This window comes from Roseibium sp., assembly GCF_048261595.1.
Taxonomy (GTDB): domain Bacteria; phylum Pseudomonadota; class Alphaproteobacteria; order Rhizobiales; family Stappiaceae; genus Roseibium.
On sequence record NZ_JBLXFW010000005.1, the window covers coordinates 166,568 to 224,238 of the forward strand.

Consider the following 57,671-nt stretch of genomic DNA (forward strand, 5'->3'; position numbering starts at 1 on the left):
CGCTGACGCAGATTGCCAGCGTTCAGTGGAGAGCGGGCATTGAGATCCGGAAACAGAACAATCGATCTTAAGCTATCGGGCGTCACCAAGGTCTATCCGGGGGTGGTGGCCATTGAAAATGTGGACCTGGCCATCCGTGGTGGGGAGGTGATCGGCCTGATCGGTGAGAACGGAGCCGGCAAGTCGACGCTCATGAAGGTTCTCGGAGGCGCCGTTGTGCCGGATGCAGGCCGTATTCGTATCGATGGCACCGAGCATGCCCGCCTGACGCCGGCAAGCGCGGCCGATCACGGCATTGCATTCGTGCATCAGGAATTGAACCCTTTCACCAATCTTGACGTCGCGGGTAACATCCTGCTCGGTCGCGAGCTGCGCCGCGGATTTCTGCGCATGATGGACCGCGAGGCGATGGCTCGGTCGGTCCGGCCGATCCTAGACCGGCTCGGGGCGCGTTTCGGTCCGCATCAACTTGTCTCCGAACTGTCGCTGGCGGATCAGCAGATCCTGGAAATAGCCCGTGCGTTGTCGCTGAATGCTCGTCTCGTCATTCTCGATGAGCCAACCTCCAGCCTGACATTGTCAGAGACCCAACGGCTTCTGCAGGTGCTGAAGGAACTCAAGGCGCAGGGCGTTGCGCTGCTATTCATCAGCCACCGCCTGTCCGAAGTCGAGGAAATCGCCGATCGGGTGGTCTGCCTGCGGGACGGCCGGAACGCTGGCGAGCTGACCGGAGAGAACATCAAGAAGGACACGATGGTCCGGATGATGATTGGCCGTGATACGCGCCAGTTCTACGAAAAGAAACCGCACAGAATCTCTGAGGCAGTTCTGGAGTTTCGCGGCGTTCGCACGACAGCCTATCCGGGCGCGAGCGTCAGTCTGAGCGTGCGAAGCGGCGAGATCCTGGGTCTGGCCGGGCTCGCTGGCGCTGGGCGGACGGAACTCGCGCTCGCGGCCTTCGGGGTGGATCCGACACTTGACGGGGAAGTCGTGCTCAACGGCACTCCACTACCGCCGCAGTCCGTGGTCGCGGCAATCGAGGCGGGCATGTCTCTGGTTCCGGAAAACCGCAAGGAGCAGGGCCTCCTGCTCGATTTTTCGATTGCCGAGAACATCGTGCTTCCGGGGTTGTCCCATTTGGCGCGTTTTGGCTTCGTCGAGCGGGACCGTGAGAAAGATCTGGGTGAACGATCCAGGAAACGATTGGCAATCAAGGCCTCGTCTCTCGGGCAAGCAGCCGCCGAGCTCTCGGGCGGCAACCAGCAAAAGGTCGTGCTGGCAAAATGGCTGGCCATGCGGCCGAAGGTGATCATCTTTGACGAGCCGACGCGCGGGATCGACGTCGGGGCCAAGGCGGAAGTCTATCACCTGATGCAGGCGCTGGCGGACGAGGGGGTCGCGATCCTGATGATTTCCAGTGACATGGAAGAGGTCATCGGTGTCTCGGACCGCGTCGCTGTCATGTGCGAAGGGCGCATTACAGGCGTTCTGAATTCGAATGAACTGAGTGAGGAAGGCATCCTGCGGCTTGCCGTCAGCTAGGGTTTGGGGAACTGGAATGCAAAAGAAGGATATTGGGCTGGCGGTGCTGGTACTGGTGGTCGGGGCGGTGGTCGCGGTGATCAATCCACGCTTCCTGTCGCCGATCAATCTCGCCAACACCGCCAATCTGATCGGGCTGTTCGGCCTGTTTTCGATCGCCGAGGCTTTCGTGATCGTGACGGCCGGGATTGAGCTGTCGGTTGGATCTATCATCGCACTACTGGGCGTGATTTTCGTCGATCTGATCGTGAACCAGGGCGTTTCATGGCCGGTTGCCGGCCTCATCGTGATGCTGATCGGTGGAGGGCTCGGCGCGGTCCATGGCTGGTTGGTGACCGCACTCAGGCTTCAGCCCTTTGTTGTCACCTTGTGCGGGCTGCTGATCTATCGCGGTATTGCGCGTTTCTACACCAAGGACGGCACGGCCGGATTCTCGTTCGGGGACGACTTTCCTGCGCTGGAGTGGCTGGTCGCGGGTCGAACCGCCGGAGTGCCGCATTCGTTCATCGCCTTTGCGGTCATCGCCGTCGTTGCTTGGTTTGTTCTCCACCGGACGGTGTTCGGTCGGCACCTCTTTGCGGTCGGCAAGAACGAGGAGGCAGCGCGCTATTCCGGTATCAATACGCGTCAGGTGATCGTCGCTGCCTATGTGATCTGTGCTGTCCTGACCGGTTTCTCGGCAATTTTCTTTGCCATGTACACGCGATCGATTCACCCGGCGTCGCATGGCAGCTTCTACGAGCTCTACGCGATTGCGGCTGCGGTTCTCGGCGGGTTTTCCCTTCGCGGTGGTGAAGGTTCGATCATCGGTGTTGTGCTTGGGGTCGTTCTATTGCAGATGTTGCAGAACCTTGTGAACCTGCTGGGTATTCCGTCGTCCCTGAACTTTGCCGTGATGGGCAGCGTTATCCTGCTTGGGGTCATTGCCGACAACCAGATTTCGAAACACCGCAGTGCCCGGCGACAGGCAAATGTGCTTGCTTCGCTCGCGCCGGGAGCGGTGAAGGCGACCCCTGGCAAGGCATGAGGTTTGGTTCAGTCTGGTCGGCGAAGCCCTTCGCCGACTTCCATTTTAATTGCGTGATATCGCAGGTGGGAGCGATCCTTGGCGGATTTGATGATGACGAAGTTACCCGAGGCGGACGTGCGCATTTGTGGAGCGTCTCCGCAGGGCCAGGATATATTGCAGGTATCGGTCAGCAACGGCGGCAGCCGGGCGACATTCATGACCTGGGGCGCCAGCCTCCAGGACTTCCGGCGCGACGATGTCGATCACTCCCTCGTCCTGGGATGCCCTGAACCGGCGGCCTATTTCGGACCGATGCTCTATTTCGGTGCCATCGTCGGACCCGTTGCCAACCGGATTGCGAAAGGTCGGTTCGAGCTGGACGGCACAAGCTATTCCCTTGACCGGAACGAAGCCGGCGCGACCACCCTGCATGGTGGCAGCAAGGGCTTCGGCCAGATCAACTGGACGCTGGCCGATGCGGACCGGCGGTCTTGTACCTTTTCCTGTCGGCATGCTGACGGGACTTGCGGGTTTCCCGGAAATATCGATGTGCGGGTGACCTATGTGCTGGAAGACGACGGCGCGCTGCAGATCGTCATAGAGGCGACGAGCGATGCGCTGACGCATTTCGCCCCGGCCTTTCATTGCTACTGGAACCTGGACGGATCGGCGGATGTAACCGGCCATCGATTGACCGTTCCGGCGGAGACCTATCTTCCGGTCGATGACATGTTGATCCCTCTCGGAGCGCCTGCGCCGGTGGAAGGGACGGTGTTCGACTATCGCATGCCCCAGGTCCCCGATGCGGGCCTCGATCACAATTTCTGCCTGTCCGGCGCGCGCGGCGATGAATTGCGTGAAATGTGCCGGCTTGAGGCCGGTGCCCTGTGTCTGACCGTGGAATCGACCGAGCCCGGGTTACAGGTTTATTCTGGCGTCGCACTGGATACCGCGCCCTTTGAAGGCAACTGTGGCGAGCCCTATGGCCGTCTTGCCGGGGTCGCCATCGAGCCGCAAACCTGGCCGGATACCGCCAATCACCCGGAATACCCGTCCAGTCTGCTCCAACCCGGTGAAACCTATCGCCAGGTCTCGCGGTTCCGCGTCGCGAAGGTCTGAAGGCTCCAGGACTTTTTTGGGAGCGCTGAAGCGAAGAATTGCTTCACCGAAGAGCATCCTGCCGGGCCGTCTCCTGAGTGTGACGGACTCTATACCAAACTGGAGGAATTCTGGGGTCTCAGGTCAAGGCGTTCCCGGGCGATGATGAAGGCCTCGCTTGTCTTGAGGATATCTCGAAGGTCAAGGCCCATCGTTTCCGCGGCCGCTACCTGCCTGACGTCAAAACCGGACGCGGAAGCAGGTCATGAGCAGTCTATCCTGACGAAGAGTGAGAAACGCTGACGCCTCAGGTTGAGCCGGCTATTGGCCTTACTTGGCCATCCTATGCGGCTCGGGACAGCGTGTATCTCGGTACTATGCGGAAGTCGCTCTTTGAGCCGGAGCAACTTGCAGAGCCGCGCTCGCCCTTTTTCGGAACCGCCGCAGATCGCGACTTCGGTCGCAGCACCGGCTGATCACCGGTTTGCAGGCGCACTGAATTTGTTTGTGTTCATCCCGACCTCCTTGCCTCGAAATGACGAAAGAGGGGGCTGCAAACCTTGGGGCAATCCACTTTCCCCAGGGCTGTGAACCTTTTTTCTTCTCGCGGGCACTTACCGATGAAACTGCCGGTCACCTCTTGGGGCCGGAGCCGTCTCAGTTCGTGCCCGGAAATGACCCTATGCGCTATGCCATCGGCTTTCTTCTCGCGCTTTCGATAGCCTCGACACCTTTTGCATGGCATTGGGCCGCGCAATATTTCGCCCCGCCGCCGCCGTCTGTGGTCGATACCAGTGGTCTGGAGACGGAAATGGCTGCCTTGCGGGAAGAACTCGCCCTTGTTCAGGGAAGGGTAGACGGGTTGGACATTCGCATGTCCTTGGGCCTTTCCGGGAAAGCGGATGACCCGGAGCCTGCTGTCGAAAGTCCGGCCACTTCCGACAGTCTGAAAGATTCCTTTGCCCAGGTGGTGCTGATTGCGGACCGGAGATCTGCCAACGAGGGATTGACCCTTGCGACGCCTTCCTTTCTGCAGCAGCTCATTGGACTGCCGCGGGAGGAATTGACGGACGATTGCCAGTCGGCGACCAATTCGAAGTTAAACGGTCTCCTGAAAACCGAGGATGTCGGGCCGATCAAGGCCCGGATGCTGGAACCGGCCCTGGTGTCGATCCGCCAGATCTTCGCCAATGTGCAGGTCTTCGAGCCAGAGCTCTACAACCGGATCAAAAGTGCCGGTTCCCTGTGTGTGCGCCGCATACGCGGTTCGATCGCCTCCGCCTCATCCCACGCCTACGGTTTGGCGGTGGATATCAATATCGACGGAGTGCTTGATACCCTGGCAGACGGCAAAACGCAGCTCGGGCTCATTCTCCTGGCCGATTTCTTCAAGAAGGAAGGCTGGATTTGGGGCGCGGGCTTTGGGCGCGAAGATTCCATGCATTTCGAGGTCAGCCGGGAAAAGCTGCTGCAATGGCGTCGGCTTGGCGAGATCTGACAGTTCACTCGTGATTTCAGCGCGGGGTGAATGGGCCCCGCGCGGTCGAACCAGATCAATGGAAGGGATTTCCAGATGTCGATCAAGATTGACAAGTTGCCATATCCGGACTCCTTCGACGCCCTTATGTCCACCTCGGATCTAAACGAGGTTTTCGAAGGCTTCGCGAAAAAAATTCCGCAGATTTTCAATATGCTGACCTTCCTGGTCGAAAGGCCGAATGCTTCCGAGATCGATGCGCAATATCTCGTCACCGGGGCGCGCCATGCAGTCAAGGTCGATGCGCGCGTCAAGGCAAAGGCGGACGCCGCTCGTGCCGCTGGGAGCGAAAAGAATGGCGGGGGCTGGGACGAAGTACGGGACATGATGGTCGCCCAATTCCACAAGGAGTTCGACCGCAAGGTCATTCCTCATTTCTACAAGACGAAAGAATTCCAAGCGTATCACAAACGCAAACTGGTTGAGGAAGCGAAGAGCAACCTAGGGAACGCGCCGGCGATTGCCCGCAATCTTGGAATCAAGGACGTCAAGCTTCTGAAGTCGGTCATGCTCGCCGTCGCGCTTGGTGAAATGGCGCAGGCCACCACGCTGGCGAAAAAAATGGTCAAGGCGGAGAAATTGGATCTCGACGTTGCGGGCCTCCTGAAGGACTTGCGGGGAGGCAAGGCACCCAAGGGCGAGAAGGCCGTGCAGCAGAAGATCAATATCACGCCTGCGACACTCACCAATTGCGGCTTTGCCGACCCGAAGAACAAGGTCATCCACAAGTGGCTCGGCATTCTCGTGGAAGCGATGAACGACAATGACCGGGTTCTGTTTCAATCGGCTTGCTCGAAGGTCCAGAAGGAGGAACCGAAGGACTCCACGATCGCTAAAATGAACTCCAAGGCTTTCCTCCAGATGCTCTTCAAGGCGAAGGTGATTACCAAGGGTTGAGAGGGCTGGCTCAGCTCGCCGCCATCCTTTGGAAATGAGGACCCGCACCTCCCAGGGCGTCGGCCGATGAACGAGCTGCTGAGGGACCCGATGGGCCGGCGCGCGCAGGGGCGCCGGCCCTTTTTCATTTCAAGGCGCAGATGTTCAGGCCCAGTTGTTCAGGCAAAGACGATCAGGCAAAGGGGCACAGGCCGCACATGTCGAACGCGGGCATGTCGATTGCAAACTGCAGGCTGCCCTGAAGTGCCAGCATGACATTCAGGAAGGGTGCGATCGCCAGGCGCGGCGGAGAGAAGTGAAAGGAGGGCGCGGCGAAGCTGCTCGACCCGGCCATTCGTTCTCCCAGTCTGAAATCCTCCAGGGCCGGCAGGGTTTGCAGCATCGCATTCAGGCGAAGGGCTTCCAGCGGGAGCGGGATATTGAAGTGTGACCAGTTTTGCAGCATCAGCTGCACGCGGCGCACCTTCGCAGGGGAAAATCCCTGCCCGAAGGCCTCATTGATGGTAGCCAGCGACTCCAGCACCAAGGCAAGCTTCGTCAACATCGGCAGGGGGATCGACAGGTGCGGTGGTCTCAGGTCCGCCATCTTGCCGAAAAAATTGCCGAGGCCGGAATAGCTATCCGGGCTCCCCAGGGGCGGCAGGGAAAGCGTTTCACCCAACATCGCCAACGCCGGAAGGCCGCCAAGGATCTTGACCATTTCGAGATGCGGCCGGGACAATGCGGGCGAGAAGCTGAAGCTGTGAGAGAAGGGGACAGGCGGTTCGCTTGCCATTTCAAAAGGATCGAGTCCGAAGTCCTGAAGATCCAGAACCAGCCTGGCCACGAGTGCATAGTTGATCAGCGGCTGCAGCTTCAAGGTCGTCAGATAGCCGAGCCGCGGCCAGACGTTGGACTCGATACTGGCCGCCGCCTGCTGCATCTGCATTTCGAACATGGGCAGGTCGTCGAGCTTGAAACTCCCCACCATCAGATTGAACGTGGCGGCCAATTGAAACGCTGCCCCGCCGCCGAAGTCGAGCCTCGGTAGACGTGCCGGCTCGAACATAGCGGCAATCTGCATGTCGAGCCGGTTCGCCGGGTCGAGGGCCGGGAGGGCCGCCGCCAGCTTGAGCGACAACGGCAACGTCGGCAAAAGCGGCGTGATCCCCCAGTCATAGTAGTTGCGAACATGCTCGGCCGGACCTGTACAGAAGCAGGGCATGGCGTGTCAGACCTCCACCGCAATGACGGAGACATTATCTGCCGCGCCCGCGTCGAGGGCCACGTCCAAGAGGTCGTCGGCAAGGGTCTCGATCGGGCTGTCTGTCAGGTGTTTGCGCAGCACTGCGTCGGTTGCGTACTGAGACAGGCCATCCGAGCACAACAAGAAGCGATCCCCGGGAAGGATTTCGCCCCGTCGCTTGTCGATTTCCAGCATGCCGCCGACGCCGACAGCCCGCGTGATCTGGTTGCTGAAATTGCAGTGTTCGGCCTCTTCCCAGGTCATTTGTCCCTGCTCAACCAGTTCCCCGACAACGGAATGGTCGAAGCTGATCATGCTCAAGACACCTTGGCGAAGGCGGTATAGTCGGCTGTCTCCGACCCAAAAGCACATGAAATGCCGCTCTGACAGGGCAAGAAGCACGACGGTGGCCCCGATAGGGCCCTGGGCTCGAGACACTGCCTCTTCCTTGATCCGCGCATGGGCCTCGTGAAGTGCAGTTCTCGCCTCATTCATGACCTCGGCCGGTGGCAGGCTGGCCGGGAGCCGGTTTAACGCTTCAACGATTGTTCTGCTGGCGAAGTCCCCGCCTGCGTGACCACCCATTCCATCACTGACACCCCAAAGAGCGATGTCGGGACGCAGAAGGATGGAATCCTCGTTGATCTTGCGGACCCGGCCAACATGGGTGCGCGCGCTGTGTGCGCGATACGAACCGGTCATGCCTCAACTCCCTGGAGGTCTGCATCCTCGTCATCGGTTTGCCAGACCGGGTCGTGCAAATTGAACAGAGTTGCGGCAAGGTCCCGGCCATCGGGCATTCCCCGGCTCAAGATTGTCCGATGCTCGGGCCCGACAGCGGCAACCCACAAGGTCTCGCCACCTCGAACTGCGAGGTTGGCCAATTGGCTTTGAACCGATGTCATTTGAGCAATGAGATCTGCATTGCCGACGGAAAATGTTGCAACCGGTGGGGCGGATTCATGCCGCTTTGGGAATGCGCTCAGCGCTGCCTGGAGCCCGTCGACGGAAGCGCCGTCTTCGAGCATGGCAAGAGCGATGGATTCAAGGAGCTCGTACAGGGGGGTATGGCGTTGATAGATGTCCCAGGCGGTCGCGGCCCTGATTTGGGATGGTCCCTCCATGGCGAGGCAGAATGGATAATGGCGTCCCACCCGATCTACGCTCGGCATGACGATTCCCGAAACCGGATGCGGTCCGCAGACGTGCTGCGGCAGCGCGAAACGCCAAATGGGCGCCTCCATGTAGCAGGTCTGCCAAGCCTCACCGAGGGCTTCGCGCCCAGAGGCCATCATCGCCTGCATCCAGCCATCCCAATTGGAGATGAACTGGGGAGACAGGCCCGAGCGGATAAAGTCGCCGACGCAAGGGAGCTTTCCGAACCAACCCACCGACCATTCCTTCTCCGTCATAGCGAACTCGGACATGCGAAGTTGTCGAGGGCCGTGATGGTGAAGGGGTTCAGCGCCGATCCTGCCCGCAGCTGGAAGATCGCGATACGCCCACCAAGGTTGAAGATGACGCGGTTGCGGTCGGAGACATTGGTGCGGCGAACTTCGGCCGTGTCCAGCAGCCGGAACCAGGCCCAGGGTCCTTCCAGTTGAATGGTGTTCTTAAGGTCGGGACGAGACGGGCTGACGGTGACGCGGGTGCGCCCGCCGCCACCCTGGCCCGGCCAGACGAGCGGCGTGACTTCAGGCGGACCATGCGCGTAGGTCACCGGCTGTCCGTCAATTTCCACTACGACCTGTTCAACGTTCGGGTCCAGTGCCACGGGCTTGATATCGAAGGTGATCGAAGGCGCACCGGGATTGAGGAAAAAACTGTCGCGGATCTCCCGGGCCTTCTGGAACTGGGAGATGACGGCGGTGGAAATGCCGATATCAACGCCGTTCACCCGTCTCAGGCGCCAGGGATCGGTGGACGTATCAACGAAGGGGGCAAGGTTTTCTTTGAAGAAGCCGTCGATCAACCCGTCGGGCGCGAAAAGCTTGCCAAAGTCCGCAATGGCGATGTCTGCCTTTGCCTTTGGATCGATCGGATAGCGACCATTTATCGCCTGCTGGCAGAAGGGAAGAATATCGGCCTGCCATTTGCTGTTCAGCTCGGTTCTTGCACCGCCCACGGCGGCATTGGAGGAGGCCGCTACAACCTGGTTGGCCCAACGCTGCAACGGATTGGGCAGGAGCGTTGCGGTCGCCTGAAGTTCGTCCGACGGCGTCGCCTGCTTGTTGACGATGCCGGTCCCGGTGTTCTGTCCCAGGGATAGACGGTTGAGCTGGTCGAAGATGGCGACCATCTGCTGCATGACCTCATCTAGGCGGGACGGCAGGCCGTCGGTCGAGACGATCAGGTCATGCAAGGGGCGGAACCGTTCCTCCACGAAGAAGCCGGGGGGGACTTCCGTCTTGCCGCCGCTTGCGGCCTCCACGCTGGAAACCAGTGCTCCGACGACCGACAACTGGGTCGCATCGATCGAGGAAATCGTCTCGTCCCGGGCCAACCTGCCGGCGGCGGAAAGCGCTGTGCTTTTGGCTGCAACATCGCCGGGAAGCCGGGTCAGCTGGGTTTCCTTGGTCACCGAACTCAGTATGTTGCGGATCGGTGAAGTCGGGCCAGACAGGATGTTGACGATCTGGGTCGCCTGGCCAACGCTTTCCATCGGGATGATGTCGACATCCGAGAGCAACTCATCGTACCGGGACACGAAGTCGTTTTCATAAAGGGAAAGAACGTCACGGTCGAGGCGTGCCAGTGCTTCCGAATTGACCTCTTCCGCCTTTGATCCAAGCACGAGGCTCTGGAACTTTACCCGTGTTTCAAGAGTGGCGAGTTGGGGCAGAAAATATTCGTAGAAGCCCTTGTGCGTGTAGACACCTTCCACGCCTGCGCTCAGCGGTTTGCCTGACGTTCTGAGGAAGACACGGGAGACGGCCGGCCCGCCTGCATCGGTGATCCGGAACGGCGGGAGGAGGTTGGCCGTAGGAGACGTGACGATGCTTTGGTAAACCCGCTCGGCCAGCGGGGTTTCCGCCAGTAGCGACTGGATCTGCTCGACGAGCGGGCCGTTGAGTGCAATCCGGCGCATCGGTTGGTTCAAGAGTTCATCCAGATGCGCAGCCAGATCTGCCTGAAGCTCGTTCTGACCAGGAAATTCAAGCGCCCAGTCCGCTGCCATCCATTGCTTGACAGTCGGCGCATCCATTGCGCCCTGCAGACCCAACATCAGATAGACCTTCAGGCCTTCGAAGAGAAAATCGCGATTGTTGATGTTGGCCTGCAATTGGTCTTCAAGGCGGAAAAGCAGCCTCGGAAGCAAAAGCGTATTGAGCGCTCCACGATAGGCTTGGGCCGATACCGTGCCGATGGTGTCACCTTGATAAAGACCGAAAGTCAGCTCGACTGGCGGCTCCGGGTCGCTGGCGGCCGGATTGCCCGGCAGCTCTTTCAACGTGTTCAGGGCAGGGACGAGCGGAGGCAAGTTTGCATCGGCAATGGGGCTGCCAGGGATCTCGCGGCGGATCTCCTGAAACTCACCGATCTGCGCGCGCGCTCCTTCGACCAGATCCACGTTGCCGAGGAAACTGTTGCTCCAGACCGACGCGGCACCGACAAAGGCGACGACCCCGGCGGCAATGATGCCGCGCTTGATCCAGCGATACCGGCGTTCGACCGCATCGTCGGCCGAGACCAAACCGGACTCCGGGAAAATGACCTGGTTCAACAACCTGGTCAGGAAATAGCTTCGCCCTTGTCCACGTCCGGTTCCGATGGCCTGACGACCAATGCCGAAGGTCTGGGACATGCCCATCATCATCCGGTCGATCGGCGTGCCTTCCTGCGTGCCGGAGGTGAAATAGACACCGCGCAGGAATTGGCTGTCCTCGTAGCGGCTTTCCTGGAAAATATCGCCAAGAAACCCCTCGGCCACCGAACGCAGCGACGCGAACTGGTCCGGGAAACCAGCGATCAGGCTGCGACGCTGGTAGTCGATCTCCGACTGCATGCGCTCAAGGCTCAGATTGGAGAGCTGGGCGACAAGGGTTTGAAACTCTGCTGCAAAGGACGCGACCGGATTGGCCGAGCGGTCGTTCTTCTCGCAAGGCAGCGTGAAGCCCCAGACCTGCTCGCGCTCCTGTGCGCCCAGATTGTCGAAAAACTCCTGGAACCCGGCGATCAGATCGACCTTGGTGAAAAGGATATAGACAGGGAACCGCACGCCGAGTTTTTGCCGCAGTTCGTGCAGGCGGGTGCGAATGGCGATGGCATGGTCCTGCCGCTCGTGTTCATTGAGCAGGGAGAGGTCAGAGAGGCTGATCGCGATCATGGCCCCATTGATCGGCTGGCGACGCCGATGCTTCTTGAGCATGTCGAGGAAGCCGGTCCACGCCTTGGCGTCCACGTTGCGCTGGCTGTCCTGGGTCGTATAGCGGCCTGCAGTATCGATCAGGACGGCCTCATTCGTGAACCACCAGTCGCAATTGCGGGTACCGCCGATCCCGCTGATCGCCGCTTTCCCCATGCGTTCGGCCAGGGGAAAGCGGAGCCCGGAGTTGACGATCGCGGTGGTTTTGCCTGCGCCGGGCGGCCCGATGATGATGTACCAGGGCAGCTGATAGAGGTAGCGTGTTCTGAAGCGGCCGCCGAGCTTGGATTTTCGCAGGAACGCCATGGCTTCGGTAAAGCGCTTGCGCAGCTCGCCCAGTTCCGCTTCGACTGTTTCGTCGTCGTTGGACCTGTTTGTTTCCGGGACGCTGCGGGTAATGGCTTCGGTCATTTTGCGGTCGCGGGAGCGACGGACGAGCAAAATCCCGAGGATTGCAATCACGTCGATGGCGACGATGGCTGCCAGGGCAACGAGACGTTGCCCGGTTCCGTCCAGGGGACGGAAATCACCGATCTTGAGCAGCGGGCCGAGGTACCAGACGCTGCCGGCAACGATCAGGCTGAAGGTGAACAGAAGGCCGATCGTGCCGAAGAGACGGGCAAGAATATTTTTCAACATGGTCAACCTGCCTTCACGAGGATGATTTCAATGCGCCGGTTCTTGGCACGGCCTTCGGGCGTGTCATTCGTAGCGACCGGATCCTTGTCGGCGCGGCCCTCGGCGCTGATGCGATCCTTGTTCTCAAGAGAGTCCGAAATCCGCTGCATGACGGATTTTGCGCGGGCGAGGGAGAGTTCCAGGTTGGAGGGAAAGCGAGCGGTCCGGATCGGGATGTTGTCGGAGTGACCGACCACGATGATGCGACCTTCCTCGTCTCCAAGTGCACGTGCAACGCGGTCCATGATTTCCTGGAAGCGTGGATCAAGCTGATCTGAAGCGGAGGCGAACATGCCTTTCCCGGCAATGTTGATGGTCAGCGTGTTGCCTTCGCCGGTAACGGTGACCAGACCCTCGTCAATCTCCGGCTGCAGGAACGCGGAAACGACTTCGATCGTTTTCACTTCCTTGGATTCCGGCAGTGGAGGAGGTGGTGGCGGTGGCGGCGGGGCGGGGCGGTCGAGTTCAATGGTTCCGTTGAAATCGAGTGCCGCTATTTGTGCGCCGAGGCTTTGGGTGTCCCCTCTCAGAAGGAATGAAAAGATGAAAAACATAAGGCAGGTAGCAGTCAGGACAGTTCCCAGCGTCAGGAAAACAGGTGACCAGACCGACAAAAGCCGATGTGGGGTGTCCTGACCTTTCCAATGGGGCGACAGGGAGGGTTCCGCCGAACCCCGATGGGTGCGGATGAGCCGGGCCAGACCGTCGCGAATGGACAGATGTTTCTCGCTTCCCCGCTCTGCGACACGCAGCCGTCCCTCGAAACCGAGGCTGAGGCAGACATAGAAGAACTCAAGCAAGGTCAGGTTCTGGGACGGAGACTTTTCCAGACGCGTCAGGAGATCGAAGAAACGATCGCCGCCATAGGTTTCCTTATGGAAGGTTCCGACGATGCTCTGCTGGGTCCAGATGCTCTGACCGCCCCAGGGGGTATTGAGGACCACGTCGTCGACAGTCGCACAAATGGCGTAGCGGGCAAGGCGGACGGTTTCGGCCGGAATACCGGCTTCCAAGGCCCGGTTTCCAAAGGCGCGCACCTCGGCGATGACGCTTTCACGCAGCGCGGCCGGGTTCGAGTGCTGGGCTCTGTTGCGGATGCGGGCGACAAGGGCAAAAAGCGACGAAGCGGCCATATTGAGCCGGTTCATGCCGGCCGATGCCTGGGTGAGCGGCACGCTCGGAGCCGCCGCTGCAGCTTGGCTTGAGGCCCTTGGCGCTTCGGGCGTGCGTCCGCGGTTGTCCTGAGACGGCCCGGCGTTCACTGCATGCGGGTCGGGTGCACCCGTAGCGCTTGGTGCCGGCATCGCGGCCGGCGTCGCAGGACGCCGTCCGGCCGGATTGGGGCGGATCACCGTTTTGTCGGTGTCGAACGGTTCGGCAAAGGGGTCGTCGCGATTCATCGTCTTTCCTCGGCGCTCAGCGGGTCAACGAATGGCCCAGAGTTCCATTTCCAGGTCCGGGAAATCGCCCGCCACATGGATGGCGAGCCCACCGGAGGTGGTCATCTGCTTCCAGTAGGTGCTGTCGGAATTGAGTTCGAAATAGACGACACCGGAGTGATAGGGGACTTGCCGCGGGGCAACGGGGAGCGGGCGCAGGTCAATACCGGGCAAGGCGGAATTGACGAGCTGCCGGATTTGTTCGACGGGGCCGAGCTTGGCCTGTGTCGGAAAATGCCGCCTGACGCTTTCCGCCGGAACCGACGCCTTGGCGGCAAGGACGAATGTCGCCGAGGTCAGGAGGCGCTTGTCGGTGATCATCGCCACCGAGACACCGTATTTGCGCGCCTCGATGGGGATCGAGACGGCCCCTTGCTCCAGGACCGAGCTCAGGTGCTGGCGCAGGATCCGGAAGATGGGCTGAAAGACATTCGTCAGGTCGGCATGCTGGTAGGCCGGGAACGGGCTGGAGAGTTTTTCCGAGGTCATGAAGGTGGCCAGTTCGCCGGCCAGGCTCACAAGCAGCTGATAGATCATCTGCGGATGAACGTTTTCGATCGAATGCAGGTGGCGGACCAGCGGAAGAGCCCGGTTGACCGAAATCAGAAGCAGAAAGTCTGCGACTTCGGCGACACCTTTGCCGCCGCCCTGGCCGAGGCGGCCGGCGAGGGCTTCCGCACGGTGGCTCAGCAGACCTTCCAGCTCGGTCAGGAAGCCGTGCAGGGGAGGGGCTGCGCGGGCATCCGTGCAAGAGGGAATGAAGGCGCGGTCGAGAACGATTTCCCGGTCCTGCCGGACCTCGATGATCCGGGCAATCGGGATGACGATCTGGTCCGACAGATCGTCGAGGTCGAGGGCGAATTGCAGACGCAGCTTTCCAATCGCCATCTGGATGGCCCGTCGATCGTTGCCCGTGCTGTCGGTGATTTCTACCTCATCGACCAGATAGCGGGCCATGGTGTTTTCCACCCCGCTTGTGTCGACCTCCATGGCGCCCTGGCGCCGGATAGGGATCGCGAGGTAGACCACGGTGTTCTTGACCGTCTCGGGGACGATCAATGCCGGCGGATGGTCTTCGGTCTGGGGAACGCGAAAGGTTGCCCCGTCCGGTGTCAGGCCCTTGCAGGATTTAAGGGCGATCTTGCCCAGCTTCAGGAGATCTTCATCCAGGGTGAGCGCCTGCAAACCCCACAGATAGGGTACGGCTGCGGAAGCAACGCCGGACACAAGCGCCTCGACATAGCGATCATTCTGTTGGAAGTGGTGCGGCTGAAGGAAGAGTCCTTCCTGCCAAACAACCTTGTTTTCCCAGGACACGCTCAGAGTACTCCTATGGCTGGGCAGGCGTCAGCGAACCGAGACGGTGGTGCCGGAAAGGGTCACGCGAACCCGGTTGTCGGCATTCGGAATGAGCCGCTTGACGCTCTTGAACCGAGCGCCATCGATGTCCCGGAATGCGGCGACAACGCCGATGGCCGTCGGCGTGCCATTGACCGAGCGGACACTGGATTTCGTGCGACCCGGAGCCAGCTGAAACTCATCGACCGCGATGAGATCCGTTCCCAACGTGACCTCTGCGGAGTTGAACAGGGAGAAGAAGTCCGAGAATTGAAAGCTCGCGGGCGATGCGAGGTAGTACACCTTGACCTTCGCCGGAGCGCCGCCGTTCATGTTGGCCGCCCCGGAAATGGCCAGGTCGACCGTGGTCGGCGATGGGCCGCTGGAGACGCAGCCTGCGAGCAGAACGAGGCTAAAACCGGCGATGATTGCGGATTTGAGTTGCATGGGTCACTCCTGTCAGAGTTTCTTGAGTTGATCTTCGTAGGCGCGGATGAATTCGTGCCCGAATGTCGAGTGGAAGTTGTCTTCAGTCTCCGATGCGATCCGGGAGTACATCTTCTCGTAGGCCTCCCAGTACCGGGCCTTCTTGCCGCCCAGCAGACCGCCGAGGGAGGAACCGGTGTCGATACGTGATGCGAGCTGCGTCGGGTCGAGCCGGACGAGCAGGTCCTTTAGAGCGGCCTCCATACCGGCCATCATCGCCAGTTCATGCGCGCGAATGTCGCCAATAGCCTGGGTCGCGGCCGTTTCCGCGTCGAGATAGCCCCGATCCGAGGGACGGATCATGGCTTCAACGGCCTGTTCCGGGCTGACCGAAAACTTCAGCGGGTTGTTTTCGCTGCTGCCGATCATGGTCCGGTTCATCCGCATTTCGCTTTTGATGGAGGCCCGGGCCATCAGGACCTCGCGCATTCCCGCGACCATGGACGCAAAGACGCGTCCCATCCGTTCCATGGTCGCAGCAAGTTCCTCTTCGGGAATGGTGAGGTGCCCGGCGCCGGCGCCTTCCAGGAAAGCGCGGGCGGCCGCATCCCGCGCCGAAGGAGAGGGCGCGCGCGGGGTTTGCGCGGCCTGTCCGCGCTGGGCTGTCGGAGGTTCTTGCGCTGGAGCCGCCGTGACAAGACCCCGGTCCTGTGCCGGAGGCTGTGAATAGGCCCTGGCAGGCGCTTCCACCGGGGCGGATGCCGACGCGTCGAAGGGACCGGTTGGCTTTCCGGTTAGATCGTCCGGTTCCGAGCTCAAAAAATCGTCCAGCGGGTCTGTTTCGTCCCCTGCGGACAACGGATCTGAATCGGGTGACTGGTCATCGGCTGCAACCTCGTCCATCGAAGACGCCTGCGCTTCTGTCCCCATCGGGATTTGTGGGCTGTCCCAATCGTCCGGGATAAGCGCGGGCTTTACCGAGGGCGCGGGGAAATAGTCCTGCTCGGTGGCGCTATGGTCCGCTTCGCTTGCGCCCCTTTCAGAAATCGGAGCAGAGAAATCATCTTCGAGCAGAATGTGCGGTTGGGCGGACCCGAGAAGGTCGTAATCGTCGAACGGGACGCCAGCATCCAGCGGGTCCTTCCAGTCCAACGGATCTTCGGAGCCAGCGGGACCGTTCCAGCCCGACGGATTGGCATCACTGCGCGGTCGATCAAGCGGCTCGTCAAAATAGGAATCCCAGGCATCGGACCCGTTGTCGAGAGGATCATCGAGATCTGTCGGGCCAGCCTGGACAACGGAAGGACCGTGCAGAACAAGACTGTCCTGGGCCGGCGGAAGCGGTTCCGCGGAAGGCGGCGTTTCAGAATAGATCTCGACCACCAGTTCGAAGCGGCCGAGCTGCAAGACGTCGCCATGGTTCAGCGGCGTCGGGATATTGCCGATCCGCTCCGATCCATAGTTCAGGAAGGTTCCATTGGTGCTGGTATCGATGAGGACGTAGTCGCCATTGCGTTCTTCCAGGACGCAGTGGCGCTTTGACAGGAGCCGGTCCGGATCGGGCAACGACAAGTCGTTTTCGTCGCCCCGACCAATGGTCAGGACGCCGTCATGCATCGGGATTTCGGTTTTGTTGTTCGGCAGCGATCCGGAGTTCAACGGGCGTAGGACAAGGGTCATCGATCTACCCTCCGATCAGAACGGTTGGGCAGCCCATGACGATCATGCCGCCGTGGGCGCAGGTGTCGCTCAGCCGAGCCTGGGGCTTCTTGCCGGTGAGCACTGTAGTCGATCCCTTGGCGATCAAGTCCGGCGGACCGACGCAGACGGCCATGGCGGTCGCCGTCGCAGCCGGCATCTTGCCGATCAACACTGTCGGGCAGGGCACGACGACGGGACCTCCGACATGGGGAATGACCCCGGTGACCATCGGGCAAACGTGGTTGTCTCCGACACGAGCGGCGGGCAAAGTCATGAGCGTGCCTCCCCTTCGAAGGTCTGGCTTGAGGACCTTGGGGTCTCGTTGGCTGTGCGCGGACGCAGCACATTGCCGTTGCCGCCGCGGGCGATGTCGAGGGCGCGGGCCAACAGCAGCTTGCCGCGTTCTTCCACCTTGTCCTCGTCGTGGAACAAAGACGTCAGGGCCATGCCGAAGGCTGCCGCGCCGACAGCGCCGGCCGGTGCCGCAAAGTCGTCCAGCTCTCCCGGTCCCAGCGTGCCGGCAGCAAAGGCGGCGGCCATGGCGCACAGAACCGTTTCGTCTTCATTGGAAGCGGTATCGAGAGCTTCGCGCGCCTTGGCCCGCGTGTCCTGTCCAGGCTGATAGACCCAGGCCTCGGCAGCCTTCAATGAAGGCGGAAGGGCCGCGCCTTCGGCGACGGTCTCGCGGGCCGAAAGGCACGACCACCAGACGGCCTCGCGGGCAGGCAAGGCATGGGCGAGGAGCTGGAGCATGTCGAGCAGCGCGCCCTTTGCCTCAAGCTCGGCCAGGACCGCGGCTATGGAGGCGCTCGCCGGGGCATCGATGGTGGTCTGCAACACGGCATTTCCCTCGGTCAACACTTTTGCTGCAGGAACGTCCGGCAATTTCTTCAGATCTGAAAAGGCAAGGGGAGAAGTCATCGGGCCATCCTCAATTGATCATCGTGAGGGAGCCTTTGGCGATCAGCAGGCCCGAGGATTTCACCTGGGTCATGCCGCCGCCTTCGACTTTCAACATGCCGCCGCCTTTGAGTTCTGCCTGGCCTTTCCCTTCGAGTTTCAATTGGCCGCCTGCCGTCAGCTTGGCGATGGCGTCGGCCTTCAATTCCAGCTGCGGGGAGGAAATGGTGATTTTGCCGGGCGTCATCTCCAAGGTGGAGGCGCCGCATTTCAGGGTGATCCTGGTATTCGCCGATATCGACAGTGCCGCTCCGACATCGATGACATAATCCTTGGCAATGTCGTCGGCCTTTTTCCCCTTGATGCCGACGGTCTGGTCGCTGGCCACGGCAAGCGTGTCCTCGGCGCCAATGTCCGTCTTGCGGGACTTCGCGATGGAAATGGTTTCCTCGCCCTTGGCGACGGTGAAGGCATGATTGCCCTCGCGGATGGTTTCGGTCTTGTCGCCGTGGATGGTCTGGGTGTAGGTGCCACCCTTTTTGTGTTCGAGGCCGACCGTGATTTCGGCATTGTTCTTGACGATCTGCTTGTAGTCGCGCTCCGACTGAAAGCGGACGAACTCGGCGTCCTTCTTGTCTTCGAAGACGAGCTCGTTGAAACCGTCTCCGCCCTTGGAGCTCTGGGTCTTGACGCCGCTCTGCGTCTGGTTCGCCGGCAGGGAATAGGGAACCTTGGTATCCCCGTTGTAGACCATCCCGGTAATGATCGGACGATCTAGATCGCCATCTTCGAACTGGACGATGACTTCCTGGCCGATCCGAGGCACACTGACCGCGCCCCAGGATTTGCCGCTCCAGGGCACAGATGTGCGGATCCAGCAGGAAGACCGGTCGTCGCGTTTGCCATCCCGGTCCCAGTGGAACTGAACCTTTACCCGGCCATATTCGTCGGTCCAGATCTCCTCGCCCTTCTTGCCGACTACAATGGCGGTTTGAACGCCAGGGTGTTTCGGTCGGGGCGTCAGCTGGGGGGCGCGGAAAGGTGTATGAACCGGCTGTGTTTCGAAGATGCAGCGGTACATGTCGCGGCTGTTGGTGTTGTCGAAGCCGAGTTCGGTACCGAGGATCGCTTCGACAAATTCGCTGTCCGTGACGTCCGCATCGATCTGAATCTCGTGCCGTGCCGAGGTGATCAGATATTCCGCGTTTTCGGCCTTGCGCGGGTGCTTGGTCAGCTTGAATTTGGCGCCGACACACATCTGGCGAACGTTGGAGACGCCTTTCCATCGCTGGACTTCCGAGGCGAAACCTTCGACCTTGACCCGCGCAAGATGTTCGCCGGTCTTGGCGTCGAGGTGGCGGCCCGGATATTCGTAGACTTCGTAGGACTTGTAGGCGTGCTTGCCCTTTGGCAGGGCCTTGACCGACTTCAGGTCGGACTTCGGTTTCTCGAAATCAAAGTCCTGAAGCGTCACCTTGCCGGTCCGGATGCACTCGCTTCCCCGCCATTCGAAAATGTGGTCGTTGGTCCTGCGATAGACATCCTCACGGAAGTAGAAATCGATCTGGGCGTTGTCCTCGATGGTCTTGTGGGCGCTGGGGTCGTCCGCCAGCACCAGGGTTTCCTTCGATTTCTCATGGGTATGGAAATAGTAGATCCCTTCTTCCTCCATCAGGCGAGAGATGAAGGCGAAGTCGGTTTCCTGATATTGAACGCAGTAAGCCCGCTTGCGGTAGGGCTGCTTGGTCATGTCCTTGAAATCGGAGAAGCCGTACTGGGCGAAGATCTCCTTGATTACGTCGATGACCGATTTTTCTTGAAAGATCCGGCAGTTGGACGAACGGGTCAGGAACCACAGCCAAGGACGGACGCCAGCACGGTAGTAGCCACGGCCTGCATGAGAGCCGAGGTATTCGGCGGAGACGCAATGGCCCTGGAAATAGCGGACCTTGTTCTCCGGCGCATCGATTTCCAGGCGCAGGCGCTCGCCGACGACCTGCTGCAGGTCGATGTCGATGTCGTTGGACATGAACTCGATTGTCGTTTCGGGAATCCGGCTGAAACCGTCCTCGACCTGCGCACGCATGAGCCATCCCTTGAGCTTTCCGGGAAGCTCAAGGCGGGCCTTGCGTCCTTTGAGTTCGATGTCGTCTGCCATCTTCGGTCCCTATGCGCTCGGTTGGTCGGTCAAGCTTGCGCGGCAAGCTCGGTAGCATTGAGCAGCACGAGCTCTGCCCGCCGCTTCAAACGGCCAATGATGCCGGGGTGGATGCTCCACAGCTGCCCGGTGTTCTGGTCCTCGTCCAGCATGGCTTCGAAGTCCGGAACGGAATCGAAGCACAGGCACCGGACCGGGGCCGGGTAGGGCCCTTCGCCGGACAGGAGGTTGTCCAGATGGTCTTCGCCAGCGAGCATCCAGTAGGCGGGGCCAACCTGGGCAAGGACGATGCCTTGGGTGCCGCCGGATTGGTGTTCGGGCGTGGGCATGTTCGTCATCAGAGATCTCCCAGGAGGGCTGCCAGTTCCGGGTCCATTTCGTCGTCGTCCGAGCTCGCGCCCTCGTCACCGAAGCCGGCAAGCAGGTCATCGAGGCTCGTATCGCTGTCATCGGTGTCGCTCTCCGAGCCCAGATCGAGATCCAGTTCCATGTCCAGATCGAGAACTTCTCCACCGTCTGCATCCGCTGATGAACTTGTCCCGGGGCCATCGGCTTCGATTTCGCCCACGGAGGTGGAGGCCGACGCGGCCGGCGCCTTTCCAAGCGCCACTTCGGTGCCGAATGTCGCTCTTCCCTGGCCTGGGGTCAGATCCCAGGGGCCGTGCAGTTCGCCCGCTCCAAGAGCCTGGAAGGAGCCCTGCCGGATCTCGTTGCGGCCCTTGATCGACAGCACGGGCATGAAACCGCGGGTAGTCACCTCTTCGGTGGTGCGGGTGTTCAAGAGCCGCTCGGTGCAGGGCAGGGCGACCTGATCGCCATAGCTGTCGACCATGGTGTGAACGGGGATATCCCCCAGGGACAGGATTTCGCCGAGCCGCATGGACTTGCCGGACTTGTAGGCCGTCGCGGCAAGCAGGGTTGCACTCAAGATGACAGGGTTTGCCCAGAGCATGCCCTTCAGGCCGCTGCGCAGGGTGAATTCCTCGAACTCGAAGGGATCGACCGGCTCGGTCCTGGCGCCATAGGGGAGCCGCAGGAGAAAGCGCGGCGCGGCAAGTCCGACGTAGGCGGCTTCCGGCAGCGCGCGCAGCTCGTCCCAGGCCTTGGCGACCAGCGGATGCCGGTCCTTCTTCGGCGTGTCGAGGAAGTGGGCCGAGATGGCCGTCACGAACGGTGCGTTCATCCATTCGGAGATCTTGGACATGCGTGCAAGAAGCTCCGCGTGGGGCGGCGTTTCCTCAAGGGTGTAGAGCGCGAACACCGCGGAAATCGGGCCCTGAGCCGCATCGAGGCGCGGCTCTTCCGCCAGCAGCCGGAACAGGCCGCTTTCAGCCAGGTCCTCCTGGGCAGCAAGGTCCGCGGCCCACTCTTCGGCGGACACGTCATAGAGCACGATCTCGAACGAGGCGTCTGTCTCGACGCGGCGGGCCAGAAATTCAAGGGAGCGCCAGACCGATTCAACCGCTTGAAAATCCGGGTGATGCAGAATGCTGCGCATGGCACCGGACAGCGCGTCATCGAGTGCTGCAAGCAGGCTGTCCTGCTTCTGATCTGCCGCGGCCACGACATAGGGGCCGACAACACTGCCTATCAGTTCGTCGACGGGGCTTGGCCGGGCGAGCGTCCCTTTCATATCGCCAATGAGGGACTGGAAATCGCTGAGCTTGCGGTCCGCGGGAACGGCACTGCCTTTTGCCCGGCTCCTCACCATCCCTGTGGTCGCACCGGTCTCCTCAGCCCAGGCCTTCAGATCGCCAAGGGCCGCAGCCTCTCCGCGGGCAACGCGCTGACGCAGGGCCGAGAGTTCGTCGAAGAGCGCGACATTTTCGTAAAGCTCATCTGGGTGAAGATCATCGAGGCTGTTCAGCGGAACTTCAACCCCGGCGCCGTCCTTGCCGATCGGCAGCACAAGGGTGGTGGCAAAACGGGCGATGACATCTTCGAAATTGTCGATGTCGAATTTCAAAGGTTTGCGGCTCGCCAGGTCGTCGCCGATCTGAAGTTCACCGCGGCTGGCCCGGCCCGAGAAGTCGCCGAGAAGAGCGATCCGGAACTTGTCTCTGGGCCGCTCCCGGTCGTCCGGACGGGCAGCGGAGAGGGTGCCGAACGGCGCGGCAATCGCGGGTTCTTCGTCTCCTGTGTCATCGCCATCGGGCAGAAGCGTTTCAAATTCCGTGTCGTCATCCTCTGACAGCAGCGATGAAAGGTCGAGATCGTCGGCATCTGTTTCCGGGGCGTCTCCGCCCAAATCGCCCAAGAGTGCTTCCAGATCCGTATCGCCTTCGCCGGCGAGCAGGGCGCCGAGATCGAGTTCGTCGTCCTCGCCGTCGTCCGCTTGGTCTTCATCCTCGTTCTGCCCAAGCTCATCGACCAGACCGTTCAGCAAGGCGTCGAGGTCAGTGTCCGCATCCGTGATGCCGGTTTCGGCCGGTGTTCCTTCGGCGGTAGTCTCTAAACTGTCGCTCTCGTTACCTGCCAGCAACGCGGCCAAATCGTCGCTGTCGTCGTCTGCCGAGTCATCCTCAAACGACAAGGAAAGGTCCTCGTCGTCATTTTCGTCGTCATCGGCCCCATCCAGGGGGTTCAAAAGATCGTCGAACTCGATGTCAGGCGCATTTTCGTCCTCATCCTCGACCGCACCGGCAAGCAGGGCATCGAGATCAAAGTGTTCTTCCTCTTCCTCGGGAAGCGCCGAGGCCGCTTGGCGCAGGCCTTCCAGCGCTGTCTCCTTCGCATCGTCTTCTGCGTCCGGATCGATCGTTTGCTGGCGCAGACCGTCGAGGACGCCGGCGTAGCTGTCGTCGCCGCTATCTTCGGTCGGCTCCGCCAGATCGGCGTTCAAGATGGCCGCCAGGTCCAAGTCCGCTTCGGTTTGGGACGCCTGCAGGTCGTCGCCGACCTTGTGGAGGTCGGCCAGAACAGCGGCGACGGCCTTTTCGTCCGTGGCGGAAAGGTCGGATACAGCTTCTGCGCGGGCGCGCAGCGCGGCGAAGGCCTCTTCCGCCTGCGCGTCGTCACGGACCGGGGCTTCGGGCCGATTGCGCAAAGCTTCAAGAACCGCCGTTTGATCGTTCGGTGTGTCCATTGCCGGGGCCGCGTCTGCCGCGGCACGCAAACCGGCAAGGGCGGCAGCGGTGTCGACTTGTCCGGTCTCGGGCGCTACAGCGGTTAGGGCAGAGAGGGCTGCCGGGTCGGAAATCAGCCGGGCGATCAGGTTTTCGGCCCCGGTCTTGCCGTCCATATAGGTAGACAAATGGGCGAGCTGAGTGCGGGCATCTAGCAATTTGCGCAGCGGCTCGATCTTCTGCGCGATCGCCGCCGGGGAAAAATCTTCCAGCCTTTCGAAGGTGATGTCGACGGACAGATTGCCTTCGCCCGTCAGCGTGTTTGCAACAGTGAAGGCGGCGCGCGGCTTGAGAGATTTCAGGCGCTCGTCGAAATTGTCGACGTCGATTTCGAGAAATTTTCGGTCGTTGACGGAGGGCAGCGCATCTTCTGACTTGCCCGTCAGGTCGGCCATCACGCCCATGACGAACGGGAGCTGCACCTTTTTCTCTGCGCCGTAAAGCTCGACGTCATATTCGATCTGCACCCGTGGCGCACGGTTGCGCGCAACGAATTTTTGACCGCTATTTGACATTTGCCGCTCTCCGCAAGCTGGTTAAAGAGGCGACCCAAGCCGCATCTTTCGACCGTGATCCTCTGTAAGTGCTCGCGGAGCCGCCGGAGGTTCGCTCCGGCCGCATTATTTTTTCGTTTCAGATCGTGACGATCAAAGCGGCTGACCGATCACGCGAAAGCGTAGGTGAAATCACCATCGGCGACGTCGATTTCTATTTTCGCGACCTGACCGCCGTTCAGCATCCGGGACAGGAACTCGGTCGACACGGCGGGAAGCATCGTATTGGTGACGATCGCGTCGATCATGCGGCCGCCGCTTTCCAGGTCCTGACAGCGGGAGACGATCGTCTCCACCACAGCCTCCGAATAGGTGAAGGGGACTTCGTAAGTGTCCCTGACCCGCCTGGCGATCTTCTCGAGTTGCAGCCGGGTGATGCTTCCGATCATGTCCGGAGAAAGCGGATAATAGGGGATGGCCACCATACGGCCGAGCAGCGCCGGCGGGAAAACTTTCAGGAGCGGATCCCTGAGGGCCTTCGCCATGCCTTCGGGGTCCGGCATGAGTTCCGGATCCGAGCAAAGGTCCATGATCACCTCGGACCCGGCGTTGGATGTCAGAAGGATGAGCGTGTTGCGGAAATCGATCATCCGGCCTTCGCCGTCTTCCATCATCCCCTTGTCGAAGACCTGGAAGAACACCTCGTGGACATCAGGATGGGCCTTTTCAACCTCGTCCAGCAGCACAACGGAATAGGGCTTGCGCCGGACAGCTTCCGTCAGCACGCCCCCCTCGCCATAGCCGACATAGCCCGGAGGCGCGCCCTTCAGGCTCGAGACCGTGTGGGCCTCCTGAAACTCAGACATGTTGATGGTGATGATGTTCTGCTCGCCGCCATAAAGGGCCTCCGCAAGCGCCAATGCGGTTTCGGTCTTCCCGACACCGGACGTCCCGGCCAGCAGGAAGACGCCGATGGGCTTGGAGGGATTGTCGAGACCCGCGCGGGAGGCCTTCACCCGCTTGGCAATCATCTCCATGGCGTGATCCTGACCGATAACCCTTTTTGAAAGGTGTTCGGCAAGGTTCAGCACGGTTCGGATTTCATCCTTGACCATGCGGCCGACCGGAATGCCCGTCCAATCGGCGACGACGGACGCTACCGCCTGTTCATCGACAATCGGCAGTACGAGAGGGGCGTCTCCCTGAAGCGTTTCAAGTTCGGCCTGTTTGGCGCGCAAATCCGCAAGGGTCGCCTCCCGGTCGCATTCCGGCGGCGTCGCAGCCGCAGCTGCCTCGGTGTCATCGTCAGCCGGAGTTTCGTCGCCGCGCAGCAGGTCCCGCAGCTCCAAAATCTGATCGACCAGGACCTTTTCCCTATCCCAGCGCTCTGTCAGCTCGGCCAGGCGTTTGGTTTCCGTATCAAGATTTTCGATCGTACGGTTGCGGCGGCCGGCAACCTCCCTTCCGGCGTTCTCGTCGCGGTCGATGATCTCCATTTCCGTCTTCAAGGCGTCCATGCGCCGGTGACAGTCCTCGATAGAGGCGGGAACGGTATGCAGACTGATCGCGACCCGGGCGCAAGCCGTGTCGAGGACACTGACCGATTTATCCGGAAGCTGGCGGCTTGGAATGTAGCGTGCGGAGAGCTTGACTGAGGCTTCCAGGGCCTCATCGAGCACCTGGACCCGGTGGTGGCGCTCCAGCATCGAGGCGATGCCGCGCATCATCATGATCGCCCGCGGCTCATCCGGTTCGGCGACCTGTATGACCTGGAAGCGGCGGGTCAGGGCGGGATCTTTCTCGATGTGCTTTTTGTATTCGCTCCAGGTGGTCGCTCCGATGGTCCGCAGAGTTCCGCGGGCAAGGGCGGGTTTCAGCAAATTGGCGGCATCCCCGGTCCCGGCCGCGCCTCCGGCGCCGACAAGCGTGTGCGTTTCGTCAACAAACATGATGATGGGAACGGGGCTCGCCTGGACTTCCTCGATGACTGTTTTCAGGCGGTTTTCAAATTCTCCCTTCATCGAGGCGCCGGCTTGCAGCAGGCCCACATCCAGGGAAAGAAGACGCGCCTGGCGTAGGCTTGGAGGCACATCTCCTGCGGCGATGCGCAGGGCGAAGCCTTCGACGACTGCGGTCTTGCCGACACCGGCCTCGCCGGTCAGGATCGGGTTGTTTTGGCGCCGGCGCATGAGCACATCCACCACCTGGCGGATTTCCTCGTCCCGTCCCATCACCGGATCGATGTCTCCCTGGCGGGCCTTTTCGGTCAGGTCGACGCAATATTGATCAAGTGCTGCACTTCCGCCCAGTTGGGGAGCCGCCGTCCCTCCAGGAGCGTGCTCCTCTGCCTTGGTGGCGGCACCCGACCCATCCTGAGGCGGCAGTCCCTCTTCCGGGGACCCATTCAAGATGGTCCGAAAATTCTCCGCCAGGTCATCGGCTCTGAACTTCCTGAATTCCGGAGACATGCCGTCCAGAAGGTTGCGCAAGGATGGCGTCTTGAGGATCGCGAGAACAAGATGGCCGGTTCGAACCTGGCGGTCCTTGAACATGAGCGAAGCATAGACCCAAGCGCGTTCGACCGTCTCTTCCAGGTGGGACGAAAGGTCGGAAATGGAGGAAGCCCCACGCGGCAGACTGTCCAGGTTTGTGACCAGATTGCTGGCAACGCGCGCCGGATCGAGCTCGTAATGGCGGATGAGACGGTGCAGATCGCTGTCCTGTCCCTGCAGGATCTGATGGACCCAGTGGGCCAGCTCGACATAGGGGTTGCCCCGCATCTTGCAGAAAACGGTAGCGCTTTCGATCGACTGGTATGCAAGTCGGTTCAGTTTGCCGAAAAGAGCGAGACGGCCGATTTCTGTCATGACTGTCATCCTATAGGGTCAGGTTCAAAAGACTGGCGGCGCTGGGGCCGTGAAGTAGAGGTCGTCAGCGTCCCTGTCTTCCCGCTGGCCGATCCAGGTTGTGCGTCCGAGGTGTCCGCTTCTGCCGAGGGGCAAGGGCGGCACCTCGCGCTTCCTGAGGACGAGATTGGCTTCCCATTCCAACGCGTCGCCGGCGTAATTTCGAATGATCGCCGCCAGACGCTTCGCCCCTTCGCCGCCGGGAAGGAGGCGCTCGTAGTCTTCAATCGACAGGGGGCCAATCCGAACGCGGAATTTTGCTTCGCGCGACCAAACCTTCTCGCCAAGGCAGGCCTGGCCTCCAAGCGCGGAAACGCCGAGCTGTCCGCGGTCATGCGGCTCCAGATGCAGCCAGCTGCCGACGAAACTTTCGATCGTGATTTCAGCGCGGAAGAACTTCCTGAGCACCGCGGCAAGGCCCGCCTCACTGCGCGGTCCCGCCGACATCAGCCCTGCAAAATGCCGCTTGGCGAGGTCCGGCATCGCGTCGCGCCCGTGAAAGGCCCCCCCGGCGATGCCGGCAATGGCGTCGAGCTTGGCACCGAACGGATCGTCGTCCTCGCGGTCAAATGATGGCGCTGGCTCGCCGGTGGTCCAGGCCCTGTAGAACAGGGAAATCATCCGATGATGAAAGACGTCCGCAAAGGCGGACAGAGTCTTGTCCCGATGATTTCGCGACCGGTCGCGGGCGTAATCGGTAAGGTGCAGGGGCAGCGCGCCATGGGGACCGAAAAGCCCGAACGCATATTGGGAAAGGCGGTGGCGGCCTGTCTCGGGGTCCAGATCGAAGGCCGAGATCGTGGACGTGGGGAAGGCAAGGGCTGGGGTCTGGCCCAGACGCACGGGGTCCTGGGACGGTCGTTTCGACCGGCCCAGCCGCGGATGCTCGCCATAGGCGGCTTCAATAAGTCGAAGCGCCTGGAATATATGATATTTTCGGGGGTTCTGCTCGAGCGCACGAAGGCGGCTCAGATCAGCTTCCGATTTCCGCTCTTCGCCGGCCATCTGGCGATGTCTCCCCGCTGTTGTGAATGTATGACGGTCTCGGTGAAGCTGTTGAGCGTCACGTATTTTGCGAAGAAGGTTTCAAGAACGGAGCCCAGCACGTAACAGCCGGCGCCCTCGAAAAAGCTTTCATCGAAGCCGACCCGCACTTCCAACCCGCGAACGGCGGTCGAAAGGGCACCCTCGGCGATGCGTCGCACGATCGGACGGGAACTGACGGCGACCAGCCCTTCCAATTGCTTGACGATGGCGGTCTCGCCGACCGGGGTGTAAAGGCCGAGCAGCTCTCTTAGGGCGGCTGCGCCGGAGCCGCGGTCGCTGTTGACCAAAGAGAGATAATTGAGGCTGAGGTGGCTCACCATTTGCCAGGACCGGCCACCTTCGGCCATGCAGTGGCGGGGCCGTGTCGGCGGAACAATGGCGCGCGCCTCGGCGATCGGCCCGCCGTCGGGCAAGACAAAATCGGTGTCGCCCTTTCCAATCGGCGTAAACAGCGGCAGGTCGCGATTGGTGCAAAGCGCGCGTACCGCAAGTTGCTTGATGTTACCGGAATAGGGAGCCTGGCTGCGATCGCTGAGGGACAGGTAGAATTCCGTTCCCAGATAGGAGGTTCTGCCGCCTTTCAGCCGTTGTTTTTCCGAACGCTGCCGCAATCTGCGGCGAACGTTGAAATAGGCCCCATGGGTATCGCCGAAGGGCGTGAAGTTTTCCGCGCTGTAGAACGGCTGGAACGGAACATCGTCGGCGCCCTCGGTGCCGATGCCGACAACTTCCTCCAGTTGATAGATTTCGTAATCCAGGGGGGCCATGCGGTCCGCCGTGACGTGGTGGTCGACATCGGTCGAGGAGACGGGAACCCGGTCACAACGCTTGGAGAACAGGTTGATCGCCGGAACCGCATGAAGCTCGAAACTCGCTGCGGAAACGGACTTCAGAGAAGGATATTCCTCCCTCAGGAGGATGTAGATATCCAGCTCGTCGCCATCCGCTCGCCTGATCGCCGGTTGCAGCCCTGCAAGATCGACGAAGAAGTAGCGCTGCGGCATGGCGAAATATTCCTGCAGCAGGCGGTACCCCGAGAAAGATTGACCTGGAACCGGGAGCAGCGCCTCTTCCGGATCGAAACCGCGTGGACGGATGTCGTTTCCAAGGTGCTGGTGCCAGTCGTTCCTGCGGTCCGTCGAGCGGCCGGCCAGGCCGACGCCGTTTGCTAGGATGGCTTCGTAAAGCCGCCAGGGTTCGGCCCCGGCGCCGGCGAAATAAAGGGTCAGACGATCCAGCGGAAATTCGTTGAGCGGAAGGTTGCCCTCCCGGTGGATACGAAGCCGCAAGGCAGCTTTGGCGGTGTTGTTTTTCCCAAGACCTGCGGCCACGAGTTCACCCCGGCCTTCGACATAGTCCGCCGCGGTGATCTCGAGCGGCCAGAGCGTGGCGTCCTGCGACGTCGTGAACTGGCAGGCCGTCTGCTCTCCCTCGAGTATTTCGCTTCGCAGGATCGTTCCGCGCGGCAGCGTGTAGCCGTTCTCGAAGCCGCCCTGAGCCATGTCCGGTACGAGCTTGACGATGGTCATGGACGGGGTCGGCGCCAGGAAATGCGGGTAGACGATTTCCAGCAGGTTCTGAGTGAAGACCGGATACTGAAGATCAAGCTCCAGCTGAACGCGCGACGCCATGAAGGCGAAGCCTTCGAGCAGGCGCTCCACGTAAGGGTCATGAACCTCCGTGTGGCTCATGCCGAGGCGAGAGGCGATCTTGGGGTAGGTTTCGGCGAATTCGGCCCCCATCTCGCGAATGAAGCCGAGTTCTTCCTCGTATAACCGAAGCAGTCTGGTATCCATGCTGCTAGCCCTGATTTTTCCAGGAGACCTGGCCGGTCGTCACATCGAATGCGGTGCGCAGATAGATGTCGATGGGAACGGGTTCGGCCCAAAGCTCTCCGCGGATATCAAGGGAGAGCACCGAACCGGTCCTGCTTTCCGGGCCCTGGATCGATATATCGAGTGTTTCAGGGAGAATTCGCGGTTCGAAGGTCTCAATCGCCCTGCGGATGGACTGTCGGATTTCGACGGCCCGCTGGCTGGTGCGAACGGTTCCCGAAAGGTCCGGAATTCCATAGTTGAGGACGGATTTTGCAACCTGCGGGAAGTTCTCCAGGTCGTGGGCAGCATCCAGGTTCGAGGTGTTCAGGAGCCAGGCCAAATCCCGTTGGATGATCGTGCGCAGACGCGCAAGATCGATGAAACGGTCGGCGCCGGCTTCCTTGGTCTCTTCCGGTTCGTCATCGGTCAGCCGGTCGAGCAGGGACGGCTGGAGCCGTTCGGAGAGCAGCCGGTCAACCATCGTTGGATACTGCCGGTTCTGGCACAGGGGCCACAATCGCGGCCTCGCCAAGTGTCAGCTCGCGAAGGTTCATCAGAGCGATGTCCTCGGCATCCGTTGCGAGCAGGCGTTGTCCCTGGCCCTTAAGTACGCGCTCGCCCTCGGTTATCCAATTCGTATGACGCGCCAGACGGACGTTGCCATCGGCGGAAGTTTCGGAGCCGTCGTAGCGCGTCGGGATCAGGGCGACCGTGCTGCCGCCGTTGTGCCAGGTGATCTCGGCGGGCATCCAGACATAATCGCGCAGGTCCGCAGGCGCTTCCATGCACAGTCTTCGAATACTGGAAAAGGGAGCCCAGAAGTATCGGCCGTTGACAATGATCTCCAGGATGGGCCCCAGGCGGGGATCCGCGTCAGCAATCCAGGAAAAGGGTTGCCCGTTGACCACTCCTGATACGGCTGGAGCTGCTTCAAATGATTTCTGGCGCAGCGCCTCGCAGGCATCGCGCTCGCCTCGAGCCTCCAGCCTGAGTGCTTCGATCAATCCGGCAATCCAGCCATCCGGCTCGCCGAAGACGAGGGGGGGCTTGGTGCCGTCAAAGACTTTCTCGCGGAAGATCTCGCAAAGGATTGCGGATCGGTAAGTCTGCGCCATGTTCTCGCATGACGGGTCAAGAGTGGCACAGGTCTTCAGCTGGGCCACGGCACGTTGCCAGTTTCCCATGATGCAGAGAAGCTGAAACAGGAATACCCGGAGACGCGGATTTTCCGGCTCCTTTCGGATGCTTTGCTGGAGTGCCGCAAGGGCTCCGTCCAGATCGCCCTGTTTCAGAAGATTCTCCGCGTCCATGCCGAAAATGCCTTTGATGCCTGTGCCGTTTCAAATCTCGGGGGGAGGGGCGCGGCGAGGGCCGCGCCCGCAAGAGGCCGTTAGTTGACCTGATAGTCGGCGGTGTTGAGCACTCGGCTCCACTTGGCCTCACCCTGGGTGCCGTCGGCCTTCTTGAGCGAGCCGTCCTTGGACTGCTTGGAGTATTCGATCATGATCGCGCCGTATTCGAAGACGATCGTTTCTTCCAGGATGTCGTCGCCTTCCGAGCCGCTCCAGCCCATGTCCTTCACCATGACCATCTTGAAATGGATCTTCATGAAGGTCTTGCCGGATTTGCCGGCAGCACCGCCTGAGCGGCGCAACTCGATGATGGCCTCCTGGAAATGCTGGCCGCTGCACAGGGCGCTGAACAATGCGCAGGAAGCAGTGTCAGTGCGCTTGGTGATCTGGAAGTCCTTGAAGGTGGTCTTGCCGGCGGCCCCGGCGCCGCTGGTGTCGGAGCCGATATTGACGTTGGTCTCTGCGCCGAATTCGAAAGAGCGCAGTTCGAACGCGTTATCGCTGCCCATTTCCTTGTCGGTGGTCTCGCCGATAACCTTGTTCTTCGGATCCTTGAAATAGAGGAATGCGTCGAAAGCCATGACACTGTCCTTTCACGTGGTGAGTTTCGATGTTCAGGAGAGGCGCCGGAGGAGAGACTCCGGCGGGTTGTCTTAATTGCCTTTTTGAGACGGCAGCTTGGACACCAGGCGGAGAGACACGGAGAGCCCCTCCAGTTGGTAGTGCGGCCTCAGAAAGAATTTCGAGGTGTAGTAGCCGGGGTTGCCTTCGACCTCTTCGACTTGCACTTCCGCCGCAGCGAGCGGGTGTTTGGCCTTGACTTCTTCCGGGGAATTGTCGGCGTTGTAGTCGACATATTTGTTGATCCAGTCCTGCAGCCAGTGCTGCATGTCTTCTCGTTCGCGGAACGAACCGACCTTGTCGCGCACGATGCACTTCAGGTAGTGGGCGAAGCGGCAAGTGGCGAAGAGGTAGGGCAACCGCGCCGCCAGATTGGCATTGGCCGTTGCATCCGGATCGTCATATTCCGTTGGCTTCTGGAGGGACTGGGCGCCGATGAAGGCGGCCATGTTGCTGTTCTTGCGGTGGATCAACGGCATCATGCCGTTCTTCGCCAGCTCCGCTTCACGGCGATCGGAAATCGCGATTTCGGTCGGGCACTTCATGTCCACGCCCCCGTCATCGGTCGGGAAGGTGTGCGTGGGCAAATTGTCGACGACACCGCCGGATTCAACGCCGCGAATGCGGGTACACCAGCCGTATTCCTTGAAGGAACGTGTGATGTTTCTCGCCATGCCGTAAGCGGCATTGACCCAGCAGTAGCTTTCGGCAGATGAACCTTCAGTGTCTTCCTCGAAGGCAAACTCCTCAACCGGGTCAGTCTTGGCGCCATAGGGATGGCGCCCAAGGAAGCGCGGCATGGCAAGACCCAGGTAGCGGCTGTCCTCGCTCTCGCGCAATGAACGCCAGGCTGCATATTCGGGGGTCTGGAAGATTTTCGTGAGATCACGGGGATTGGCGAGTTCCGCCCAGCTGTCCATCTGAAACAGGCTGGGGTCTGCGCCGGTCAGAAAAGGTGCGTGGGCGGCTGCGGCCACCTTCGACATTTCGCTGAGGATTTCCACGTCCCTCGGGCTGTGGTCGAAGTGATAGTCGCCGACAAGACAGCCGTAAGGCTCGCCGCCAAATTGCCCGTATTCTTCCTCGTAGAGCTTCTTGAAGATCGGGGACTGGTCCCAGGCGGTTCCCTTGAACTTGCGCAGGGTCTTCGACAGATCCTTCTTGGAAATGTTGAGAACACGGATCTTCAGCATTTCGTCGGTTTCGGTGTTGTTGACGAGGAAATGCAATCCGCGCCAGGCGCTTTCCAACTGCTGGAAATCGGCATGGTGGAGGATCAGGTTGATCTGTTCTGTCAGTTTCTTGTCGATCTCGGCAATGATGCCCTCGATGGACCGAAGGGCGTCATCGGAGACCAGTGCCTCATTCTGCAAAACTTGTTCGGCAAGGGTCCGGACGGCCTCTTCGACCGCTGACTTTGCCTGCGCCGACTTGGGCCGGAATTCCTTCTGAAGAAGTGACGCGAACTCACTGGAGCCAAAGGCCGTCTCGGTTTGAGGGGCGGCGCTTGCCGCCTCTTGCGTGGTCTCGCTCATGGCTTATTCCTCGGTTTCTTCGGTCGCGGAGGACGCGGCTGGAGCACTCGCCAGAGCCTTCAGCAGGGCAGGGTCCTGTATGATTTGTGCCATCAGGTTTTCTGCACCGGTCTTTCCGTCCATATAAGTGGTCAGGTTTGCGAGCTGGGTTCGCGCATCGAGCAGTTTTTTCAGGGGTTCGACTTTTTTGGCGATGGCCGCGGGCGAGAAGTCCTCCAGGCTCTCGAAGGTGATATCCACCGCGAGGTTTCCTGTTCCGGTCAGCGTGTTCGGGATCGTGAAGGCGGCACGCGGCTTCATCGACTTCATGCGGTCATCGAAGTTGTCGACGTCGATTTCCAGAAACTTGCGGTCCGCGACGGAGGGAAGCGGTTCTTCGGACTTGCCCGAAAGATCCGACATGACGCCCATCACGAAGGGCAGATGGATTGACTTTTCCGCGCCGTAGAGCTCCACATCATATTCGATCTGGACGCGGGGAGCCCGGTTGCGGGCAATGAATTTTTGACTGCTGGCCATGTTGATGGTTCCCCTGGTTGTCTGCAGGTAAGTGCCTCTCCACGGCGAATAGGTTCATCTGTGTGGTCAATCATTTTCATCCGGGTCGAAACCGCCGATGAGAGCGACGTTTTCGACACCGCTTGGTGCCATGTCCCGCATGATCGTGACGAAGTCGGCCGAGACGAGCCGGCGGGCTCGGTTCAGCAACAGCGGCAGGGGACTGGATGGTTCGTAGCGGGCGTAGTAGTCGATGATCTGGTCGATTGCTTTTTTGACGTCTTCGGGAGACGTGAGGACGCCCATGCGCGCGGCGGAGGGCTTCCCGGCTGGGGCCGCGTCTGCGCCGTCCGGCATTCCCTCTTCGGTAGCGTCCTCGATAGCTTTGCTGTCTGCTTGGGCATAATCGCCGAGCCGACGGGTGATATCATGGAGCGCTTTTTGAAGCGGCGTGAGATCGGGCCCGAGAGCGCCGGTCTTTTCGTCGAAGATTGCGTCGATAGCCTTTACATGCTCGACGCATGCCGCGGCCGAGCTGGCGAGGATTGAGAGTGTAACCGGATCTGTGTCCTGAAACGCTGCGGAAATGACCTGGGAAGTCGGAACGTTCTCCATGTCTGATGGGACGGCGATTTCTCCCTCGGCGATGAGGATATCGCGCAAGGAGAACTGACCGAGGGTACGGCTGTCCGTCAAATGAGCAAGCCGCAGTGCGGCCAAGATGGTGTCGCGGTCGGTCAGGCCCAGGACGGCGTTGACCCGCATGGTGGGGTCGTCGTCGTCGTCCTCATCAAGCTGCGGATGGACACTGGCCCAATATTGGTCCAGGCAACTGCGCATATAGGAAAGGATTTCTGCAAAGGCGGAAAGTCCTTCTGTCCGAAGCGCGGCATTGGCCAGCATGACGGCCACCCGCAGGTCCTTGGTTTGCGCAAGCAGGGCCTTGGCCTTGCTGACGACCAGGCTATAATCGGGCTCCTCCGCCTCAATTACGCTGTCTCCAACAACCTTTTCCTCGCCCGGCTGACTGGCCATTTCCAACTCGGCAAAGGCGCTATCGTAGGTGAGGTCTTCACCGCTGGGAGCGTCCTCGCCAAAGCTTTGCAGAAGTTCGTCCAGATCAAGCATATTGGTCCTCTCATCACGGGTCGGCCGTGGTACGGGTGCCTCAGGCTCGGGCACGTTTGACGGCATCCAGGAATTGCTGGCGCTCGGTCTCGTCGTCGAGCTTCGCGGCCACAGTCTCGGCCAGTTCCTCCAGGGAGGACGCGTCTCTGGCGGCTTTGGCCACCAGCACCTTGGCGATCGGGCCGAGATGTTTTTTCAAATGTGTCAGAACGGTTTGCACGGCATCTTCGGAAAGCCCGTTTGCTATGGAAGCCTTGGGCACCAGCTGCGAGGTATCGGCGTCGATGACGCTTTCGATGGCGGCCTTGACCTGATTCCGTTCCGTGCTGTCCGAAAATTCCCCAAGAACGGTCTCGATCAATTCCTTGGGGCTGCTGGACCGTTCCGCCGCGCGCCGGACTATGACCCTGCCCATCGGCCCAAGGCTCGATGTCAGTTGCTTCTCGACCTCAAACAGGGTTTGCGAACTCAGCCTGTTTGCCATGGAGGAGGCCGATCCGCGGGGGCGCGGCCTGCGTGCGGCCGGCGCCATATTGATCAGACCCGTGCGATCAGCGGTGGGGAGCACATTTGCCAGCGCCTGGCGCATGGAGTCGGCATCGTCGAACCTGTCATCCGGTTCAATGCTCATGGCCTTGAGGACAATCTCATCGAGTTCGGCACAAAGCGTCGTCACGATCTCGCTTGGCGGCGTGACCTTGCCGTTTCGGAGGGTGGTGTAGAGCGCTTCGATCCCGCCGCCCTTGTAGGGCTTGCGGCCGGTCAGCATTTCGTAAAGGACGACGCCTGCGGCATATATATCGGCCCGGGCATCCACCTCAGCGCCCATCAGCTGCTCAGGGGCCATGTAGGCGGGCGTTCCGATCATCCCGGCGCCGGTCGCATCCATGGCCGTCAGACGGGCGATGCCGAAGTCGGTCACCTTGACCCCTCCGTCATCGGTGAGCATCACGTTGGCGGGTTTAAGGTCGCGGTGAACGATGCCTGCGGCGTGAATGCAGGAAAGCCCGGCAAGGATCTGCGACATGATCGCATGGATCTCTTCCAGGGGCATTTTGCCTTCGCCGGAATGACGATCTTCCAGGGTCGTTGAGCGAACCCGCTCCATCACGATGTAGGGGATCGCGTCTTCCTGCAGAAAGTCGAAAATCGTGACGAGGTTGGGATGGAGCACCCGTCCTGCGGCCCGTGCTTCCCGTGCGAACCGGTCAAGCCAGTCCTGGCTTCCCTCGGCGTCGATAAGGTGCCTGTGAATGGTCTTGATGGCCACGGGGCGTTCGATGTCCGGGTCAATCCCCGCATAGACCTGGCCCATGGCACCTTCGCCGAGAAGGCCTTCGATCAGATACTTGCCAATGAAACGTCGGCCGCTTCCCGGGGCTATGATTGTTTGATCAGTCATCGATCATGCTCATGGCGCGTTCGAGACTGCGGCGTACCCGGTTGAAGGAGAGGGAAAGGGAGCTGATCTCGTCCTTGCCCTTCTTGCGGTACTCGGGGATGGAGAAATCGCCCAGGCTGACCTTTTCCGCCACTTCCGACATGCGCCGTACCGGCCGCAGCACGATGCCGCCCAGCATGACGTTTGTGATCAGGAAGATCAGGACGAAGAGCAGGGTGAAGCCGCCGATCAGGATGATCCCGGTCTCCTCCGCCCGCCGGTCGGCAATCGACATCGGTGCGGAAATAATCTGGGCGCCGACCGTTTCGCCGAGTTCCCAGCCGAAGCCGTTCTCCTCGCCATAGAGATCGACCATGGCCGGCGGCGCGGCCTCGGGCGTGGAATGGCAGATCAGGCAGCCTTGCTGGTTGATGGTCAGCGGAAAGGCCACGGTGAGAAAGCGGCCGTCCCCGGTCTCCACGACCTGGGAAATCTGGTCGAGGGACGGGTCTTCCCGCAACCGCTTGATCAGTTCTGCTTCGAGCTCGTTCGGCAGGTCGTCCGGGTTGGTCGGATTGAGGGCTGCTTCCTTGTAGCTGAATTCCGGAAACATCGCCTTGAAGCGGGCAAAGACAGATTGCGCCGAGAAGGACGCAACCGTTTCGGGATAGAACAGGATGTCGTTGTCTTCGGTCAGCGTCGGGGTGATGTGGCTGACCGTATAGCCGCGCACGGCAATGGCATTGGCCCGCACCAGATTGATCGAGTGGTGGATTTCCTGCACCGCCGATTTCTGCACGATGAAATAGGAGATGGCCGAGGCTGTGGCGATGCCCAGAATGCAGGTCAGAAACAGGACGATGTTGAATTTGAAGCGAAGGCCCATGGGATCTGTCCTTGGTTCACGAATGCGGCAAAGCGTTTGGGTCTGTGATGCGGGCGAAGCTCAGGTCAGGAACTGAGATCGATAAGCTGGCGCCGGGTGAGCACGCCTGTCTGGCTTTCGTTGCGGCCTGCCTGAAACGCCTCGATCGCGGCCCGGGTCTGCGGGCCGAAAATGCCGTCGACCAGGCCTGCATAGAGGCCGCGACTGCGAAGCTGTGTCTGGACCGAGCGCTTTGCCGCCCGGGAGAGCGCCTGTTCCAGCAGGTTCAGTTCCTCCAGCGTTTCCTGCGGCCCCGTCTCTGGGCCCGTTTCGGGTTGGGTCTCGGGTTGCGTCTCGGGTTGCGCATCGGCCGTTGCGGCTTCCTCAGCCGGTTCCTCAGGAAGCACGACAGCAGCGGGCTTCGGATCGTCCTGCGGCTTTTCGCGCAGATAGATCGGCTGGTTCGGAAATTCGGAGATGCTGACCCCGTCGAGTGTCGACAGCCGCCGCAGCAGGGTGCTGACTTCCACCTCTTGGCTTTCGAGCGCTGCTTCGAAACCGGCGATCATGCCGGGGAAGATTGTGTCCGGGCCGACAAGGATCGGCGACACCGGTGAGGCCGGGGCCGGCGCGCTTGCGGTCGGCTGCGTTCCCTCCGGCAGGGCGAGGGGAAGGGCGCTGAGCGTCGCAATGGTTGCCCCGCCCTGTCCCGCCTGACCGGCCGATCGGGAAAACGCCTGCAGCGGCAGGGCCTGAGTGAAGAGGTCGGTGCCGCGGTTCAAGGTTGCTTCCGCGGGCAGGACGAAGCTCTTGCCCTGGAAGTCCACCAGCGGCGTGTCGAGATAGACGAAGGTGGCGCGCGAATTGGCGGCTTCCCGGGCAAAGCGGGTCAGGATCGACCGCAATTGAGCGTTGTTGGGATTGTTGGCCCGCAGGGTTTCCGCGCCGGCGGCCTGAAGCTGCGCCTGCATGGCATCCGCCCGCTCGGTCTCCTGACCGACAGCGATCACCAGCGCGACCACCCGGTTATCCTGAGCGGCGGCAGGAAGGCCCGCGAACAGAAGAAAGGCTATGATGCAAACTCGGCGCACGTTCATCGGCGGGGCCCCTTGCTCCGTTGGGGTTCAGACGTGGAGCCGGTCGCGAAAGCCGCTGAAGCGCGGGCTCCTTTACCTGTTAGGTGCCTGCAGAACCGTGACGGGTTCACGGGAGCGCGAAAAAAGTTTGGAGCCGTCCATTAGATGTTCGAGCTGTTGGGCAAAGCCGCCGTCCGCTAGCAGTCGATGGATGTCCCGGTCGCGAACTGGAGCGCTTTGCAGGCGTCCAGCATTTTTCCGTCTCCCTGGGGTGAGACAGACGCGCGAAGCGCAGTTTCGATCGCCGAAGACGTCAAATCCGGGGCTTGTGCCAGAATAAGCGCAACGGTGGCGGTGACATGTGCCGCGGCCACGGACGATCCTGAGACGTACGCGTAGCCGTCATCCCTTGCGGTTGTCAGAATATCGACAGAGGGGGCTGGGATCGCATCGTTCGCCTTGCTGTTTCCGGCCGGCAGCACACCCGGCAGCGATGCGGGGAACGCAAGCTTCGAGCCTTCCCCACGTGCGGCGACAATAAGGAACCCCCGATTGACGGCCGCAGTCACGAGTTCTGCCAGAAGCGGGTCGACCGGCCCGCCAAGGCTCATGTTGATGACCCTGATGTCGTTCAAAATGGCGAAGTTAATGGCCCTTGCCAGGGAAAAGCTATTGCAGCGGCCTGACGTCGAATTGCCTTGCCAACAGGCGCGCAGGTCGACCAGTTCTGCCTTGGGAGCAACACCCGCTATTCCCAGATTGTCGTCTGCATTGGCTGCAATAATCCCGGCCATGGCGGTTCCGTGGAGTTCGCCGGGGGAGTGTTTCTCAGTGTCGACAAAGACGAAGTCACGGACGTCCGAAATCCGATTGGCAAGATCCGGATGCGCGCGATTGATGCTGGAATCGATGATGCCTACGGTCACCCCATCGCCCTTGGAAACGCGATGCGCGGCAATCGCATTGATCTGGGCAAGGGCGGTCTGCGCGGCGATGAGGGGGACTGAAGAGGTCTTGCCAAGCGTATTGAACGCGTTCAGCCGTTGAACTGTGCGGATTTGAGGATCAGCGTCCATGCGGGCGATCAAAGCATCGATATCGGGGGTGCCGCTCGTATCCATAACCAAACAATAGACAGAGATGGAGCGAAGCGGCCATTCGGCCGCAAGCCTCACACCGTAACGCGTCTCGATGGCGGCACTGACAGCCGACAGCTGGGTAGCATCTTCAAGAGGAACGGTCAGGACAAGATGATTGTCTTGCGAAAGGCTGTCGGCTGGAACGAGCAGGGGTTGGGATGTCGCTGCCGGGGGCAAGGTTTGTGTGGTGCCCGGGCCGAGCATGGACAAGATGCAGGCGACGGTCGCGAGCATCGCAAGAATGGATTGTCTCACGGATTGCCGTCCGGAGCCGCGAAAAGGATCTCGGGAGCGCTCATCAGCTCGCCGGCGGCGGCTGCAGGATCTGTTTGGCCCGACACGGTTGCGGTGTAGACACCGGACTCCGAAGGTCCGGAAACAAGCGTCAAACCGTGGCTCGCAAGCAGGTCCTTGAGGGCTTGATCGCTCAGGTCCCTGGAGGTCTGGAACCTGATGGCACGGGCACTTTCAGCAGTCTCGCTCGTCAGCGTCTGATAATCGGTTCCACGTTCCGGCAAAATGACTACGACAGCGAGTGCACAGGCGGCGAGCCCTGCTCCGGAGAGCATGATCGCTCGTTTAAAGTCCTCTATCCATCCAATGATAGGCCTTCGCGTGGCAGAGGTTCCCCTTGCAGCCCTGGACGTTGCGCGTGATGCATTCGTGCGTTCTTCGGCACGAACCTGCGCCTGCAACCTCTTCCAACTCTGTGCAAGGGGCACTTCAAAAGGGTCTTCGGTTGCCACTCTTTTCGCAAGCGCGTACTGCCTGGCAACCTCGGCTGCAAATTCGGGGTTCGACCTTATATGCAGAGAAACCTGATCGTTCTCGGCCTCCGAAAGGGTGCCGTTCACGAACCAAGGGATCAGTTCCCAGGCCTCGCCGCGATTGTCATTTGCATCCGGTTTGGGGGTGTCAAGCAACTGCGCTCTCCGACTTGGTTTGCTCTTCGTCGCTCATGATGATGCGCAACTTCTTACGCGCAGCCATCATCCGTGTTTTGACGGTTCCAACCGGACATCCAAGGATTTCGGCGATTTCAGTATAGTAATAGCCGTTGTAGTAGGTCAGTTCAACGACCGCCCGCAACTCGGGGGTAAGTTGCTGCAAGGCTTTGCCGATGTCCTTGCGCCGGAGCACGTCCGCAGCAGTATCGTGGCCGTCGTGCATCAATTGGTCATCCAACATGATGTCGTCCTTGTGGCGTTCCAGGCTCTGACGCTTCTTCATGGCTTGCCGATAGGCAATACCAAATATCCAGGATGAGGGCTTGGATCGTCCCTCGAAATTTTGTGCCGAACGCCACACCACCATGAGCGTGTCATTCGCAACTTCTTCCGCCGCCTCGTAACTGCTGGTGATGCGTCTTGAAAAATGCATCAGCTTGGGAAAGTAGCTACGGTGCAGTTCTTCGAAAGCTGCCAAATCGCCGCGGGCGATGGCAGCCAGCAGGTGTTCATCTGAGGCGGGAGCCGCAGACGACGGGTTTTTCCGAATGGATCTTAGTAATCTCATTCTCAATGATCGCTTTTTTGTATGCGGTGAATAGGTGCCTTGGGGCTCGGGAAAAGGTTCAAGGCATGTGAAAAAAATCTGTTCAGCGCTATTCCAACCGGTTCCCGATGAGCGCAGAAATCGGTTCTTTGCAGTGTTCTTTGCATGTCCATTCCTCGTCACAATTTGCTGCGCAGCGGGCCTGCGCGGTGCATCCGGATTGACATTGAGAATGCTCGACTTGAAGCGGCATAAGCGGGACACGCGTCGCAGGCATTGGGTTGCAGGCGTTACAGAACGGCATGCATCCATTCCCGGGTTTCATGAGCCGATGGGCTCTCCCGGCATCATTTGCGGGTCAGCTTTGCTTTGCCTTGGGCGGCGATCATGCCTGCCCGGACTTCGAAGGCATTTCTCCTGGTCGCCTTAACCGGGCGCCATCGGAAGAAAATTTACCAGATGGGCAGAAAATTATGCGGGAGGATCATTTTCGGTTTGTGCAATTCTCTTTGCAGAGCGTGCAAGCCGGGACCTGAGTGGCTGAAACCGGCCAACACTGATTGCGAGGTCGGATGATCCGGAGAAACCCTGTAGACATGGTTTTCATGCCGGTTCTCGGCGCAGTGCACCGGGGGTCCTTGGAACGGGACTGAAAAGGCATCAAGGCACGGGGCAGGGGTATTGAGGCGGTGCAACCGCGAAAATAGCTATGCGCCGCTGTTGTCGATCAGCCAGTCGATGAGCCTGTTGCCCTCACTGAAGGACACACGGTTTCCGTCCAGCCAGGCAGACTGGGCTTCGCTCGGGGAAAAGCCGTAACGTTCCTGAAACTGCCGGGTGAAACTGGACACGTTGGTGTAGCCGAATTCGTAGGCTACAGAACTGATCATACGTTTTTGGCTGGCTTTCGTCAGAACGCTGTAGCAGGCGGCCAGGCGCCTGTTCTTGATGTATTTTGCAACGCCTTCGTAGCGTTCAAAAAGATAGAACAACTGGCGCCTGGAGATCCCGAGTGACTTGCAAACGGCATCCGGCGTTAGCGTCGGCGACCGCAGGTTCTCGTTGATGAAGCGCCGTGCGCGTTCGAATTGGGCGGCCGCAACCGAAGACTTGGCGAGTTCCGCCGTATCTGACGAGGAATTTACCATCGCCCGCAAAAGGTGTGCGAAAGCATCGTTTACTGCCGCAGCCTCCGGCACACTCAGGTTTTTAGCGCGCCCTTCAATTGAAACGAGGAAATCCGCGACGATCTGGGACATGGGGCCGATGATTTGTTGCTGCGAAAGCTTGTCCATTGGATCTGCGATATCCCAGAACTCGTCGCGGCTAAAATACACCGCCGTATATTCGATTGCCTCCAATTCGCCGGCAAACGGCTGGGCATAGGAATGCAGGATGGTGCTCCCGGCTCTTGCCTGAAGACCGCTGTGCTCACCTTGGGAAGTCGCCAGCCCTTTGGTGATGGTCGCAATGCACCAGGGGTCGTGCGTCGATTTTCGGATGACGTCTCTTGAATACCGGAATTTCATCGGCGCCATTTTGAAGGAAGTCAGCGTCATGGAGCCAAGGGAATAGCAATCAGCGCTGGCCTCAAAACCCATTTTGGGGTCCGTTCCTGTCCCCGGATCGACGCTCGTTGCTGCAAATGCGCTCCAAGCCTCGAATTGCTCCTGCGGCGAGAGCCCCTCGGTGCTGAATCTCTGGCAGGCAACAAGTTTTCTGTCCGTGGAAAGATCGGTCGCTTGGCTCACGAAATGCTCCCACTCCGTTGGGTGCGCGGTTTAGCAATAGTCTGTCGCGGGAATTCTGACGGTAATGATCATATATAAACTCAGGTAAAATACCTAGGACGAATTCACGTGCAGCGTGCAGCCGAGAAAAACAATCGGAACGCGATCAGGTTCGTCATTTGCCCGCATTTCGGGAAATTACCGAGCCAGTGAACCAAAGCCCTCTGAAACCGCACTTACTCGACATAGCCATCGATAGCTGTGTGCCGACCCGGACGCACAGCTCCTGACCGCAAGAGTGAGATGCCATGCCGATTTTTGGAAACAAGCGCTACCCCGATACCGCTAACGAGATTTTGGACGGATATCCGGATATCTGGAACATGCTGGTGGCCGAGGAGCAAAGACGTCTGGCTTCGGAGAGTGTTGAATTCCTGGAGGCTGTCAAAGGCGGCACACCGTTTCAGGAATTGTACTATGCCTTCATCGTTCCCAACGCAGAACATATGGTCAATATTGCAGGCACCACCCGGGCCGCTCTGACCACGGCTGCAACGTCCCAGCCATTCGATGATGCGGGCTTCGCGCAACATCTTCGCGTGGCCGTCGCAGAAGTTGGCAACCTGATCGAAATGCATGGGCATATCGAGGCTGTCTATGAGACTGACGAGTTCTGGCAGTGGCACCTTGAAAATGGCGGAAATCCGACCGACTTCCGGTGTTTCAAGTTAGTGAAGTATTTCATCGAGGCCTTTGAACAGACCCGATGGACCCGCCACACGCAGATGCTCGCTAACCAGATCATTCAAAGAGAGAAGCTGAATATCAAGCCCATAGAGCTTCTCGAAATCCTTGAAAGACAGGGCAGGATTGAGCGGAAGGCGCTCTACAATCCTGCTGCCGTCGCAGAAAGTCTGGGAACCGAGAACACGAAGCCGATCCAGACCTTCATGGAAAAATATGCGTATGCAACGAACCCTGACTGGGACGAGGCTACCGATGCGGCGCGAACCTGTCTGAAAGCCCTCGGTCTGAACATGGCGCCCGCGGAGTTCATCGAGAGCCTGGTCAAGGACGGGTTCATCCGCAACAGGTATCCCGCGGAGATCATTCTTCCTGTCGATCTAACTCTGGAAGAATTTATCAAGCGCCTGCCGCCCAGCGTTGATGGTGAGGTCGATACACGCCTCGCGGATGTCGTTGCGGCCCTCGTTCTCCAAGATGAGACGACGGCGCGCGGGATGGTCAGGGAACTGGCGGGTGAGATTCAAGCGCTCGTGACGCTGGCCGAACATGAGAGCTTCGATCTCGGCCAGTTGACGGAGTATCTCCTGCAGATGGCCCAAACCCGTGTGGCGGCAACCGATGGAGCGACGGACGCGGGAGATCAAGCGCAGGGTGGAGACGACGATCTCTCCACATTCGCCGGGTTTTCCGAGCTCCGCCCCTTTTCGCTGCGCACGTTCCTGCGGGATGACGACGATCAGCAGCGCGAGTTGAACGAACTGCGCTCCCAAGATCGGCGCAGTATCGGAAATCCTGGTGGCGATGACGATTCCGATGGCGGTGATGGAGGTGATGGCGGTGACGGCGGCCCGGGTGGCGGCAATGGCGGCGGAGATGACGGCCTCAGCCTCAGTGACTTCGTCCTGCGCCTGCCGGACGCTGTGGATGGCCACATCGAAGCCCGGATCGCGGATATCCGGTGGGCGATGCAGCAGGACAGGGAGGACCTTGTCCAACGCAACGCAGCGGACCTTGCCGCGCATTTGCGCCAGGTGTCTGATCCCAATGATGCGCGCCGGGTCAACGGGAGGGAGCTTCTGGAGTATATTCTTCAGATCGCGCGCAATGGACTGCCAACGGACGCGGGCGGGACGGAACCGGGCGGCGGTCCCGGCGATGACGATGGTGATGGCGACGATGACTCCTCCTTCGCAAAACGCTTTCGAGGCGGGTCCCTGGATGCGTTTGCCGCCGATGACGGTGATGACCGGTCGGACAGCGGTGACAGCAATTTGTCCAGGGAAATGGACGAATGGCTTGAGCGTGATGTCGGCGATGGCAACCGGCAGGACAATACGAACGGGCAAAATGCCGGGCCTGGAAATCAGGCCGGACCAGTTCGCGGTTCGTCTGCGCTTTTGAATCTGATCAGGGATGCCCGGCACCTGCAGGGAAGCCCCGTTGTGGCAAACCTGATGCGCGCTGTCCGGGATGCCTTGCTCCGGCGGGATGACAATGCGGCCGAGGGCCATGCGCGCGAGCTCGCTTCGGCCCTTCTTGGCGGCGATCGGCAAGAGCCGCACCTGCAGGCCATATTCCGGCAAGAGTTGCCGAAAGTCATTCGGATGATCCTTCGGGAATTGCGGGCGGCTCTCCGAGAGGATCTTGCGGAAGCGGAAGACGCCAGGGGCAGGCCTGACCAGGGGCCGAGGAGGGATCCAGAAGGTGGAGCTCCGGGCGCATCTGCCGGGGGCAACCCACGCCAGGAGAACGGGGCCGGTGGCGGCAATCCGGCGCAGGGCAGGACACAAGACGGCGAATTCGACCGAAATACCCTTGATCGGGTTGCCCGCGAAAATCAAATGCGCGACGCCGAAGGTGGAGAGCAGGCCCAGGATCTGGCGGCCCGGGTTGGCGGCGAGATCAGCGCGATTACCCGTCTGATCGCGGCGGGCGAGATCAAACTGGCGCAGCAACGCGCGGTGGCTCTCGCCAAGTTGCTGCAAAGGTCCAATGGCGCAGTCCCGAAAATGTCCGCTACCGACATCCTCAAGCTTGCGCACGGTAAGGCGAAATCGAAACCAAAGGTGATGTCCGAAGTCAAGGCTCGGGCCGATGCGCGGGCCGCGGGGGAGGTGCTTGATCCTGCAGTGACCGATGGCGATGAGCTCGGCATGGAGCTCGTCAAGAAGGTGAAATGGAACACGTTCTGTGAGGTCTACGAGATCGAAGAGGAGGAAATAGAGGTCATCATGCTGGCCGCCCGCAAGGCGCTCAAGGATCCTGTGAAAGCCCGTGCCGATTGCAAGGGCATTCTGCGTCGCCGCGGGAAAGACAAAAAGGTCAAGATCAAGAACGATCTCTATCTTGCCGAAGCGATCCTTCATGCCATGCGTCTGAGGCAGGAAAAGCAGCCGTTGAAAAAGCCGTTGAAGCTTTCTGAGGTCCCGGACGAAGTCTAGATCACAGGCTCTCAGGAGACTTTGGTTTGGCACTTCGGGGCAAACACCGAGCTCCAGTACCCGCAGGAAGACAGCCCGCCGTTTGGCGGGTTTGTCGTTGGAATTTGAATGATCTCAGGCGATTTTGGCCGGTTTGATGAACCTTTCGCCTGCCTGCGGGCACCTACGAATAGGACAGGGATGGTTGGACTGGTCGAGTGTTTCGGCCGGCCGTTCCTGAGGCTCACGGATTGCTAGGAGAAAGACCGATGGTAAAGGAAGTGGACGGCGTCAAATACCGCACGAGTGTTCTTAAGATCGTCGCGACCCAGAAAGATCTTTTCTGCAAGGCCTATTGCGCATTCGCCAAGGCCAAGGGGCAAAAGGCCGGTATTGCGTTTCTTGAGGATACGGCCAAATTCGATCCCAAGTCGCAGTTCGCCGTTTATTTTGCGCCGAAGGCGAAAGCAAAGATCTCGGCAATTGCCTCCAGCCTCCGGCAAAAAGCCGACACGCTTGCCACCTTGGAAGACTGGAAGGCCAGTGAGTGGAAAAAGATTTATTCTGACGCCCGCGATGCCGTGGCCAAGGACATCGAAAAGGCAACGACTGACGCCTTTTTCAAGTCCGATGTCTTTCAGGCCGTTCACAAAAAATACGCAAAGAAGAAGGAAGCCGACAGGGAAGAAATGGCGCAGCGCCGGAAGGGGGTTCGATTTGTCGGTAACCCGAATGAAAAACTGGCAAACAGATCTCCGCGCGAGGGCGTTCGGTTGACCAAGGGGCAGTAAAGCGATCGGCTGATCCTGGGGTCGGCGCGCAAAAGCAGATCCTTTGATGCCGAGTTCACATAGGAAAACGTGGAAGGACCGGAAATGCAGCCCATTTCCGGTCCTTCGATTCTTGTTGCCGGTTTGACCGGCTCAAGGCAAACGGCCTCGGTCCCTAGAGAATCCTGTAGAGCGTCACATCCCGCTTGATGACGTGATGCATCAGGACGGCGCCGATATGAAGTGCAAACAAGCCGAGAAGAATCCAACCGGACCATGTGTGGATCCCAGACAGGGTCCAGGCAATGTCCGGGCTTTTGCCAATCGGGCTCCAGATCTCGACGAGGCCGAACCACTGCAATGGAAAACCGTGTGCATTGGTTGCTAGGAACCCGCTGACGGGCTGGATGATCAGGAACACATAGAGAAGTCCGTGCACGGTATGCGCGGCGATTTTCTCAAGTGTTGGTCCGTCTGCAATGGGGCTGCGGGTCAGGAGCTTGTTGCCGACGCGCACCAGCATCAGCCAAATCACCAGAAAGCCCAGGCCTTCATGCAAGGCATAGAAGATCGGTTGAGACTCACCTTTGACCAGATGGATGACGAAGCCCAGCGGCCATGTGGCAAGGACGAGGGCGGCGATCGCCCAATGAAGCATCCGCGAGGTTGCCGGGTAACGTTCGACGCGGATGACCGATTGCGGAGGCTGGGTCAGGCTGGCTGGCGGATTTGTTTCGATAGAGTTCTGCATAGTGGAATCCGGTGGCTATACGTAGGCGTTAAACTGCTTCTGAGTTTCAGCTTAGCACTCCGGCCTGCCGCCAATCGGTCTATCTTGGTGCGCAATGTGCAAATTCATTTGCTGCCTGTGCAATTCCATGTGAGCTGTCTTCCTGACGCGCTTCACCCCGGGTTCAACATGTTCTGCGCCGTACTCTTTCGCGCCTGAGAAGTTTGCAGAAACTTCCGCCAGAGCATTGCCGTGATCCAAAACACAGGACGGCAGGCGAGCACTACGTAGGAAGGGAACCTTCTGACGCCGGCGGAACTTGACACCGGCCCTCAGGTGCCATCTCCTTTCCTGGCGTGAAACGATTGGAAACCAGTCATGATCTCCCGTTTTTCAAAGTCGCCGAACAGCATCAGGACTGCACTCGCCGGAGCTGCCGGCGTGGCCGTCGTCCTGGTATCTGTTCAGTCCGTCGAAGCCCAGTCCCGCCGGCCGCTGTCGACGTCCATGACCTGCGCGCAGGTGCAGTCGATGATCAAGCAGCGCGGCGCCGTCGTGATGAGCACTGGCCCGCACACGTTCGACCGCTATGTCGCGAACGGGAACTACTGCCGGCGTGGCGAATTCCTCAGGAGCGCCGATGTTCCGACCCGCGACCAAAGGCGCTGCTACGTTGAGCGCTGCGAGAGCAGTTCGCCGTTGTTTTTCGACTAGGTTACATGCTCGAAAACTGCTTTCCTCTTTAACGCGAGTTCTGATTCAATGATCTCAGCCAGTGAAAGTCTGGATGGCAGACTTTGATCTGACCGACTTCGAGTTCCCGCAACAAGTTCAGTAGTCTTTTTCTTTTAACGTACACTTCATACCTTCTAGTATTACCCTTAGCGTTGTTTTTCGACGCTCGGGTTGCGGGATATGAAATGCATAAAATCCTCATACCGGTGGATGGGTCCGTTCACTCGATGAAAGCGCTCAGGATCGCCTCGGATCTGGCGATCAAGTATCGGGGAAGGCTTTACATTCTTCATGTCTTGCTGAGAGGCAAGGATGCCCGTGATCTGATGGCACTGGATATATCCCGCCAATTCGACAAGCCGTTGCAGCAACTCCTGAACAAGGCGATCTCGGCGAATCTTGGTCCGGCTCCCGACAAGCTGCTCCACAAGATCGGTCAGATCATCCTCGATCACTTCGCCGAAAAAGCCGGAAGTCAGGGCGTCGAGTTCGAGACATTACCCATCCTGGGTGGAAAGCCGGCGGATGAGGTGGTCGCGATGCAGGAGAAACTTCAGGCCAGCACGATTGTCATGGGCGCGCGCGGCGTTACGCATTCAGATGGCTCGACGTTCGGAAGTGTTTCCCAGGAGATCTTCAGGCGCGCGAACTGCACATGCATTTCGGTAAAATGAGGGCTGGGGCGGCGTGCCTCCGCAGCAAACTTGAAAATGGTTCCGGGTCTTGAAGCGAGCCCGACCCGGAACCAATCAGCTCGATATTACTCAGGGACGTTGGGATATTTCATCCCGGCAACTTCCTGCATCAGGCGCACGACCTGGGTGCTGTAACCGGCTTCATTGTCATACCAGACGTACAGGACAAGGCGGTCGCCATCGACGATCGTTGCCTGACTGTCGACCACGCCAGCGTGTGTGGAGCCGACCAGATCCGATGACACCAACTCGGTCGATGACGTGTAGTCGATCTGGTCCTGCATCGGCGACTGTACGGAAACGCCCCGCAGGTAGTCGTTCATTTCCTCTGCCGTCGTCTCGCGCTTGAGGTTCAGGTTGAGGATAGCCATGGAGACATTGGGGGTCGGTACCCGAACCGCGTTTCCGGTCAGTTTGCCCTTCATTTCGGGCAGACACTTGGCCACGGCACTGGCAGCGCCCGTGCTCGTCAACACCATGTTCAAGGGGGCGGAGCGGCCGCGGCGATCGCCCTTGTGGTAGTTGTCGATCAGGTTCTGGTCATTGGTATAGGAGTGGATGGTTTCCACGTGTCCGTTCTTGATCCCGAACTCGTCGTTGATCACCTTTAACACCGGAGTAATCGCATTGGTGGTGCAGGAGGCAGCGCTCAAAATGGTGTCGTCTTCCGTAATGTCACCCTGGTTCACGCCATAGACGACATTCTTGATGTTGCCTTTGCCCGGAGCTGTGAGAATGACCTTGGACGCACCCGGGCATTTCAAATGTTGACCGAGCCCGGCCTCGTCGCGCCAGATACCCGTGTTGTCGACCACCAGGGCGTTGTTGATACCGTATTTGGTGTAATCCACTTCGGAGGGTGAATTGGCGTAAATCACCTGAATGTAGTTGCCGTTGGCAATGATTGCGTTCTGGTCTTCGTCGATCGTGATCGAGCCGTTGAACGCGCCATGGACAGAGTCCCGACGCAGCAGGCTTGAGCGCTTCTTGAGATCGCCATCCTTGCCGCCGCGCACGACAATTGCCCGAAGACGCATCTTGTTACCGGCGCCTACGCGCTCGACAAGCATGCGTGCGAGGAGACGGCCAATGCGTCCGAAACCGTAGAGAACGACGTCCTGCGGTTCCTGCAAGATGGCAGCCTTGCCTGTGTTGATGCTGGCGAGCTGTTCCTTCAGGAAGCTCGAAACATCGCCGCCCGTCTCCATATAGCGATGACACAGCTTGCCGAGGTCGACGCGGGACGCAGCGAGGTCCATCTCAAGCATCGCCTTGACGATCTCGAGGCTCTTGGCGACTTCCAGCTCCTTGCCGGTGATCTGCAGGGCATAACGGTGCGCCTTGATGATGTCGATTGCGGAGTTGTTTAGCAGCCGGCGACCGAAAATCCGGATGTTGATGCCGTAATCACGGTACAGGAGACCGACCAGCGGGATCATCTGCTCGGCAGCAAACTGTTGTGCCTTCCAGTTCTCGAAGTGATTTTCCATGGCCGCCATATCGGGCAACTCCCTTGCGTTATCTTCAGCACAATCATTGGCAGGTTTCTGGCCTGCGCTGGGGGTTTAGCCCTCGCACAAATGCGATGTCCATAAGTAGTTTTAGTTTAATCGATTAGATGTTGGGCGGCATTTCCAGGAGCCCGATTTCGGTGACGGTTCAGGTCCAATACGGTTGGGTGCAGTCGGCGCAATCGGAATTCTGGGCAGATACATGAAGTCATCTTTGTAGCCGCAGGATGCTTCAGGAAAAGCATGGGTCAAGTGCCCGCTTGTCTCGGGGACAAGGCCTTTAGATCTGCCAGGGACCAGCTGAGCGAACTTTAGCCGCCTCTCGTGTTGAAGATCTCGGAACCGCACTCGTTTCCTCAGTTTTTTGATTTCGATTCAATGGTTTGCCGAGAGGTGGGCGAACATGCTTCCTGTCGGCCATTGCCCAGCTCACGGGTATGCCGAAGCTATTCCTACTTAAGTTGGGCGACCGGATAGCATGCTGCGGCGACTGCGGTTCTGTCTGAGCGGTACAAGTCATTCGGCATGGCCGCCAATCCGTGTTTCTTGCGCAAAAAGGATGCATTGAGCACGGCATTTGGGGCGCGGTATGCTCGCCTCATGGAAGCGATCCGTATTCTCCTGGCCGATGACCACCCGATCGTGCGAGAGGGCTATCTTCGGCTTCTTGAACGTCAGCCGGACTTCTCCGTCATTGCCGAGGCTTGCGACGGGGAGGCTGCCCTGGATGCATTTGTCACCCATTCCCCCGACATCGTTCTCATGGATCTCTCGATGCCTGGTGGCGGCGGACTTGCCGCGGTCGAAGCCATCCTTGCCCGGGATCCGAATGCGCGCGTGATCGTCGTTTCCATGCATCAGGGAGCGATTTTTGCGCAAAAGGCGATGGCGGCAGGTGCACGCGGTTTTGTTTCCAAAAGCAGCCCTCCCGAGGAGCTGGTAGGCGTCATCTTGCGAGTGATGTCCGGTCGGCGTGCATTGTCTTCGGACATGGCGCAGGAACTTGCCCAGACCTCGCTAGGAAACGGTGATATCGACTCCTTGACGCGCAGGGAGCTGGAAATCCTGCAACTTCTCGCCCGCGGGATGAGCGGCAGGGCGATTGCGCGGAGCCTCGGGCTGTCGGCCAAGACGATACAGAACAACCTTTCTCTGGTTCGGGCAAAGCTCGAAGCCTCCTGCGATGCCGACCTTGTGCTGAAGGCTCAACGGGCAGGCCTGACGCAGCCAGGTTGATGCGCGGGCTTCTTCCCCAATTGGTCATGCGGGTACTGGCCGCAGGGCTCGTGTCCGTTTTCCTCGGCGCTGCCTGGGTCCTTTGGGTTACTGCAGACGCTGCACGCGAGGATGCTCACATCACTGCCGAGCGGGTTGCTCAAGCCATAGCGGCACGGCCCGATTTCATGGGACTCGCTTTTGGAGGTGTTGCTCCGGTTCCTGCGTTCCGTGACTGGCAGAGCTTTCCCAGATGGACGCTGATCGCTCCGGGTATCTGTGTCGAGTTCGGTGCAGACCAGCGACCGGACCACCGGCGTTGCGGCTCTTACGTGGCGACTGATACGGAACCGCCGCAGTGGTTTTCACGTCTGGCGGACCGGATAGGACTGGTCCCAGCGCCTGTGACCCTGCCGGTTCGGACGCGCTATGCCTCCAATGCGCAGGTCACGGCTTTTGCCGATCCTGAAGTGATCATTGCAGGGGCCTGGGAGCGGACGGGCGATCTGATGCGGATGGCTCTGGGGATGGCTGTTGGCGGAGCGCTTCTGACCGGTCTTCTGGTTGCGCGTCTTCTCTCGCCTTTCCAGACAATCCTGCGCGGCATCGAGCGCTTGCAAAGTGGCGACTTCTCGACACGCCAGCAACGTCAGCGCGTCGAAGAATTCGATCAATTGAGCCTTGCGCTCAACGATACTGCAAATGCTCTGCAGGAGGCCCGCGATACGCGGACCGAGCTGACAAGGCAGCTGTTTACGGTTCAGGAAAGCGAACGCCGGGCATTGGCGCGCGAACTGCATGACGAGTTCGGTCAATGCCTGACGGCGACGCGGGCGCTCGCGACGGCTGTTGCGCAGTCAGGAGAGCCGACGGCATCGGACGGTGTGCGGATCGCCGAAATCTCGGCTCAGATGATGGATAGCTTGCGCGGGGAACTCTCCCGCTTGCGCCCTCCAGACCTGGATGAACTCGGTCTGGACGCGGCGCTTCAGCGTCTTGTTGCCGGGTGGCGCGGCAGATTGCCAGCCGTGAGGTTCACATTGGATCTGGCAGGTGACCTGAACACCGTTACAGACGACCTCGCGCTCAGTCTCTACCGTATTGCCCAGGAATGTCTGACGAATTCCATCCGCCATGGGTCTCCGAAGACCGTGTCGGTGAGACTGGAGGCCGGTCAGGAGATTGCCCTGACCGTGTCCGATGACGGCGGCGTCCGCGCGGATGTTCCAGATGGAGATGGATATGGTCTTTTGGGCATCCGCGAGCGGGTTAATGCTCTGGGGGGCAGCTTCACACTGGCGCCCTTCAATGATGGAATGCGGGCGAGCGTGCACCTTTCCCGGTGATCCGGGATATCTTCCCGGATGCAGCGGGAAGACCTCTCTGGCGCGGCCGGGCTATCGCGCTCATCCTCCCATATGAGGAGGACGCGTATGGACGATATAAGCCATCCGATCACGCGATTACAGGCGGAGGTCACCGCTGGGCTCATCGGGCATCATGACATGGTCGAGTGCCTGCTGATCGCATTGCTGGCCCGCGGCCATGTGCTGATCGAGGGGCCTCCCGGCGTTGCCAAGACCCGGACGGTCAAGCTTCTTGCAGCACATTTGCCGGGGAGCCAGGGCCGCATCCAGTGTACGCCCGATCTGCTCCCTTCCGACCTGACCGGCACCCAGATCTTCAAGCCCGAGACTGGTGATTTTGATTTTCTGCCAGGGCCGCTTTTCCATTCCCTTGTCCTGGTTGACGAGATCAACCGCGCGCCTCCGAAGGTCCAGTCGGCGCTGTTGGAGGCGATGGCGGAGAGGCAGGTGACAACCTCGGGGGTGACCCGGGCATTGCCGGATCCGTTCATGGTCGTTGCCACCCAGAACCCGATCGAGCACGAGGGAACCTTCCCTTTGCCTGAGGCGCAGATGGACCGCTTTCTCCTGCATCTGTCATTGGGGCTGCCGGAAGCAGAGCAGGAGCGCAAGATCCTCGACCTGGTCGAGGCCGAGGATATCGCTCAGGTGGTGGCTCCGGCGTTGCCGATGTCATCCGCGGAGCTGCGTGCCGCTCAGGCAGAGGTCGCCAGGGTGCATCTCTCGCCGGCCCTCAAGGATTTCATCGTGCGCCTGGTCATGGCCACGCGGGAAGGCGGAGTTGTGGCCGAATGGGTTGAGCATCCTGTTTCGCCGCGCGGCACGCTTGCGCTGGCCGGGTCGATACGTGCCCGGGCATGGTTGAGCGGCCGCGATTACGGCTTGCCGGAAGACGCGCAGGTGCTTGTCCGGGACGTTCTTGCCCACCGGCTCATCCCGAGTTGGGCGGCGGTGAGCGAGGGGCGCACCGGTCGAAGCCTGGTTGATGACATATTGAGGCAGGTCGCGCCATGGTGAACGCCACATTGAACCACCCCGGCATTCGCCTCTCTTGCGAGGAACTGATGGCCTTGCGTCAGCTGCCGGACATTGGGCGAAAACATCGGCCGGCGACCCGTCGACCGGGCGCTGTACCGGCCAGATCGCCGGGGGGCGGAATGGATCTTCGCGAGATCCGTGCCTATTCCGAAGGGGACGACACTCGCCGGATCGATCCGGCGGCAACGGCCCGCACCGGGCGCCCGCATGTCCGCAGTTTTCATGAAGACAGAGACAATACGGTGCTTCTGATTGCCGATTTCAGGCCGGAAATGCTCTGGGGAACCTCCTCGTCGCTGCGCTCGGTCAGGGCGGCTAGGCTCCTGGCGAGACGTGGCTGGGAGGTCATCGATCAGGGGGCTTCCGTTGCCGTGCTCACCTTGACGCGTTCCCGCATATCGGCTCTTCCAGCCCGTACCGGGATTCAGCACATGACTGCCATCGCGCAATTGCTGGCGCATGAGCATGACAAAGCGCTCGATATGGAACAGGGATCCTGTTCCCTGTCTGTAACCTTGGCACGCGCCGCCAAGCTGGTGCCGGCGGGCGCCCGGGTCTGGCTGGCCAGTGACACACAGGGAGTTGCGGAAGAGGACGCAGCGGCGCTCGGCCGGCTGGCGCGCCGCAGACGGGTAACGCTGTTGTGCCCGCTCGATCCTGCCGAGGCAGCGCCGCCTTCGCTCCCGTTGCCGATCCGTTGCGGAAACACGAGCCGGTTTGCGCGGTTGAGTTCGTTCGACAAAACGCCATTGAGTACACGGATGCGGGCGCTGAATGTCACGGTGGAGGTCATTGCAGATGACGCAGGCTGAGTTGATAGAGGCCTTGCCTGCAGGGCGTCTGCCACCTGAACTGACTACCCTGCATCCCGCCGATCTGCTGGCTTTGTTCGGCCTGGGATTGATCGTTGCAGCCCTTGTTTCGCTTTCGTCCATGCCATTCGTAAAGCGCCGTCTTTCCAGAAAATCACTGATCCGGGCGACCCTAAACCTTCCCCCTGAAGAGCGCCTGCTGGCGATTGCACGTGTTCTCGGACATTTGCCGGACGACCTTCGCCCGGCCGCTTACGGAATTGGGCCGATGCCGACCGGAGAAGAAATGGAGCAGGCAGCTCTCAGGAAGAGGCCGCTGATCCCGTTAGCGAGAATTTCCCGGACTTTCAGGACGGACAACGACCCGCTCGGACCTGCTTCGCCATGAGCTTCGCCTTTCCAGCCGCATTGCTGCTTCTGCCTCTCCCGTTGTTGATCTTCAGGTTCGTGACGAAGACCGGCGACAGCGGAACAGCACTGAAAGTTCCGCTCTCCATGTTCTCCGCGGCTCAATTCTCGGCTGGTCAGGGTGATCGCTCTGGGACGTTGATGCTGATCCTCTCATGGATTGCTCTCATCATCGCGCTGGCCGGGCCGCGAACCTCGGAAACAACCGATCTTCTTCCATTTTCGGGTCGGGAGATCATTCTGGTCCTCGATCTTTCCGGGAGCATGGTCAAGGAGGACTTCGTACTGGACGGCACACCGTTGTCGAGGCTTGACGCGGTCAAGAAGGTCGCGTCCGGCTTTGTCGCTGCGCGCCAAGGAGATCGTATTGGTCTCGTGATCTTCGGGGAGCGTCCCTATGTTGCCCAGCCCGCAACTTTTGATGTCGCGTCGGTGGCCCGCTCCATCGAAACATCGCAGATCGGTATTTCGGGCCGGGCGACAGCCATCTCGGACGGGCTTGGGCTTGCGGTCAACCGGCTGAAAGACAGTACAGCTACCAGCAAGGTTGTCGTCCTGCTCTCCGATGGCGTCGACACCTCCGGAAAGGTGCGCGCGAACGATGTGGCCGGTTTGGCTGTGCTGCATGGAATTCGCGTGCACACCATTGCGCTGGGCCCAGACGACCTGGAAAGCCAGCCTAAATCCCGCGATGCGGTTGATGCGGCGGCCCTTCGAGAGATGGCTGAAACCGGTGGGGGTACCAGCTTTCGTGTTCGCACCATGACCGACCTTGAAGAAATGGCAGCGACACTGGACAGGCTGGAACCAAGCCCGATGCGTCGCCCACCATTAAGATATTGGCGTTCTCTATGGGTCTGGCCTGCTGCAGTCGCTTTCGGACTGCTGCTCCTGCTCGCATTGAAGAGACCATCATGACGGAAATTGTTCTGTTGAGGCCCGGGTGGCTGGTCGCGCTACCGCTCTTGATCCTCCTGGCGCTTTGGACCTGGCGGCGTGTGCCTCACGCGGGAGGCTGGGGACATGTCATGCCGACACGGATGCTGCGCGCCATGCAAACACTCGGACATCTGCACGTGGGAACAAGACAGTCCGGGGCCTCCTGTCTTTTGGCGGCGGCGGTGCTTTCCATTGGTCTTGCCGGTCCGGCCGTACCCCGTGACGACGCTCCTCTTCTTGCGGGAAGCGGGGCTATCTTGATCGCCATTGATATGTCGCGCTCCGTCGCGACGAGCCCGGCGCTGGCCGATGCCCAGGCTTCCGCAGCGCAGGTCCTGGCTGCTGCCGGTGGGCGCGCCGTCGGTCTGATCCTCTATGATGGGGAGGCCTACGATGTTGCCGCCCCGACTGTGGATCCTTCCACCCTGGAAACACAAATTGCGGTGCTCGGACCCGAGACAATGCCAGGGCAGGGCAGTCGCCCAGCGGCGGCGTTTGCTCTGGCGCGGCAAATGCTTTCGACTTTCTCCGACGGCGATTTGGTCCTGATTTCGGACGGCGGCGGTATGGACGCTGCTTCGGTTGCAGAGGCCGAGCGGCTTACAAGCAGTGGAGCGCGGCTTTTGCTGTTGACACTTTCCGGCACTGCGGGCCCGGACGTTCCGCCTGACATCTTTGACCGACTGCCGGGTGTTTCTGCGATCGCAGCGGCGCGTGCCCCGGAGCCGGTCCTACGACAGCTGTCGGAAGCAAGCCACTGGCGTGACGCCCAGGCGATTTCCCCCCTCCGTTTTCTGGATCTGGGGCCTTTCATATCCATACTTGCGCTGGTCCCGCTCATGAGCCTTTTCCGGAGGACGATATGAAGCGCTCGGTGATTGGGCTCCTGATCGGCGTCGTCTGCGTTGCCATTTCCGGTCCCGCGGCCTGGGGGCGTCTGCTGTTCTGGTCGGGATACCAGGGTGCCAGCTCTTTTCTCGCGACACCTGCAGCGAAGGGGCTGGCGCTCTATCGGTCTGGTGATTTCGAAGCTGCAGACAAGCATCTGGAAGCGGCAGGGCGTGGCCAGACATTCAACCGGGCGCTGACACTTGCAGCCACACAGAAGCATGCGCTTTCAGTCGCTTACTTGGATGCGGTTCTATTCGCCAACCCGGCTGATGCGGAAGCCCGAGAAATGCGCGATCTTGTCGACGCCATGATTGAAAAGACGAGGGGTGAAAGTATTGCCCCAGGGCGCCTTCCCGGACATGGAGTTGGCTCGGGAACCGGGGAGGAAAGTCCATGGGGCTGGCCCGGGACCCCGGATGCCGAGTGGCAGCGAAAGGTGACTGCTCGAGGTTTTGCTGCGTCCGAGGAATGGCTCGAGACCATTTCCGATGATCCGGGCGAATTTCTGCGTCTTCGCCTTGAAAAGGAATACGAGCGCCGGGCAGGCCTCGGCCTGATACGGCCGGATGGGGGGGAACAATGGTGATCCGGCTGGCAGTCCTTTTCGTCCTGTTGGCCGGGGGCGTCCGCGCCGAAAGCCTGCGCCTGCTCACTTCTCATTCCGATCCCGTTGTCGGCGAAATGGTCGCGGTCACCATCCGCGGCGAATATACTCGGCGGATCGCTCTGGAAAATATGATCTTTCCTGACTCGAAAGACTATGACTGGATGCAGCTCGCTCGCGATAGCTGGAGGGATGAGCGTGTCGATGGACGAATGGTCAAGGTTCTCGAGCGCCGGATAGCCCTTTTCCCTCGTCGCGAAGGGCCGG

Annotated in this window: 49 protein-coding genes (1 of these 49 cut by a window edge); 18 read left to right on the forward strand and 31 right to left on the reverse strand. The window is 60.2% G+C overall.

The window, feature by feature from the left end; translation table 11 throughout:
* The first annotated feature begins 39 nt into the window (after positions 1–39).
* The 5 genes from ACN0SY_RS16555 to ACN0SY_RS16575 all read left to right on the forward strand — a co-directional run bounded on the left by ACN0SY_RS16555 (position 40) and on the right by ACN0SY_RS16575 (position 6,083).
* Positions 40–1,542, forward strand: coding sequence for a sugar ABC transporter ATP-binding protein (locus ACN0SY_RS16555; protein WP_417689060.1), 1,503 nt, complete (start codon positions 40–42; stop codon positions 1,540–1,542).
* Positions 1,543–1,558: 16 nt separating this feature from the next.
* Positions 1,559–2,569, forward strand: coding sequence for an ABC transporter permease (locus ACN0SY_RS16560; RefSeq protein ID WP_417689062.1), 1,011 nt, complete (start codon positions 1,559–1,561; stop codon positions 2,567–2,569).
* 93 nt (positions 2,570–2,662) lie between these two features.
* Positions 2,663–3,670, forward strand: coding sequence for an aldose epimerase family protein (locus ACN0SY_RS16565; protein WP_417689064.1), 1,008 nt, complete (start codon positions 2,663–2,665; stop codon positions 3,668–3,670).
* A gap of 661 nt (positions 3,671–4,331) precedes the next feature.
* Positions 4,332–5,147 (forward strand): M15 family metallopeptidase, encoded by an 816-nt coding sequence (locus ACN0SY_RS16570; protein ID WP_417689066.1) that lies wholly within the window; start codon positions 4,332–4,334, stop codon positions 5,145–5,147.
* Positions 5,148–5,222: 75 nt separating this feature from the next.
* Positions 5,223–6,083, forward strand: a complete 861-nt coding sequence (locus tag ACN0SY_RS16575; RefSeq protein WP_417689068.1) for a hypothetical protein — start codon at positions 5,223–5,225, stop codon at positions 6,081–6,083.
* Between the two features lie 172 nt (positions 6,084–6,255).
* On the opposite strand, the gene ACN0SY_RS16580 is transcribed toward ACN0SY_RS16575, so the two are convergent.
* From ACN0SY_RS16580 to ACN0SY_RS16720, 29 genes are all read right to left on the reverse strand, one after another.
* Positions 6,256–7,287, reverse strand: coding sequence for a hypothetical protein (locus ACN0SY_RS16580; RefSeq protein ID WP_417689070.1), 1,032 nt, complete (start codon positions 7,285–7,287; stop codon positions 6,256–6,258).
* A 6-nt stretch (positions 7,288–7,293) separates the two neighbouring features.
* Positions 7,294–8,010 carry a PP2C family protein-serine/threonine phosphatase gene (locus tag ACN0SY_RS16585; RefSeq protein WP_417689072.1) on the reverse strand — a complete coding sequence of 239 codons (717 nt, stop codon included), beginning with the start codon at positions 8,008–8,010 and terminating at the stop codon, positions 7,294–7,296.
* On the reverse strand, positions 8,007–8,735 hold the full coding sequence (gene tagF / locus ACN0SY_RS16590; RefSeq protein ID WP_417689074.1) for a type VI secretion system-associated protein TagF: 729 nt from the start codon (positions 8,733–8,735) through the stop codon (positions 8,007–8,009). Before tagF ends, ACN0SY_RS16585 begins: the two co-directional genes overlap by 4 nt.
* Complete coding sequence (tssM, locus tag ACN0SY_RS16595) at positions 8,717–12,313, reverse strand: type VI secretion system membrane subunit TssM (protein WP_417689076.1); 3,597 nt, start codon at positions 12,311–12,313, stop codon at positions 8,717–8,719. Before tssM ends, tagF begins: the two co-directional genes overlap by 19 nt.
* 2 nt (positions 12,314–12,315) lie before the next feature.
* Complete coding sequence (tssL, locus tag ACN0SY_RS16600; RefSeq protein WP_417689078.1) at positions 12,316–13,752, reverse strand: type VI secretion system protein TssL, long form; 1,437 nt, start codon at positions 13,750–13,752, stop codon at positions 12,316–12,318.
* A gap of 24 nt (positions 13,753–13,776) precedes the next feature.
* A complete protein-coding gene (gene tssK, locus ACN0SY_RS16605) occupies positions 13,777–15,108 on the reverse strand; it encodes a type VI secretion system baseplate subunit TssK (protein WP_417689080.1) in 1,332 nt (443 codons plus the stop codon).
* Between the two features lie 30 nt (positions 15,109–15,138).
* On the reverse strand, positions 15,139–15,576 hold the full coding sequence (gene tssJ / locus ACN0SY_RS16610) for a type VI secretion system lipoprotein TssJ (protein WP_417689082.1): 438 nt from the start codon (positions 15,574–15,576) through the stop codon (positions 15,139–15,141).
* A 12-nt stretch (positions 15,577–15,588) separates the two neighbouring features.
* Entirely contained in the window at positions 15,589–17,235 is a 1,647-nt protein-coding gene (gene tagH / locus ACN0SY_RS16615; RefSeq protein WP_417689084.1) for a type VI secretion system-associated FHA domain protein TagH, read from the reverse strand.
* A 4-nt stretch (positions 17,236–17,239) separates the two neighbouring features.
* The gene (locus tag ACN0SY_RS16620) at positions 17,240–17,530 is read right to left on the reverse strand and encodes a PAAR domain-containing protein (protein WP_417689086.1); all 291 of its coding nucleotides are present in this window, start codon (positions 17,528–17,530) and stop codon (positions 17,240–17,242) included.
* On the reverse strand, positions 17,527–18,177 hold the full coding sequence (locus tag ACN0SY_RS16625) for a DUF6931 family protein (protein ID WP_417689088.1): 651 nt from the start codon (positions 18,175–18,177) through the stop codon (positions 17,527–17,529). Before ACN0SY_RS16625 ends, ACN0SY_RS16620 begins: the two co-directional genes overlap by 4 nt.
* Positions 18,178–18,187: 10 nt before the next feature.
* Positions 18,188–20,314, reverse strand: coding sequence for a type VI secretion system Vgr family protein (locus ACN0SY_RS16630; protein ID WP_417689090.1), 2,127 nt, complete (start codon positions 20,312–20,314; stop codon positions 18,188–18,190).
* Between the two features lie 29 nt (positions 20,315–20,343).
* On the reverse strand, positions 20,344–20,652 hold the full coding sequence (locus ACN0SY_RS16635; RefSeq protein ID WP_417689092.1) for a hypothetical protein: 309 nt from the start codon (positions 20,650–20,652) through the stop codon (positions 20,344–20,346).
* Positions 20,652–23,954: a type VI secretion system contractile sheath small subunit gene (tssB, locus tag ACN0SY_RS16640; protein ID WP_417689094.1), complete on the reverse strand. Its 3,303-nt coding sequence runs from the start codon at positions 23,952–23,954 to the stop codon at positions 20,652–20,654. Before tssB (ACN0SY_RS16640) ends, ACN0SY_RS16635 begins: the two co-directional genes overlap by 1 nt.
* 149 nt (positions 23,955–24,103) lie before the next feature.
* Positions 24,104–26,800 (reverse strand): type VI secretion system ATPase TssH, encoded by a 2,697-nt coding sequence (tssH, locus tag ACN0SY_RS16645; protein WP_417689096.1) that lies wholly within the window; start codon positions 26,798–26,800, stop codon positions 24,104–24,106.
* 24 nt (positions 26,801–26,824) lie between these two features.
* Entirely contained in the window at positions 26,825–27,844 is a 1,020-nt protein-coding gene (gene tssG, locus ACN0SY_RS16650; protein ID WP_417689098.1) for a type VI secretion system baseplate subunit TssG, read from the reverse strand.
* Positions 27,808–29,682, reverse strand: coding sequence for a type VI secretion system baseplate subunit TssF (gene tssF, locus ACN0SY_RS16655; protein ID WP_417689100.1), 1,875 nt, complete (start codon positions 29,680–29,682; stop codon positions 27,808–27,810). The genes tssG and tssF overlap by 37 nt, the downstream gene beginning before the upstream one ends.
* Positions 29,683–29,686: 4 nt before the next feature.
* Positions 29,687–30,184, reverse strand: coding sequence for a type VI secretion system baseplate subunit TssE (tssE, locus tag ACN0SY_RS16660; RefSeq protein ID WP_417689103.1), 498 nt, complete (start codon positions 30,182–30,184; stop codon positions 29,687–29,689).
* A complete protein-coding gene (locus ACN0SY_RS16665) occupies positions 30,177–31,013 on the reverse strand; it encodes a type VI secretion system accessory protein TagJ (RefSeq protein WP_417689105.1) in 837 nt (278 codons plus the stop codon). Before ACN0SY_RS16665 ends, tssE begins: the two co-directional genes overlap by 8 nt.
* 80 nt (positions 31,014–31,093) lie before the next feature.
* Complete coding sequence (locus ACN0SY_RS16670) at positions 31,094–31,636, reverse strand: Hcp family type VI secretion system effector (RefSeq protein WP_417689107.1); 543 nt, start codon at positions 31,634–31,636, stop codon at positions 31,094–31,096.
* A gap of 72 nt (positions 31,637–31,708) precedes the next feature.
* Entirely contained in the window at positions 31,709–33,211 is a 1,503-nt protein-coding gene (gene tssC, locus ACN0SY_RS16675; RefSeq protein WP_417689109.1) for a type VI secretion system contractile sheath large subunit, read from the reverse strand.
* A gap of 3 nt (positions 33,212–33,214) precedes the next feature.
* On the reverse strand, positions 33,215–33,730 hold the full coding sequence (gene tssB, locus ACN0SY_RS16680) for a type VI secretion system contractile sheath small subunit (RefSeq protein WP_417689111.1): 516 nt from the start codon (positions 33,728–33,730) through the stop codon (positions 33,215–33,217).
* Positions 33,731–33,796: 66 nt separating this feature from the next.
* Entirely contained in the window at positions 33,797–34,837 is a 1,041-nt protein-coding gene (gene tssA / locus ACN0SY_RS16685; RefSeq protein ID WP_417689113.1) for a type VI secretion system protein TssA, read from the reverse strand.
* A gap of 40 nt (positions 34,838–34,877) precedes the next feature.
* Positions 34,878–36,239, reverse strand: a complete 1,362-nt coding sequence (locus ACN0SY_RS16690; protein ID WP_417689115.1) for a serine/threonine protein kinase — start codon at positions 36,237–36,239, stop codon at positions 34,878–34,880.
* The gene (locus ACN0SY_RS16695) at positions 36,232–37,104 is read right to left on the reverse strand and encodes a c-type heme family protein (protein WP_417689117.1); all 873 of its coding nucleotides are present in this window, start codon (positions 37,102–37,104) and stop codon (positions 36,232–36,234) included. Before ACN0SY_RS16695 ends, ACN0SY_RS16690 begins: the two co-directional genes overlap by 8 nt.
* Positions 37,105–37,169: 65 nt before the next feature.
* The gene (locus tag ACN0SY_RS16700; protein WP_417689119.1) at positions 37,170–38,180 is read right to left on the reverse strand and encodes a peptidoglycan-binding domain-containing protein; all 1,011 of its coding nucleotides are present in this window, start codon (positions 38,178–38,180) and stop codon (positions 37,170–37,172) included.
* Between the two features lie 176 nt (positions 38,181–38,356).
* Positions 38,357–39,553, reverse strand: a complete 1,197-nt coding sequence (locus ACN0SY_RS16705; RefSeq protein WP_417689121.1) for a S8 family peptidase — start codon at positions 39,551–39,553, stop codon at positions 38,357–38,359.
* Positions 39,550–40,221: a hypothetical protein gene (locus tag ACN0SY_RS16710; protein WP_417689123.1), complete on the reverse strand. Its 672-nt coding sequence runs from the start codon at positions 40,219–40,221 to the stop codon at positions 39,550–39,552. The genes ACN0SY_RS16705 and ACN0SY_RS16710 overlap by 4 nt, the downstream gene beginning before the upstream one ends.
* Positions 40,214–41,104: an RNA polymerase sigma factor gene (locus ACN0SY_RS16715; RefSeq protein WP_417689125.1), complete on the reverse strand. Its 891-nt coding sequence runs from the start codon at positions 41,102–41,104 to the stop codon at positions 40,214–40,216. Before ACN0SY_RS16715 ends, ACN0SY_RS16710 begins: the two co-directional genes overlap by 8 nt.
* A 395-nt stretch (positions 41,105–41,499) precedes the next feature.
* Positions 41,500–42,543: a helix-turn-helix domain-containing protein gene (locus ACN0SY_RS16720; protein WP_417689127.1), complete on the reverse strand. Its 1,044-nt coding sequence runs from the start codon at positions 42,541–42,543 to the stop codon at positions 41,500–41,502.
* Between the two features lie 287 nt (positions 42,544–42,830).
* On the opposite strand from ACN0SY_RS16720, the gene ACN0SY_RS16725 reads away from it, so the two are divergent.
* Positions 42,831–45,710, forward strand: a complete 2,880-nt coding sequence (locus ACN0SY_RS16725) for a hypothetical protein (protein ID WP_417689129.1) — start codon at positions 42,831–42,833, stop codon at positions 45,708–45,710.
* 248 nt (positions 45,711–45,958) lie between these two features.
* Positions 45,959–46,480 carry a hypothetical protein gene (locus ACN0SY_RS16730; protein ID WP_417689131.1) on the forward strand — a complete coding sequence of 174 codons (522 nt, stop codon included), beginning with the start codon at positions 45,959–45,961 and terminating at the stop codon, positions 46,478–46,480.
* A gap of 154 nt (positions 46,481–46,634) precedes the next feature.
* Here ACN0SY_RS16730 and ACN0SY_RS16735 read toward each other — a convergent pair whose 3' ends face one another.
* Entirely contained in the window at positions 46,635–47,210 is a 576-nt protein-coding gene (locus tag ACN0SY_RS16735; RefSeq protein ID WP_417689133.1) for a cytochrome b, read from the reverse strand.
* A 357-nt stretch (positions 47,211–47,567) separates the two neighbouring features.
* On the opposite strand from ACN0SY_RS16735, the gene ACN0SY_RS16740 reads away from it, so the two are divergent.
* On the forward strand, positions 47,568–47,903 hold the full coding sequence (locus ACN0SY_RS16740) for a hypothetical protein (RefSeq protein ID WP_417689135.1): 336 nt from the start codon (positions 47,568–47,570) through the stop codon (positions 47,901–47,903).
* Positions 47,904–48,109: 206 nt separating this feature from the next.
* Positions 48,110–48,598 carry a universal stress protein gene (locus ACN0SY_RS16745; RefSeq protein WP_417689137.1) on the forward strand — a complete coding sequence of 163 codons (489 nt, stop codon included), beginning with the start codon at positions 48,110–48,112 and terminating at the stop codon, positions 48,596–48,598.
* Between the two features lie 86 nt (positions 48,599–48,684).
* On the opposite strand, the gene ACN0SY_RS16750 is transcribed toward ACN0SY_RS16745, so the two are convergent.
* The gene (locus ACN0SY_RS16750; RefSeq protein ID WP_417689139.1) at positions 48,685–50,118 is read right to left on the reverse strand and encodes a glyceraldehyde-3-phosphate dehydrogenase; all 1,434 of its coding nucleotides are present in this window, start codon (positions 50,116–50,118) and stop codon (positions 48,685–48,687) included.
* Positions 50,119–50,694: 576 nt separating this feature from the next.
* On the opposite strand from ACN0SY_RS16750, the gene ACN0SY_RS16755 reads away from it, so the two are divergent.
* The 9 genes from ACN0SY_RS16755 to ACN0SY_RS16795 all read left to right on the forward strand — a co-directional run.
* Positions 50,695–51,366: a response regulator gene (locus ACN0SY_RS16755; RefSeq protein ID WP_417689141.1), complete on the forward strand. Its 672-nt coding sequence runs from the start codon at positions 50,695–50,697 to the stop codon at positions 51,364–51,366.
* Positions 51,366–52,691 carry a histidine kinase gene (locus tag ACN0SY_RS16760; RefSeq protein WP_417689143.1) on the forward strand — a complete coding sequence of 442 codons (1,326 nt, stop codon included), beginning with the start codon at positions 51,366–51,368 and terminating at the stop codon, positions 52,689–52,691. The genes ACN0SY_RS16755 and ACN0SY_RS16760 overlap by 1 nt, the downstream gene beginning before the upstream one ends.
* 87 nt (positions 52,692–52,778) lie before the next feature.
* Positions 52,779–53,729, forward strand: a complete 951-nt coding sequence (locus ACN0SY_RS16765; RefSeq protein WP_417689145.1) for an AAA family ATPase — start codon at positions 52,779–52,781, stop codon at positions 53,727–53,729.
* 140 nt (positions 53,730–53,869) lie between these two features.
* Positions 53,870–54,562, forward strand: coding sequence for a DUF58 domain-containing protein (locus tag ACN0SY_RS16770; RefSeq protein WP_417689147.1), 693 nt, complete (start codon positions 53,870–53,872; stop codon positions 54,560–54,562).
* Positions 54,549–54,950, forward strand: a complete 402-nt coding sequence (locus ACN0SY_RS16775; RefSeq protein WP_417689149.1) for a hypothetical protein — start codon at positions 54,549–54,551, stop codon at positions 54,948–54,950. Before ACN0SY_RS16770 ends, ACN0SY_RS16775 begins: the two co-directional genes overlap by 14 nt.
* Positions 54,947–55,888 carry a VWA domain-containing protein gene (locus tag ACN0SY_RS16780; protein WP_417689151.1) on the forward strand — a complete coding sequence of 314 codons (942 nt, stop codon included), beginning with the start codon at positions 54,947–54,949 and terminating at the stop codon, positions 55,886–55,888. Before ACN0SY_RS16775 ends, ACN0SY_RS16780 begins: the two co-directional genes overlap by 4 nt.
* Positions 55,885–56,775 carry a VWA domain-containing protein gene (locus ACN0SY_RS16785; protein WP_417689153.1) on the forward strand — a complete coding sequence of 297 codons (891 nt, stop codon included), beginning with the start codon at positions 55,885–55,887 and terminating at the stop codon, positions 56,773–56,775. The genes ACN0SY_RS16780 and ACN0SY_RS16785 overlap by 4 nt, the downstream gene beginning before the upstream one ends.
* Positions 56,772–57,386 carry a hypothetical protein gene (locus ACN0SY_RS16790; RefSeq protein WP_417689155.1) on the forward strand — a complete coding sequence of 205 codons (615 nt, stop codon included), beginning with the start codon at positions 56,772–56,774 and terminating at the stop codon, positions 57,384–57,386. Before ACN0SY_RS16785 ends, ACN0SY_RS16790 begins: the two co-directional genes overlap by 4 nt.
* Positions 57,380–57,671: the start of a hypothetical protein gene (locus ACN0SY_RS16795; protein WP_417689157.1), read on the forward strand. Its footprint extends 875 nt past the window's final position; 292 of the gene's 1,167 nt are visible here — the first part of the coding sequence; it begins with the start codon at positions 57,380–57,382; its stop codon lies off the right edge, out of view. Before ACN0SY_RS16790 ends, ACN0SY_RS16795 begins: the two co-directional genes overlap by 7 nt.

Coding starts and splice junctions, on each gene's coding strand:
- ACN0SY_RS16560 (WP_417689062.1), top strand. CDS start 1,559: ATGCAAAAGAAGGATATTGGGCTGGCGGTGCTGGTACTGGTGGTCGGG.
- ACN0SY_RS16565 (WP_417689064.1), top strand. CDS start 2,663: ATGACGAAGTTACCCGAGGCGGACGTGCGCATTTGTGGAGCGTCTCCG.
- ACN0SY_RS16570 (WP_417689066.1), top strand. CDS start 4,332: ATGCGCTATGCCATCGGCTTTCTTCTCGCGCTTTCGATAGCCTCGACA.
- ACN0SY_RS16575 (WP_417689068.1), top strand. CDS start 5,223: ATGTCGATCAAGATTGACAAGTTGCCATATCCGGACTCCTTCGACGCC.
- ACN0SY_RS16580 (WP_417689070.1), bottom strand. CDS start 7,287: ATGCCCTGCTTCTGTACAGGTCCGGCCGAGCATGTTCGCAACTACTAT.
- ACN0SY_RS16585 (WP_417689072.1), bottom strand. CDS start 8,010: ATGACCGGTTCGTATCGCGCACACAGCGCGCGCACCCATGTTGGCCGG.
- tagF (WP_417689074.1), bottom strand. CDS start 8,735: ATGTCCGAGTTCGCTATGACGGAGAAGGAATGGTCGGTGGGTTGGTTC.
- tssM (WP_417689076.1), bottom strand. CDS start 12,313: ATGTTGAAAAATATTCTTGCCCGTCTCTTCGGCACGATCGGCCTTCTG.
- tssL (WP_417689078.1), bottom strand. CDS start 13,752: ATGAATCGCGACGACCCCTTTGCCGAACCGTTCGACACCGACAAAACG.
- tssJ (WP_417689082.1), bottom strand. CDS start 15,576: ATGCAACTCAAATCCGCAATCATCGCCGGTTTTAGCCTCGTTCTGCTC.
- tagH (WP_417689084.1), bottom strand. CDS start 17,235: ATGACCCTTGTCCTACGCCCGTTGAACTCCGGATCGCTGCCGAACAAC.
- ACN0SY_RS16620 (WP_417689086.1), bottom strand. CDS start 17,530: ATGACTTTGCCCGCCGCTCGTGTCGGAGACAACCACGTTTGCCCGATG.
- ACN0SY_RS16625 (WP_417689088.1), bottom strand. CDS start 18,177: ATGACTTCTCCCCTTGCCTTTTCAGATCTGAAGAAATTGCCGGACGTT.
- ACN0SY_RS16630 (WP_417689090.1), bottom strand. CDS start 20,314: ATGGCAGACGACATCGAACTCAAAGGACGCAAGGCCCGCCTTGAGCTT.
- ACN0SY_RS16635 (WP_417689092.1), bottom strand. CDS start 20,652: ATGACGAACATGCCCACGCCCGAACACCAATCCGGCGGCACCCAAGGC.
- tssB (WP_417689094.1), bottom strand. CDS start 23,954: ATGTCAAATAGCGGTCAAAAATTCGTTGCGCGCAACCGTGCGCCACGG.
- tssH (WP_417689096.1), bottom strand. CDS start 26,800: ATGACAGAAATCGGCCGTCTCGCTCTTTTCGGCAAACTGAACCGACTT.
- tssG (WP_417689098.1), bottom strand. CDS start 27,844: ATGGCCGGCGAAGAGCGGAAATCGGAAGCTGATCTGAGCCGCCTTCGT.
- tssF (WP_417689100.1), bottom strand. CDS start 29,682: ATGGATACCAGACTGCTTCGGTTATACGAGGAAGAACTCGGCTTCATT.
- tssE (WP_417689103.1), bottom strand. CDS start 30,184: ATGGTTGACCGGCTGCTCTCCGAACGGCTCCAGCCGTCCCTGCTCGAC.
- ACN0SY_RS16665 (WP_417689105.1), bottom strand. CDS start 31,013: ATGGACGCGGAGAATCTTCTGAAACAGGGCGATCTGGACGGAGCCCTT.
- ACN0SY_RS16670 (WP_417689107.1), bottom strand. CDS start 31,636: ATGGCTTTCGACGCATTCCTCTATTTCAAGGATCCGAAGAACAAGGTT.
- tssC (WP_417689109.1), bottom strand. CDS start 33,211: ATGAGCGAGACCACGCAAGAGGCGGCAAGCGCCGCCCCTCAAACCGAG.
- tssB (WP_417689111.1), bottom strand. CDS start 33,730: ATGGCCAGCAGTCAAAAATTCATTGCCCGCAACCGGGCTCCCCGCGTC.
- tssA (WP_417689113.1), bottom strand. CDS start 34,837: ATGCTTGATCTGGACGAACTTCTGCAAAGCTTTGGCGAGGACGCTCCC.
- ACN0SY_RS16690 (WP_417689115.1), bottom strand. CDS start 36,239: ATGACTGATCAAACAATCATAGCCCCGGGAAGCGGCCGACGTTTCATT.
- ACN0SY_RS16695 (WP_417689117.1), bottom strand. CDS start 37,104: ATGGGCCTTCGCTTCAAATTCAACATCGTCCTGTTTCTGACCTGCATT.
- ACN0SY_RS16700 (WP_417689119.1), bottom strand. CDS start 38,180: ATGAACGTGCGCCGAGTTTGCATCATAGCCTTTCTTCTGTTCGCGGGC.
- ACN0SY_RS16715 (WP_417689125.1), bottom strand. CDS start 41,104: ATGGATGCATGCCGTTCTGTAACGCCTGCAACCCAATGCCTGCGACGC.
- ACN0SY_RS16725 (WP_417689129.1), top strand. CDS start 42,831: ATGCCGATTTTTGGAAACAAGCGCTACCCCGATACCGCTAACGAGATT.
- ACN0SY_RS16730 (WP_417689131.1), top strand. CDS start 45,959: ATGGTAAAGGAAGTGGACGGCGTCAAATACCGCACGAGTGTTCTTAAG.
- ACN0SY_RS16735 (WP_417689133.1), bottom strand. CDS start 47,210: ATGCAGAACTCTATCGAAACAAATCCGCCAGCCAGCCTGACCCAGCCT.
- ACN0SY_RS16740 (WP_417689135.1), top strand. CDS start 47,568: ATGATCTCCCGTTTTTCAAAGTCGCCGAACAGCATCAGGACTGCACTC.
- ACN0SY_RS16745 (WP_417689137.1), top strand. CDS start 48,110: ATGCATAAAATCCTCATACCGGTGGATGGGTCCGTTCACTCGATGAAA.
- ACN0SY_RS16750 (WP_417689139.1), bottom strand. CDS start 50,118: ATGGCGGCCATGGAAAATCACTTCGAGAACTGGAAGGCACAACAGTTT.
- ACN0SY_RS16760 (WP_417689143.1), top strand. CDS start 51,366: ATGCGCGGGCTTCTTCCCCAATTGGTCATGCGGGTACTGGCCGCAGGG.
- ACN0SY_RS16765 (WP_417689145.1), top strand. CDS start 52,779: ATGGACGATATAAGCCATCCGATCACGCGATTACAGGCGGAGGTCACC.
- ACN0SY_RS16770 (WP_417689147.1), top strand. CDS start 53,870: ATGGATCTTCGCGAGATCCGTGCCTATTCCGAAGGGGACGACACTCGC.
- ACN0SY_RS16775 (WP_417689149.1), top strand. CDS start 54,549: ATGACGCAGGCTGAGTTGATAGAGGCCTTGCCTGCAGGGCGTCTGCCA.
- ACN0SY_RS16780 (WP_417689151.1), top strand. CDS start 54,947: ATGAGCTTCGCCTTTCCAGCCGCATTGCTGCTTCTGCCTCTCCCGTTG.
- ACN0SY_RS16785 (WP_417689153.1), top strand. CDS start 55,885: ATGACGGAAATTGTTCTGTTGAGGCCCGGGTGGCTGGTCGCGCTACCG.
- ACN0SY_RS16790 (WP_417689155.1), top strand. CDS start 56,772: ATGAAGCGCTCGGTGATTGGGCTCCTGATCGGCGTCGTCTGCGTTGCC.